General features: G+C 72.1%; 47 protein-coding genes, 1 rRNA gene and 1 pseudogene (1 of these 49 running past the window's edge). 20 read left to right on the top strand and 29 right to left on the bottom strand.

Annotated elements, in window-relative coordinates:
• Both ABGB21_RS17275 and ABGB21_RS17270 read left to right on the top strand, forming a co-directional pair.
• A protein-coding gene (locus ABGB21_RS17275) for a hypothetical protein (protein ID WP_347654111.1) crosses the window boundary here: on the top strand, window positions 1–451 show its 3' portion. 407 nt of this gene lie to the left of the window's left edge; 451 of the gene's 858 nt are visible here — the last part of the coding sequence; its start codon lies beyond the left edge, outside the window; its stop codon occupies window positions 449–451.
• A 284-nt stretch (window positions 452–735) separates the two neighbouring features.
• Window positions 736–1,680, top strand: a complete 945-nt coding sequence (locus tag ABGB21_RS17270) for a phytanoyl-CoA dioxygenase family protein (protein WP_347654113.1) — start codon at window positions 736–738, stop codon at window positions 1,678–1,680.
• 142 nt (window positions 1,681–1,822) lie between these two features.
• On the opposite strand, the gene ABGB21_RS17265 is transcribed toward ABGB21_RS17270, so the two are convergent.
• The 3 genes from ABGB21_RS17265 to lepA form a co-directional block, all read right to left on the bottom strand.
• The gene (locus tag ABGB21_RS17265; protein WP_347654115.1) at window positions 1,823–2,110 is read right to left on the bottom strand and encodes a GlsB/YeaQ/YmgE family stress response membrane protein; all 288 of its coding nucleotides are present in this window, start codon (window positions 2,108–2,110) and stop codon (window positions 1,823–1,825) included.
• A gap of 78 nt (window positions 2,111–2,188) precedes the next feature.
• Window positions 2,189–2,770, bottom strand: a complete 582-nt coding sequence (locus ABGB21_RS17260) for an NUDIX domain-containing protein (RefSeq protein WP_347654117.1) — start codon at window positions 2,768–2,770, stop codon at window positions 2,189–2,191.
• Window positions 2,767–4,653 (bottom strand): translation elongation factor 4, encoded by a 1,887-nt coding sequence (gene lepA / locus ABGB21_RS17255; RefSeq protein WP_347654119.1) that lies wholly within the window; start codon window positions 4,651–4,653, stop codon window positions 2,767–2,769. Before lepA ends, ABGB21_RS17260 begins: the two co-directional genes overlap by 4 nt.
• 250 nt (window positions 4,654–4,903) lie before the next feature.
• Here lepA and ABGB21_RS17250 point away from each other — a divergent pair, with 250 nt between their 5' ends.
• Complete coding sequence (locus ABGB21_RS17250) at window positions 4,904–5,887, top strand: phosphotransferase (protein ID WP_347654121.1); 984 nt, start codon at window positions 4,904–4,906, stop codon at window positions 5,885–5,887.
• Window positions 5,888–6,102: 215 nt separating this feature from the next.
• Window positions 6,103–6,369 (top strand): 30S ribosomal protein S20, encoded by a 267-nt coding sequence (gene rpsT, locus ABGB21_RS17245; RefSeq protein ID WP_107269985.1) that lies wholly within the window; start codon window positions 6,103–6,105, stop codon window positions 6,367–6,369.
• 801 nt (window positions 6,370–7,170) lie between these two features.
• Here the strand turns inward: rpsT and ABGB21_RS17240 are convergent.
• From ABGB21_RS17240 to pepN, 10 genes and pseudogenes are all read right to left on the bottom strand, one after another.
• A pseudogene (locus ABGB21_RS17240) lies at window positions 7,171–7,497 on the bottom strand (hypothetical protein); the annotation flags it as partial.
• Window positions 7,494–8,468 (bottom strand): DNA polymerase III subunit delta, encoded by a 975-nt coding sequence (gene holA / locus ABGB21_RS17235; protein ID WP_347654123.1) that lies wholly within the window; start codon window positions 8,466–8,468, stop codon window positions 7,494–7,496. The gene holA and the pseudogene ABGB21_RS17240, both read right to left, overlap by 4 nt.
• A 151-nt stretch (window positions 8,469–8,619) precedes the next feature.
• Complete coding sequence (locus ABGB21_RS17230) at window positions 8,620–10,962, bottom strand: ComEC/Rec2 family competence protein (RefSeq protein WP_347654154.1); 2,343 nt, start codon at window positions 10,960–10,962, stop codon at window positions 8,620–8,622.
• A gap of 200 nt (window positions 10,963–11,162) precedes the next feature.
• Entirely contained in the window at window positions 11,163–12,017 is an 855-nt protein-coding gene (locus ABGB21_RS17225; RefSeq protein WP_347654155.1) for a ComEA family DNA-binding protein, read from the bottom strand.
• A 437-nt stretch (window positions 12,018–12,454) separates the two neighbouring features.
• A complete protein-coding gene (locus ABGB21_RS17220; protein WP_347654125.1) occupies window positions 12,455–13,672 on the bottom strand; it encodes an alginate lyase family protein in 1,218 nt (405 codons plus the stop codon).
• A gap of 154 nt (window positions 13,673–13,826) precedes the next feature.
• Window positions 13,827–14,675 (bottom strand): DegV family protein, encoded by an 849-nt coding sequence (locus ABGB21_RS17215; RefSeq protein ID WP_347654127.1) that lies wholly within the window; start codon window positions 14,673–14,675, stop codon window positions 13,827–13,829.
• Between the two features lie 174 nt (window positions 14,676–14,849).
• On the bottom strand, window positions 14,850–15,479 hold the full coding sequence (locus ABGB21_RS17210; RefSeq protein WP_347654129.1) for a histidine phosphatase family protein: 630 nt from the start codon (window positions 15,477–15,479) through the stop codon (window positions 14,850–14,852).
• The gene (rsfS, locus tag ABGB21_RS17205) at window positions 15,476–15,874 is read right to left on the bottom strand and encodes a ribosome silencing factor (RefSeq protein WP_347654131.1); all 399 of its coding nucleotides are present in this window, start codon (window positions 15,872–15,874) and stop codon (window positions 15,476–15,478) included. Before rsfS ends, ABGB21_RS17210 begins: the two co-directional genes overlap by 4 nt.
• A gap of 100 nt (window positions 15,875–15,974) precedes the next feature.
• On the bottom strand, window positions 15,975–16,571 hold the full coding sequence (nadD, locus tag ABGB21_RS17200) for a nicotinate-nucleotide adenylyltransferase (protein ID WP_347654133.1): 597 nt from the start codon (window positions 16,569–16,571) through the stop codon (window positions 15,975–15,977).
• Between the two features lie 58 nt (window positions 16,572–16,629).
• Complete coding sequence (gene pepN, locus ABGB21_RS17195) at window positions 16,630–19,170, bottom strand: aminopeptidase N (RefSeq protein ID WP_347654135.1); 2,541 nt, start codon at window positions 19,168–19,170, stop codon at window positions 16,630–16,632.
• A gap of 70 nt (window positions 19,171–19,240) precedes the next feature.
• Between pepN and ABGB21_RS17190 the strand changes: the two genes are divergently transcribed.
• The gene (locus tag ABGB21_RS17190) at window positions 19,241–19,459 is read left to right on the top strand and encodes a DUF397 domain-containing protein (RefSeq protein WP_101371446.1); all 219 of its coding nucleotides are present in this window, start codon (window positions 19,241–19,243) and stop codon (window positions 19,457–19,459) included.
• Window positions 19,460–19,540: 81 nt separating this feature from the next.
• On the opposite strand, the gene ABGB21_RS17185 is transcribed toward ABGB21_RS17190, so the two are convergent.
• A complete protein-coding gene (locus ABGB21_RS17185) occupies window positions 19,541–20,362 on the bottom strand; it encodes a polysaccharide deacetylase family protein (protein WP_347654138.1) in 822 nt (273 codons plus the stop codon).
• 310 nt (window positions 20,363–20,672) lie between these two features.
• Between ABGB21_RS17185 and ABGB21_RS17180 the strand changes: the two genes are divergently transcribed.
• From ABGB21_RS17180 to trpS, 3 genes are all read left to right on the top strand, one after another.
• A complete protein-coding gene (locus ABGB21_RS17180; RefSeq protein WP_347678523.1) occupies window positions 20,673–22,247 on the top strand; it encodes an RtcB family protein in 1,575 nt (524 codons plus the stop codon).
• 303 nt (window positions 22,248–22,550) lie between these two features.
• Window positions 22,551–25,268: a PQQ-dependent sugar dehydrogenase gene (locus ABGB21_RS17175; protein ID WP_347678521.1), complete on the top strand. Its 2,718-nt coding sequence runs from the start codon at window positions 22,551–22,553 to the stop codon at window positions 25,266–25,268.
• A 201-nt stretch (window positions 25,269–25,469) separates the two neighbouring features.
• Entirely contained in the window at window positions 25,470–26,510 is a 1,041-nt protein-coding gene (trpS, locus tag ABGB21_RS17170) for a tryptophan--tRNA ligase (RefSeq protein ID WP_347678519.1), read from the top strand.
• 72 nt (window positions 26,511–26,582) lie between these two features.
• Here trpS and ABGB21_RS17165 read toward each other — a convergent pair whose 3' ends face one another.
• A complete protein-coding gene (locus tag ABGB21_RS17165) occupies window positions 26,583–27,032 on the bottom strand; it encodes a GNAT family N-acetyltransferase (RefSeq protein ID WP_347658084.1) in 450 nt (149 codons plus the stop codon).
• Between the two features lie 227 nt (window positions 27,033–27,259).
• Between ABGB21_RS17165 and ABGB21_RS17160 the strand changes: the two genes are divergently transcribed.
• Window positions 27,260–27,988, top strand: a complete 729-nt coding sequence (locus ABGB21_RS17160; protein ID WP_347658085.1) for a helix-turn-helix domain-containing protein — start codon at window positions 27,260–27,262, stop codon at window positions 27,986–27,988.
• A gap of 58 nt (window positions 27,989–28,046) precedes the next feature.
• On the top strand, window positions 28,047–28,706 hold the full coding sequence (locus ABGB21_RS17155; RefSeq protein ID WP_347678517.1) for a dihydrofolate reductase family protein: 660 nt from the start codon (window positions 28,047–28,049) through the stop codon (window positions 28,704–28,706).
• An 84-nt stretch (window positions 28,707–28,790) separates the two neighbouring features.
• On the opposite strand, the gene obgE is transcribed toward ABGB21_RS17155, so the two are convergent.
• From obgE to ABGB21_RS17115, 8 genes are all read right to left on the bottom strand, one after another.
• A complete protein-coding gene (obgE, locus tag ABGB21_RS17150; RefSeq protein WP_347678515.1) occupies window positions 28,791–30,344 on the bottom strand; it encodes a GTPase ObgE in 1,554 nt (517 codons plus the stop codon).
• A gap of 166 nt (window positions 30,345–30,510) precedes the next feature.
• The gene (gene rpmA / locus ABGB21_RS17145; RefSeq protein WP_347658088.1) at window positions 30,511–30,768 is read right to left on the bottom strand and encodes a 50S ribosomal protein L27; all 258 of its coding nucleotides are present in this window, start codon (window positions 30,766–30,768) and stop codon (window positions 30,511–30,513) included.
• 31 nt (window positions 30,769–30,799) lie between these two features.
• Window positions 30,800–31,108 carry a 50S ribosomal protein L21 gene (rplU, locus tag ABGB21_RS17140; RefSeq protein ID WP_347658089.1) on the bottom strand — a complete coding sequence of 103 codons (309 nt, stop codon included), beginning with the start codon at window positions 31,106–31,108 and terminating at the stop codon, window positions 30,800–30,802.
• A gap of 211 nt (window positions 31,109–31,319) precedes the next feature.
• Window positions 31,320–31,868, bottom strand: coding sequence for a hypothetical protein (locus ABGB21_RS17135; RefSeq protein WP_347678513.1), 549 nt, complete (start codon window positions 31,866–31,868; stop codon window positions 31,320–31,322).
• A 270-nt stretch (window positions 31,869–32,138) separates the two neighbouring features.
• Window positions 32,139–35,249, bottom strand: a complete 3,111-nt coding sequence (locus tag ABGB21_RS17130; RefSeq protein WP_347678511.1) for an Rne/Rng family ribonuclease — start codon at window positions 35,247–35,249, stop codon at window positions 32,139–32,141.
• Window positions 35,250–35,385: 136 nt separating this feature from the next.
• Window positions 35,386–36,105: a TIGR03936 family radical SAM-associated protein gene (locus ABGB21_RS17125; protein WP_347658110.1), complete on the bottom strand. Its 720-nt coding sequence runs from the start codon at window positions 36,103–36,105 to the stop codon at window positions 35,386–35,388.
• A gap of 224 nt (window positions 36,106–36,329) precedes the next feature.
• Window positions 36,330–38,315 carry a TIGR03960 family B12-binding radical SAM protein gene (locus ABGB21_RS17120; protein ID WP_347658092.1) on the bottom strand — a complete coding sequence of 662 codons (1,986 nt, stop codon included), beginning with the start codon at window positions 38,313–38,315 and terminating at the stop codon, window positions 36,330–36,332.
• 1,084 nt (window positions 38,316–39,399) lie between these two features.
• A complete protein-coding gene (locus ABGB21_RS17115) occupies window positions 39,400–39,714 on the bottom strand; it encodes a hypothetical protein (protein WP_347678509.1) in 315 nt (104 codons plus the stop codon).
• 97 nt (window positions 39,715–39,811) lie between these two features.
• Here ABGB21_RS17115 and ABGB21_RS17110 point away from each other — a divergent pair, with 97 nt between their 5' ends.
• Window positions 39,812–40,351: a hypothetical protein gene (locus ABGB21_RS17110; RefSeq protein WP_347678507.1), complete on the top strand. Its 540-nt coding sequence runs from the start codon at window positions 39,812–39,814 to the stop codon at window positions 40,349–40,351.
• A gap of 41 nt (window positions 40,352–40,392) precedes the next feature.
• Here ABGB21_RS17110 and ABGB21_RS17105 read toward each other — a convergent pair whose 3' ends face one another.
• Window positions 40,393–41,094 (bottom strand): lysophospholipid acyltransferase family protein, encoded by a 702-nt coding sequence (locus ABGB21_RS17105; RefSeq protein ID WP_347658095.1) that lies wholly within the window; start codon window positions 41,092–41,094, stop codon window positions 40,393–40,395.
• 195 nt (window positions 41,095–41,289) lie between these two features.
• On the bottom strand, window positions 41,290–44,448 hold the full coding sequence (gene ileS / locus ABGB21_RS17100; RefSeq protein ID WP_347658096.1) for an isoleucine--tRNA ligase: 3,159 nt from the start codon (window positions 44,446–44,448) through the stop codon (window positions 41,290–41,292).
• A 578-nt stretch (window positions 44,449–45,026) separates the two neighbouring features.
• Between ileS and ABGB21_RS17095 the strand changes: the two genes are divergently transcribed.
• The 8 genes from ABGB21_RS17095 to ABGB21_RS17060 all read left to right on the top strand — a co-directional run bounded on the left by ABGB21_RS17095 (window position 45,027) and on the right by ABGB21_RS17060 (window position 52,076).
• Complete coding sequence (locus ABGB21_RS17095) at window positions 45,027–45,194, top strand: hypothetical protein (protein ID WP_347658097.1); 168 nt, start codon at window positions 45,027–45,029, stop codon at window positions 45,192–45,194.
• Window positions 45,195–45,204: 10 nt separating this feature from the next.
• Entirely contained in the window at window positions 45,205–46,257 is a 1,053-nt protein-coding gene (locus ABGB21_RS17090) for a helix-turn-helix domain-containing protein (RefSeq protein WP_347678505.1), read from the top strand.
• Window positions 46,258–46,349: 92 nt separating this feature from the next.
• Window positions 46,350–47,366 carry an ABC transporter ATP-binding protein gene (locus ABGB21_RS17085; protein WP_347658099.1) on the top strand — a complete coding sequence of 339 codons (1,017 nt, stop codon included), beginning with the start codon at window positions 46,350–46,352 and terminating at the stop codon, window positions 47,364–47,366.
• Entirely contained in the window at window positions 47,363–48,136 is a 774-nt protein-coding gene (locus ABGB21_RS17080; RefSeq protein ID WP_347658100.1) for an ABC transporter permease, read from the top strand. Before ABGB21_RS17085 ends, ABGB21_RS17080 begins: the two co-directional genes overlap by 4 nt.
• Before the next feature lie 13 nt (window positions 48,137–48,149).
• The gene (locus ABGB21_RS17075) at window positions 48,150–48,938 is read left to right on the top strand and encodes an ABC transporter permease (RefSeq protein ID WP_347658101.1); all 789 of its coding nucleotides are present in this window, start codon (window positions 48,150–48,152) and stop codon (window positions 48,936–48,938) included.
• A gap of 118 nt (window positions 48,939–49,056) precedes the next feature.
• Window positions 49,057–49,497: a carboxymuconolactone decarboxylase family protein gene (locus ABGB21_RS17070; RefSeq protein ID WP_347658103.1), complete on the top strand. Its 441-nt coding sequence runs from the start codon at window positions 49,057–49,059 to the stop codon at window positions 49,495–49,497.
• Complete coding sequence (gene sigJ, locus ABGB21_RS17065) at window positions 49,494–50,375, top strand: RNA polymerase sigma factor SigJ (protein ID WP_347658104.1); 882 nt, start codon at window positions 49,494–49,496, stop codon at window positions 50,373–50,375. The genes ABGB21_RS17070 and sigJ overlap by 4 nt, the downstream gene beginning before the upstream one ends.
• Window positions 50,376–50,516: 141 nt before the next feature.
• Window positions 50,517–52,076, top strand: coding sequence for a VOC family protein (locus tag ABGB21_RS17060; protein WP_347658105.1), 1,560 nt, complete (start codon window positions 50,517–50,519; stop codon window positions 52,074–52,076).
• 25 nt (window positions 52,077–52,101) lie between these two features.
• On the opposite strand, the gene ABGB21_RS17055 is transcribed toward ABGB21_RS17060, so the two are convergent.
• From ABGB21_RS17055 to ABGB21_RS17045, 3 genes are read right to left on the bottom strand one after another with little or no spacing between them, the layout of a single operon-like run.
• The gene (locus ABGB21_RS17055; RefSeq protein ID WP_347678503.1) at window positions 52,102–52,584 is read right to left on the bottom strand and encodes a DUF4233 domain-containing protein; all 483 of its coding nucleotides are present in this window, start codon (window positions 52,582–52,584) and stop codon (window positions 52,102–52,104) included.
• Window positions 52,581–53,927 carry a folylpolyglutamate synthase/dihydrofolate synthase family protein gene (locus ABGB21_RS17050; RefSeq protein ID WP_347678501.1) on the bottom strand — a complete coding sequence of 449 codons (1,347 nt, stop codon included), beginning with the start codon at window positions 53,925–53,927 and terminating at the stop codon, window positions 52,581–52,583. The genes ABGB21_RS17055 and ABGB21_RS17050 overlap by 4 nt, the downstream gene beginning before the upstream one ends.
• Window positions 53,928–53,953: 26 nt before the next feature.
• Window positions 53,954–56,584: a valine--tRNA ligase gene (locus ABGB21_RS17045; RefSeq protein ID WP_347678499.1), complete on the bottom strand. Its 2,631-nt coding sequence runs from the start codon at window positions 56,582–56,584 to the stop codon at window positions 53,954–53,956.
• A gap of 68 nt (window positions 56,585–56,652) precedes the next feature.
• Here ABGB21_RS17045 and ABGB21_RS17040 point away from each other — a divergent pair, with 68 nt between their 5' ends.
• Window positions 56,653–57,372, top strand: coding sequence for a hypothetical protein (locus ABGB21_RS17040; protein WP_347678497.1), 720 nt, complete (start codon window positions 56,653–56,655; stop codon window positions 57,370–57,372).
• Between the two features lie 174 nt (window positions 57,373–57,546).
• Here ABGB21_RS17040 and rrf read toward each other — a convergent pair.
• Window positions 57,547–57,663: ribosomal RNA gene (gene rrf / locus ABGB21_RS17035) — 5S ribosomal RNA — on the bottom strand.
• Window positions 57,664–57,671: the final 8 nt, after the last annotated feature.

Raw genomic sequence — 57,671 nt, 5'->3', positions numbered from 1 at the left:
ACGCGGCTGGGAGCAGATGGAGATCACCGACGCGGCCCAGAAGGTGCAGCGGTCCGCCTTTCCCCGGGCGTACCAGCAGTGGGCCGACGAGTCGGAGGTGCTGACCCGGGCCCTGCTCGGCAACGCCACCGGCGCGGTGGCCTGCACGGTCAGCCGCGACCCGGTGATCCGGGGCTCGGCCGCGGCGGCGGCGCTGAGCGCCGGCCTGACCCTCGACTGGGGTCGGCTGGACACGGTCTCCCCGGCCGAGCTGACCGGTCTGGCGGTGCCCACCTCCAGCGTGCAGGCAGGCTGGCGCTACGCGCACTGGCTGGTGTCGCACGCCGGGGACCACGGGGTGAAACGGGTTCGTTTCGGCGACCTGCAGTGGACCGCCGACGAGGGCAGGTGGTCGCCGGTCCAGGGCGCCGCGACCGCCGACCAGGTCGTCGCCGAGGTCTTCACGGACTGAGTGGCGCCCCACCGGACAGGCGCCCTCCGGCTCCTTCGCGGACGGCTCCCACCCGGCCGGTTGCGACGTCCAGCCGCCGTAAAACACTGCATCCGATAACCCGCAGTGATTGCACAAACGGGCATAACCCGGGTTTCTTCGCAAAAGATCAGCGCAGTAGCGACTTTCTGTCAGATCGCCATTTCTGTCCGTGCCACCGGTACGAAGTCCACCGACACTCGCCGATGCCCGGGTCCCGCACAGCGCTGCGGGTCTTGCGTACCGCGTTACGATCGGCAGCCTGTGTGCTCAGAACGAGTTTCACCTCAGGGGAGGGGATGGACGCGGTGTTCGACTACGGCGGCCGGACGGGATACGAGCCGATCAGTGACACGGACCGCAAGGAGTTCCACGAGCAGGGCTTCCTGCTGCTCCGCAACGTCCTGACCGAGGACCACCGCGCCGCCCTGGAAGAGGCGGTCGACCGGGTCTACGCGGAGGAGAAGGCGGCCGGCCGGACGACCAAGGACGGCACCCTGCACCTGCTGGGCTTCCTCGAGCGGGACGAGCTCTTCGGCGAACTGCTCACCCACCCGATCGCGTTCCCGTACATGTGGGGCCTGGCGGGCTGGAACATCTACACGCACCACAACCACCTGGACGTCACGCCGCCGGCGCTCGAGCCGGAGAAGCCCTACTGGGGCTGGCACCAGGACGGGTACCGGCAGAACTCCGACCCGGAGACGATGGACCCGAACCTGCCGCGGCCGATGTTCTCGCTCAAGGTCGCGTACGTCCTCTCCGACCTCTCGGAGAAGGGCCGGGGCGCCACCAAGGTCATCCCGGGCAGCCACCTGTGGAACTCGCTGCCCCGCCCGGCGGACCTCACCGTGCACAACCCGGACCCGGAGGGCACGGTGGAGATCACCGCCAACCCCGGTGACGCGTTCATCTTCGACCGGCGGCAGTGGCACTCCCGGTCGACGAACCTCTCCACCATCACCCGGAAGATGCTCTTCGTCGGCTACACCTACCGGTGGATCCGGCCGCTGGACGAGCTGCACCCAGACAAGAACGGGCCGTGGTACCAGAACCGCACGCCGGTACAGCGCCAGCTGCTCGGCGAGGGTACCCACACCGCCAACTACTGGGGCATCAACTGGGACGGCTACGTCGACGACGAGATCCCGCTGCGTAAGGAGCTCAAGGAGCGCGGCCTGCTGGACCGCAGCATCCCCTGGCTCCGCTGACCCGTCGCCCGACGAACAGCTCAACCGGCCCCGCCGACCGTCCGGTCGGCGGGGCCGGTGCCGTACGGCGTCCGGCGGCCGCCGCAACGGCGCGGGGCGCCGGCCAATCAGGCCAGCGCCCCGAATCCGCAGGGGGTGTCGATCAGTACCGACTGATCCGGCGGCGTCGGCCGACACCGGCCACCAGGGCCACCGCGATCGCGGCCAGGGCGACCTGGACCAGCAGCTCCATCCAGTCGATGCCGGCGGTCTCGGTCGCGATGCCGGCGGCTCGCGCGATCACGGTACCGAGCAGCGCGGCGCCCACACCGATGAGCATGGTCAGCCAGATCGGCATGTCCTGACGGCCGGGTACGACCAGCCGACCGAGCGCGCCGACGATGAGACCGATGATGAGCGCGGTGATGATGCCCCAGACGGTGAGTTCCACGGCCGTCCTCCTTCGGATGCGGTCACACGGTGTTGTGATGACTGCAAGGTTCCCGAAGGCGCAAAAACTCAAACCGGCCTAGCGGCACAGACGTCGCACGGCGTCCCGAACAGCCGCATCCATCGTGGCGAAGGCCAACGGGGGCGGCGCGAGCAGGGGAAACCACGTCGCCTCGGTGGCCTCGGCCCGATTGAGGGCGATCACCTGGTCACCCAGTGTGGCCAGGAAGAAGATGTCGAGGACCGGGAGCACCTCGTCCTGGAACTCGTAGCTCCCGACGTACATGCCGAGGTAGTCACCAAGCGTCAGGTCGACGCCCAGCTCTTCGCGGCCCTCCCGGACCGCCGCGTCGGCCGGGTGCTCCCCGCCGTCGCAGAATCCGCCCGGTAGCTCCCACCGGCCGGCCATCGGCTCCGCCGCCCGCCGCAACGCGAGGAACCGGGGACCGTCCGGCTCCGCCACGGACCCCGGCGACGCCGCAGCCCGGCCCGGACCTGGTACGCCTGCCGGACGGTCGAGGATGACCAGTCCGGCGGTGGGTCGGGCGTTGACGAAGAGTTGGTAACCGCAGCGGGTGCAGGCGGTCGGGGCGGGACCGGGCAGCGGGGTGGCGCACCGGGGGCAGAAGGCGGCGCTGGGGCCGTACCCCCGAGGGGTCACTTCTTGCCGCCGGCCTTGCCGCCGCCGTCGCCGGAGTCGCCGGTGGAGAGCGCGGCGATGAAGGCCTCCTGCGGCACCTCGACCCGGCCCACCATCTTCATCCGCTTCTTGCCTTCCTTCTGCTTCTCCAGCAGCTTGCGTTTCCGGGTGATGTCGCCGCCGTAGCACTTCGCGAGCACGTCCTTGCGGATCGCCCGGATGGTCTCCCGGGCGATCACCCGGTTGCCGATCGCGGCCTGGATCGGCACCTCGAACTGCTGCCGGGGAATCAGCTTCTGCAGCTTCGCCGCGATCGTGACACCGTAGTTGTACGCCTTGTCCTTGTGCACGATGGCGCTGAACGCGTCGACCGGCTCCCCGTTGAGCAGGATGTCCACCTTGACCAGGTCGGACTGCTGCTCGCCGGAGGGCTCGTAGTCGAGCGAGGCGTAGCCCTTGGTACGGCTCTTGAGCTGGTCGAAGAAGTCGAAAATGATCTCGGCCAGGGGCAGTGTGTAGCGCAGCTCGACCCGGTCGGCGGAGAGGTAGTCCATGCCCTGCAGCGACCCGCGCCGTCCCTGGCACAGTTCCATCACCGCGCCGACGTAGTCGTTCGGGGTGAGTACGGTCGCCCGGACCACCGGCTCGTACACCTCGGCGATCTTGCCGGTCGGGTACTCGCTCGGGTTGGTCACGGTGACGTCGGTGCCGTCCTCCATCCGTACCTGGTAGACGACGTTCGGGGCGGTCGAGATCAGGTCGAGCCCGAACTCCCGCTCCAGCCGCTCGCCGATGATCTCCAGGTGGAGCAGGCCGAGGAAGCCGCAGCGGAAGCCGAAACCGAGCGCGGCGGAGGTCTCCGGCTCGTAGCTCAGCGCGGCGTCGTTCAGCTTCAGCTTGTCGAGCGCGTCCCGCAGCGCCGGGTAGTCCGAGCCGTCGATCGGGTAGAGCCCGGAGTAGACCATCGGCTTCGGGTCCTTGTAACCACCGAGCGCCTCGGCCGCCGGTCGGGCGTTGATGGTGATGGTGTCACCGACCCGGGACTGCCGGACGTCCTTCACCCCGGTGATCAGGTAGCCGACCTCGCCGACCCCGAGCGCGCCGGCCTTGACCATCTCCGGGGAGATCACACCGATCTCCAGCAACTCGTGCACCGCGCCGGTGGACATCATCTTGATCTTGTCGCGAGCCTCGATCCGACCGTCGATCACCCGGACGTACGTCACCACGCCGCGGTACACGTCGTAGACCGAGTCGAAGATCATCGCCCGGGCCGGTGCGGCGGCGTCCCCGGTCGGCGGGGTGAACTGCCGGACGATCTCGTCGAGCAGGTACGGCACCCCCTCGCCGGTCTTGCCGGAGACCCGGATGCAGTCGGCCGGATCGCCACCGATCAGGTGCGCCAACTCCTCGGCGTACTTGTCGGGCTGGGCAGCCGGCAGGTCGATCTTGTTGAGCACCGGAATGATGTGCAGGTCGTTCTCGAGCGCGAGGTAGAGGTTGGCCAGCGTCTGGGCCTCGATCCCCTGCGCCGCGTCGACCAGCAGGATCGCACCCTCGCAGGCGGCCAACGAGCGGGACACCTCGTAGGTGAAGTCCACGTGGCCCGGGGTGTCGATCATGTTGAGCACGGCCTGCTCGCCCTGCCGCTCGCCCTCGCGTACGGTCCACGGCATCCGGACCGCCTGGCTCTTGATCGTGATGCCGCGTTCCCGCTCGATGTCCATCCGGTCGAGGTACTGGGCACGCATCTGCCGCTCCTCGACCACACCGGTGAGCTGCAGCATCCGGTCGGCCAACGTCGACTTGCCGTGGTCGATGTGGGCGATGATGCAGAAGTTCCTGATGCGGCCAGGTTCGGTGGCACCAGGGAGGTTCGCGCCGGAGTCGGGCGTCGGTGGCACGGCGATCCGTTCTGCTGGGCTGACAACTGTCGGGCCCTCTATGTTCCCATGCCGTCCCGGGACACCCGGTCGAGCCCGTCGGATCGTCCCGGCGTACCCCGGCCTGCCCCGCACCCGGACCCTCACCGTGACCGTCCCGGCCCGCAGGGTGACCACCCAGGCTCCCGCAGGATGACCCGCCCGGCGCGACACGACCGGTCCGGCTCGGGGGTTCCGGGTACGTCGACCGGACCAGGGCAGACTTGGCGCCATGGCAGTCATCTCGGTGCCCCCGCGACCGTACGACACGACCGCCGTACGACCCGGCTGGGCTGATCTTCCTGCCGAACTCCGGGCGGCGATCAGTGCCCGGCTGGGTTCCCGGGTCAGCTGGGCCGGTACCGCCGGCGGCGGATTCACCCGGGGCTTCGCGGGCGTGCTGCAGACCGTGGCCGGGGACCGGGTCTTCGTCAAGGCCGCCTCCCTGGTCGACCAGCGTCATCTGAGTGACTGGTACGCCCGGGAGGTCGCGATCACCGCCGCACTGCCGGCCGGGCTGCCCGTCGCCCGGCCCCGCTGGACGTTGACCGCCGCCGGCTACTACGTGGTCTGCCTGGACGCCATCGACGGACGGATGCCGGCACTGCCCTGGTCCCGGACCGATCTCGAGGCGACCCTCGTGGCGTACGCGACGGTCGCCGAGGCGCTGCGGGAGCCACCGGCCGAACTCGCCGCTCTCGGCGCGCCCCGCCTCGCCGACCTGGCCCGCGCCGACCTCGCCTGGTGGGGCGAACTGGCCACCGGCCGCGAAACGCTGCCGAACCCGCCGGCCGTGGCCCGGCACCGGTTGCCCGACCTCGCCGCCCTGGAGGCCCGGCTACCCGGGTACGCCGAGACCACGGCGATGATCCACTGCGATCTCCGGGTCGACAACGTGCTGATCGACGCCGCCGGTGCGAGCTGGATCTGCGACTGGACCTGGCTGTGTTTCGGGCCGGCCTGGTTCGACCTGGCCGGCCTGCTGGTCACCGCGTACGCCAGCGGGCTGCCGGCCGACGACCTGTTCGCTGCCCATCCGGCGGCCCGCGACGCACCGGACGACGGCCTGGACGCGGCGCTGGCCGCACTCGCCGGCTACTGGCTCGTCCGGGCGGCGGCCGGGCCGAGCACCGCTTCCCCGCACATCCGTGGACACCAGCAGTGGAGTGGCGAGACGGCACTGTCGTGGCTCGCCGCCCGCCAGGGCTGGCAGTGACCGCCCGGTCATTTTGGCCTTGGACGTGGGCACCTGGTAACGTGGGATTTCGCGCGTGCCGACACGGCCGCAGTGTGACGTGCCTTCCCGCATGTCACGTGCTTCTCAACACGTGACGCGGGTCCCGCATGTGACGTGGTCGTCGCCCGCGCGTAATCAGGCAAACGGAAACCCTAGCTACCAGGCTGAGCTAGCTACCAGGACGAGGCTGTCGCGTGGCGAACATCAAGTCCCAGATCAAGCGCAACCGGCAGAACGAGAAGCGCCGGTTGCGTAACAAGTCGGTCAAGTCGTCGCTGAAGACCGCCATTCGCAAGTTCCACGAGGCGACCGAGAGTGGCGACAGCGCCAAGGCCACCGAGCTGATGCGGGACGCCTCGCGCAAGCTTGACAAGGCGGTCAGCAAGGGCGTGATCCACCAGAACCAGGCGGCGAACCGCAAGTCGGCGATCGCCAAGCGTCTGCAGTCGCTCTCCGCCTGACGCGCTCCGCAGATTTCTGCACGGTGGCCCCGAGCCGGTCGGCTCGGGGCCACCGTGCTGTGCCCGGCCGCGTCCCGGCGCTGAAATCCGGTACGGCGACGGCCCCACTCGTCATGGCTCCATGTCATGTCACTCGTAGCCGCCGACAGCCGGTCCGTTCGGCAGGCCCCGGTGTCACTCGTAGCGGCGTCGGGCGGACTGCCGGGCCCGCTGGCGGCTACTGTCCATCGGATCCAGCCGGACCAACCACCGTCGGGTCGGCCGTTCGACCAGCCGGTCGTTGCGGCGGCACCCAGCGGCTGCTGATCCGGAAGCCCCGGTCTGCTGCCGGCTCGACGGCTCGGTTGGTGGGAACCAGGGCGCCCGTGGGTCCCGGCCCGACCATGCGACGCCGCCCGTCTGGTCCGGGGCGACCCGGCTGGCCGGTGGGACAGCCGCGGACGGGCCGGTCACCATGAGTGGTGACAGGCCCGGCACGCCGGCCCGGAGGCGTTCCATGAGATCCAGATCAGGGCGGGGCTCCCAGTCGGACTCCGGCCGGGGCCGGGCACCGGATTCCAGCCGGGCCCGGACCATCGAGGTCATGCTCAGCGGACGTCCGGCCGGGACGAGCCGGGCGATCAGGCGCCCACCGACGTCCCGTATCCCGGGGGCGAAGCAAAAGAGCGCACCGGCAGAAAGCGCACCGCCGGGAACCGTGCCCGTGGCCGTGCCGGGCACCGTCACCGCGCCGGATGCGGCGACTCCGGTCAGGGCGTCGGTCGGCGGTTCCGACCCGGGGTCCGTCAGCAGCGCGCCGGGTACCCGGGCCCGTCCGACCGCCGGCTGCAACTCACGGCGGAACCGCTGGCGTTCCTGGGCGGGCACCCGGGCGGCGGTCCGGGCCACCGCCGCGGCCACGAGATCGTTGGCCTTCACCATCGCCGCGACGGAGACCGGCAGCAGGAACACTGCCCACCAGTTCACCAGCTCGGCCAGGGCGAGCAGCAGACCGAGCGACACCATGCCCTCGAAGTAGAGGAAGCACAGCACCCCGCCCGGATCGACGTGACGCAGCCGGAGCACACGGGAGTACAGCGGCCGTAACCGCTCCTCCTCCTCGGCCGACAGCGCCATCGCCCAGGTCATCGTCGGCCGCTCACCCCGCGCGCGGTCGCGACGGCGACCACCGCCCGTTCCAGGGCGTAGCCCCGGTCCTCGGCGCCACCCTTGACCGCGGCGTTGCACTCGGCCGCGGCGTACATCGCGTCGGCGATCCCCTCGGGGGTCCAGCCGCGCCCCACCCGCTGGGCCTTCTCGATCTTCCAGGCGGGCATGCCGAGGCTGCTTGCCAGCTGGTACGGGTTACCCCGACCCGCCGAGCTGACCCGGGCCACCGTACGTACCCCGTCGGCGATCGCGTCGGCGATCGGGACCGGATCGACCCCGACGTGCAGTGCCCAGCGCAGTGCCTCCAGCGCCCCCGGTACGTCTCCAGCCATGGCGGCGTCGGCGACGGTGAAGCCGCTCACCTCGGCCCGACCCCGGTAGTACCGCGCGACCGTGTCGGCCCCGATCCGGCCGTCGGTGTCGGCAAGCAGTTGGGAACAGGCGGAGGCGAGTTCCCGCAGGTCGTTGCCGACCGCCGCGATCAGCGCCTCGGCCGCCTCCTCGGTGCACCGGCCACCGCCACGGCGTACCTCGTCGCGGACAAATCCCACCCGCTCGCGGTGTCCCTTCAGTTTCGCCGCCGGTACGACCTCCGCGCCCGCCGCCCGCAGTCCGTCGGCGAACGCCTTGCCCTTCGCCCCGCCGGCGTGCGTCACCACCAGGTGCACCTCGGGGTCGGGGTGCTTCGCGTACGCCAGCAGTTCGGTCACCAGGTCCTTGCGGGCGTCCTGTCCAGCTCGGACGATCAGCACACGGCGACCGCCGAACAGGGACGGACCGAGCAGTTCGGCGATCTCTCCCGGGTTCAGTGCCCCGGCCTCGTGGTCGTGTACGTCGACACCGGGATCGGCGGCCCGGGCCGCCTCGACGGCACCGGCCACCGCCCTGGTCACGAGCAACTCCTCGTCGCCGAGGACCAGGAGGACAGGAGCGAGGTTCGTGGACGTCACGTGGTCATCGTCGCACGCGGTGCCGGCCGGTCGGGCCTGGTCATCCGGGTAGCTACGGCTGACCCCGCACTTAGCGCAAATCCAGACATTTATCTTAACTCAGGCATTTCTCGTGGTCCTGCCGTCGCTCGTCTCCGTCCCGGCCGCCGGGTCATCGCCCGTTGTCCTCGCCCGGCGGCAGTCCGCGTACCGCCACCGCAAGCCGCCCGCCGTCGGTACGTACCACCGCCAGGTCACCGTCCCGGTCGGTGCGGAGCACCCGGACCCCGGACCGGGTCAGCCGATCCAGCAGGCCGGGGTTGGGGTGCCCGTAACCGTTGTCGGTGCCCACCGGTACCAGCGCCACCGCCGGGTCCACCGCCTCCAGGAAGGACCACTCCTGGTACGCCGATCCGTGGTGCGGCACCTTCAGCACGTCGGCGCGCAGCGATCCGACCGGTGCCCGGTCCAGCAGTGCCCGCTGCTCCTCGGTCTCCGCGTCCCCGGTGAGTAGTACCTGAACACCGGCAACCTCGGCACGCAGCACCACGGAGTTGTTGTTCGGATCCGAGCGGGTGCCCCGGATCGGATGAACCGGAGCGAGCCCGGTCAGCGCCACGGCACCACCGAGATAGGTCCAGCCGGCACCGATCTCCCCCACCGGCACGTTCCGCAGGGTGGCGGCCCGGTGCACGGCGGCCCGTGCCTCGACCGGTTCCGGCCACGGCGGAACGGCGATCCCGCCGACCGCCCGACCCCGGAGAACGCCGTCCAGACCACCCACGTGATCGGCGTGGAAGTGGCTGACGACCAGTAGCGGCACCGTCCGGATCCGGAGCCGGCGCAGGCACCGGTCGACCGGATTGGGGTCCGGGCCGGCGTCCACCACCACCGCCCGGCCCGGGCCGACCGGCAGGACCAGGGTGTCGCCCTGACCCACCGCGCAGGCCACCACCACCCAGCCCGGCGGCGGCCAACCGGTCGCGATCAGCCGTACCGGCAATGTCCCGACGACCACGGCGGCGGTGACCACGGCGACGAGTCGGCGGACCAGCGGGCGACGGACCGCGACCAGCAGGGCGAGTGTCAGCGCCGCGAGCAGCAGCCCACCGGCTGCCCCGTCCAGCCAGGGCAGTGTGCCGGCGGGCACCTGCGCGCCGTACCGGGCCACCAGGACCAGCCACCAGGCCGGCCAGTGCCCGAGCCAGGCCAGGATCTCGGCGCCGGTCGGCCAGAACGGGGAGAGCACCGCGGCGGTCACGCCGAGCACGGTGGCCGGTGCGACAGCCGGAACCGCCAGGAGGTTCGCCGGTACGGCCACCAAGCTGACCGTTCCGGAGAGCCCGGCGATCACCGGGGCGCAGGCGAGTTGCGCGGCGGCCGGGATCGCCAACGCCTCGGCCAGCCCGGGCGGCACGCCCCGGCGACGCAGTCCGTCCCGCCAGCGCGGGGCGAGCAGCAGCAGGCCACCGGTGGCCAGTACGGAGAGCGCGAACCCGGCGTCGCCGGCCAGTTCCGGATCAACGACGACCAGCACCGTCACCGCGCCGGCCAAGGCCGGGAGAGCCGCCCGGGGTCGACCGGTGGCCAGTCCGATCAGGCCGATCGCCCCCATGGTCGCGGCCCGTACGACGCTCGGCGACGGCCGGGCCAGGATGACAAAACCGACCAGTGCCGCCCCGCAGCAGAGCGCGGCGAGCCAGGGCCCGGCCCGGGCCCACCGGGTCAGCAACAGCACGGCACCGATGACAATCGCGACATTGGAACCTGACACAGCAGTCAAATGGGTCATTCCGGTGGTCTGGAAGTGGTGTTCGACCACCGGTTCCAGGCGGCTCGTGTCACCCACCACCAGCCCGGGAAGCAGCCCGCCCGGCTCGGCCGGCAGCGGCGCGCAGGCCCGCTGCAGACCGGCCCGCAGGGTGCCTGCCAACCGCTGGCCCCAGGATGACCTCCCACGCAGCTGGGGTGGGGTGGTCACCGTCAGCACGGCCGCGGTGAGGTCTCCGCCGCGTGGCGTCCCGAGGCGTCCGGTGGCGGTCAGCCGCTGTCCGGGCAGCAGGTGCCGCCAATGGGGATCGGCGGCCAGCACCAGGATCCGCGCCGGCAGGCGCAGCCGACCCCCGACCGGCCGCTCCAGCCAGCCGAGTCGGGCCGAGAGCAGGTACGTCGTCGGTCGACCGGCCGGGGCGGCCAGAGTCCGGGGGTCGTCCCGGACCACCAGTTCGACGGTGACCCGGGTTCGCGCGTCGGCCAGTTCGCGCAGCGACGCGGCGTCGCGTACGCCGAGTCGGGCGGCGGTGGCGGCGCTGCCGCAGAGCACCCCGAGCAGCACCGTGACCACGATCCAACCGTGCCGCTCCAGCACCGGAACCGGTCGACGGATCAGTCGATGTCCGAGCACCAGCGCGATCGCCACCGCGAGCGCCGCGACCAGCATCGCCATGCCGGCGGTCGACCGCAGGCAGGCCAACGCGGAGAGCCAGGCACCCACGGCAAGCCCGGCCAGACGCAGGTCCGAGCTCTGGCGACTGCCACTGTCGGGGTCTGCCCCGTCCGCCGGGCCGGACGGGGCAGACCCGGTGGGCAGTGCCCGTCGACTGGACCAGGCCGACCGGCGGGCCGCCGCCGGGCCGAGCGACGCGAACCGACTGGGCGGGGCCGGGGCCGGACGGTCGGTCCACGTCTGCCCGTTCTGGCCCCTGGTCTGCCCGGTCACACCGTCACCAGGTCCTTCAGGTCCTCGTACCGGGCGTCGCCGATGCCGGTCACCTGGCGCAGGTCACCCACCGCTCGGAAGCCACCGCTGCGCTCACGGTGGTCGACGATGCGTTGGGCGAGCACCGGCCCCACTCCGGGCAGAGCATCGAGTTGCGCGGCGGTGGCGGTGTTGAGGTTCACCTTTTCGGCGGGACCGATCCCGGTGGCCGAGGACGATCCGTCCCCGGCCGGTCCGGCCGCCCCGGGTGGCGGTGTGACACCGACCAGGATCAGCTCACCGTCGGCCACCTTGCGGGCCAGGTTGAGCGACGCCATGTCGACCCCGGGTTGCGCCCCGCCCGCGGCGGCGAGGGCGTCCGCGACCCGCGCTCCGGCGGGCAGTCGTACCAGTCCTGGCCGACGAACCCTGCCGGCCACCGCGACGACCAGCTCGGCGGGGCTCGGGCCGACACCGGAGTCGAGCGATCCGGATACGAGGGGTGCCGCGGCGGTCGGTGCGTCCGGTACCGGTTCGCTGTGTGGACGGGACAGCCAGGCCCAGCCCGCCGCGACGAGCACCACCACGGTGGCCACCACGGCAAGTGCCCGGACGCCACGCCGTCCCGGATCGAACGCGCCCGGCCCGGTCAGCCGTCGCGATCCGGTGCCGTCCGATCCGGTCAGCCGTCGCGGTCCGGTGCCGTCCGGTTCTGCGTCCTCGCCGGCCCCGGCCGCCTCGCGCCGCCTGGCGTCGTTTCCCCGCTCGGCTCCCGGATCGACCCCCGGGTCGGCCGACGGACCATCCTGGTCGACGCTCCGACGGGTGGTCCCGTCCAGCTCCCCACCGGCGGTGCCGCCGGCCTCCCCCACGGCGGCGGGAAGGCCGGTGGGGAACCCATGCCCGTCACCGCCGGCCCTGCCCGGGGGTGGCGAACCGGATCCGGCGTACTGCCACGGGTCGGCCGTCGGCCGTCGCGGGCGGACCCCGGACGTGGCCGGCGCCCCGCCTCCGCGCCTCTCGTCGGCGCCGAAGAGCCGGTCCAGGCGCTCTCGCACGATCGTCTCGTCGTCGGACACCCGCCGAAGCTAGACCCGGCACCAACCCGCCTGCCGGCCGAGCATGCACCGCTGTGGACAACCTACCCCACTGTGGACAACGCCCTGATCATGGCCAGATGTGCTAGCGAGCCGGCGCGGACCTCGACATCCGGACCGCCGGGCCGGGGAGACCCCGGCCGCCGACCGGCACACGACGGCCGGGGGGTGATGCCCGCTGGGCAGGCGCCCCCGGCCGACGATGATCGGACTCAGTACGGGTTGCTGGCGTGGGTCAGCGTCTCCCAGGCGACGAAGAGATAGTTGGTACCGGCCGGACGCTGCTGCTCGGTGAGTTGCTGGCTACGGGTCATCGGCACACCGCGCCGGAAGTTCAGCGCGTTGAACGCGACCTCGGTGACCGGGCCCAGCCCGAGGTTGAGCGTGCCGCCGCAGAGCGAGGACGGCACCGGGTCACCCAGTTGGTAACGCGAGTGGAAGCCAAGCGCGTGCCGGAGCCGGTCCTGGATCTCGGGATAGATGTCCTGCCCCTGGTGCCGGAGCGTCTCCGCGACGTGGGAGATCGCCGAGATGCCGTACCCGGTGTGGGTGAAGTCCCGGCAGGTTTCCTGGGACAGCCCGTCGACGAACGTCGACTGTCCGTGCCAGTACGACACCACCTCGGCCCGGGTGTCGATGTGACTGCCGACCGGACCCCGGGGGTAGGCGCCGTCGGTGGTCAGGTAGAGGAAGGCGGGCAGCCGGTCGCGAAACCTGGCCAGCGCCCGGTCGTAGACGCCCCGGTCCTCGAGGAAGACGGAGATGCCGAGGGTCGCCTCCATCATGCTCAGTTCCCAGTTGCCGTTGCTGGTCAGGTTGCCGTTGACGATCTCCGGCAGGTAGACGTCCCGGAGCATCGTGGCGAACCGGCTGACGCCGGTCGAGGACCAGCCGCCGTACGTGTACCGGATGATCTCGGCCGCCCGGGGCCAACTCGACCCGGCCCACGCGGTCTGCAGCGGCGCGTTGCTGTTGGTGTGGTCCCGGATCACCGCCGACCAGGCGTCCATGATCTGAATGGCCTTCTCGGCGTACCGGCTGTCCTGGGTGACGTACCAGGCCAGCGCGAGGGTGTAGGCGGCGAGCGCGTCCTGTCGCTCGTCGGTGCAGCCGTTGTTGGGGTTCGAGTACGACCCGCACTCGACGACCGCCCGTGGTTTCGGGGTACGCGACAGCGAGGCGAAGTTGCTCGCCATCATCTGGTCGAAGGCACCCCGCCAGGGTTGCGTGCCGGCGTTGACCCGGGACCGGATGAAGTCGAGCTGCGGGCGGCTGACCAGCACCCCCGGGTGGGTGAAGGTTGCCGGTGCGGCCTGGGCCGACGACGGGTTGCCGGGGCCGGCGTACGGGACCACCACCGCCGTCACGGCCAGCAGCGCACCGAGAGCGATCAGCCGGGGAATCCTGCCCCGGAGACGTGACCTGGACACAGCACTTCCTCCTGCTCGGAACACCGGAGCGCCGCCGGTCGGGCGACAACTCTTAGGAAGGTTTGTTGTCCAATGCGACCACGTCAATCGATCTCAGTCAACCCATTGCGGGCCCAGGTATCCGGAACGGGCCCTTCCCATACAAACCCCCTCCTCACCGTCGATGGACGACAACGCAGGCCAGGCCCGGCCCGACGTGTGCGCCGATCACCGCACCCGCCTCGGTGACGTACCGGGCCCGTACCCGGGGGCCGAGGCGGGAGTCGAGCGCCGCAGTGAGTTCGGCCGCCCGCCCGGGAGCGGCCAGGTGGTGTACGGCGACCTCGACGTCCCCCTCCCCGGCCACCTCGACGGCCAGGTCGACCAGCCGGGCCAGTCCCCGCCCGGCGGTCCGGACCCGGTCCCGCAGCGCGATCGTGCCGTCGACGACGTGCAGGATCGGCTTGACCGACAGCGCCGTGCCGAGCAGCGCCCCGGCGGCGTTGATCCGGCCACCTCGACGGAGGAGTTCCAGGGTGTCCAGGTAGAACAGGGTGCTGGTCCGGTCGATGGCGTCGAGCGCGGCCTGCCGTACCTCCGAAAGCGGCACGCCCCGGTCGGCGGCCTCGGCGGCGGCGACGACGGGAAAGCCGAGGCCCATCCCGGTCGACCGGGCGTCGACCACGCCCACCTGGTCGCCGAGCTCGGCGGCGGCGAGCCGGGCGGCCTCCACCGTGCCGGAGAGCTCGGCCGACAGGTGGACCGAGAGCACACCGGTGGCGCCTCCGTCGGTGAGCAGTCGGCGGTACGTCCGGACGAACTGTTCCGGTGCCGGGCGGGAGGTGGTCATCGTGCTCCGACGCGCGCTCAGCGCACGGGCGGCGTCGGCCGGGGTGACGTCGACGCCCTCCAGTCCGGCGACCCCGTCCACGACCACGGTGAGCGGTACGACGGTGAGCCGGTACCGGTCGACGAGTTCCGCCGGGAGGTAGGCGGTGGAGTCGGTGACAACCGCGACGGGCATTCCGGCACGGTAGCCGATCGGCGAGAAAAGCGGAGGGTGTGCGGTGTCGGAGCCGGCGACCGACCGGACCGGGCGGGGTGACCCGGCCGCGCCGGGCCCGCGACGATCCGACCGGTCGGGCGGGGTGACCCGGCGCCGGGGCGGGCAACGTGTCGACGCGAGCCGGCAGTGGGATCAGATCGCGGCGGGTGACGGGCCCTCGGCGATCAGGCCGACGTTGTGCCCGTACAGTCGCCAGCCCCGGACTTCCTCGTGCCGCAGGTCGGTCCAGTGGCAGTTGTTCAGCGGGCCGACGGCCCGGAGCACCAAGGCGTCCCAGCCGAGCAGGTAGCCGCAGCCCTGGCGGGCGGCGCCACCGTGCGTCGCCACCACGACGGTGCCACCGGGCACCGCGTCGGCTGCCTCCTGCAGCGCAATGCCGACCCGTTTGCCCAGCTCGTCGAGGCTCTCCACGGCACACCCGGGGTCCGGCTCGCCGGCCCGCCAGCGGGCGTGCTCGGCCGGGAAACGCTCGGCGATCTCGGACATCCTGAGTCCCTGCCACTCGCCGTAGAACCGTTCCCGGAGCCGGGGATCGGTCCGGACCGGCAGACCGGTCAGCGCGGCCAGGGCCGCCGCGGTGTCGGTGGCCCGACCGAGGTCGCTGGCGACGATGGCGTCCGGTCGCAACGCGGCCAGCAGCGGCGCGGCGGCGGCGGCCTGCTCACGCCCGAGATCGTTGAGCGCCACGTCGAGTTGACCCTGCACCCGGTTGGCGGCGTTCCAGTCGGTGTTGCCGTGCCGCCAGACGATCAAGCGGGTCATTCGGCGGCGCCCGCCTCGGCCTCCACCAGGTCCCGGTCCACGAACGGGATGGTCGGGCAGTCCTTCCAGAGCCGGTCGAGCGCGTAGAACTCGCGCTCCTCGGTGTGCTGGACGTGCACGACCAGGTCGACGTAGTCGAGCAGCACCCAGCGGCCGGCCCGTTCGCCCTCCCGGCGTACCGGCTTGGCCTTCTCCGGCAGGTTGACCAGTCGTTCCTCGATCGCGTCCACGATCGCGGTCACCTGGCGCTCGTTGGGCGCGGAGGCGAGCAGGAACGCGTCGGTGATCACCAACTGGTCCGACACGTCGATGATGGCGATGTCCTGCGCCTTCTTGTCGGCTGCCGCCTGTGCGGCGGCCGTCGCGAGCTCACGGGCGCGGTCGGAAGCTGTCACCATTCTCCTTCGATCAACCGTCGGGCCCTTCTAGCCTCTCACACGGGCGGCGGGTACGGCTTCACGGTTAACCGAACAGAGAATCACATACCGGGTGAAATCACCCCTGGTACAACCCTCGTTTGGCGATGTACTGCACCACACCGTCCGGCAGCAGGTACCAGACCGGGCCACCGGCGGCCACCCGACGGCGGCAGTCGGTCGAGGAGATCGCCATCGCCGGCACCTCCACCAGGCTCACCGTGTCGGCCGGCAGATGCGCGTCGGACAACTCGAAACCGGGCCGGGTCACCCCGATGAAGTGCGCCAACTCGAACATCTGGTCGAGATCCTTCCAGGAGAGGATCTTCTCCAGCGCGTCAGCTCCGGTGATGAAGAACAGCTGGACCTTCGGGCCGTACTGGTCGTGCAGGTCACGCAGGGTGTCGACGGTGTAGGTCGGCCCACCCCGGTCGATGTCGACCCGGCTGACCTGGAACCGCGGGTTCGAGGCGGTCGCGATCACGGTCATCAGGTACCGGTCCTCGGCCGGGCTGACCGGCTCGTCCGCCTTCTGCCAGGGCTGCCCGGTGGGCACGAACAGCACCTCGTCCAACTCGAAGCGGTCGGCCACCTCGTTCGCGGCGACCAGGTGCCCGTGATGGATCGGGTCGAACGTGCCCCCCATGATCCCTATTCGCCGGATCTTCTCCTCCACGTGATGATCGTAGGCCGGTCGCCCCACCGGACGGCCCCGGCATGGGAGAGATCGCAGATCACGGCACCGGGGCCCAACGGCTCCGGGCGAGCAGCGCCCGGCGCAGGTCGTCGTCGGCGTCGGTGACCACCCGGCGCAGTCCGGACGGCAGGTCCGGGCGGGCCAGCAGCGCCGCCGCCAGTTCCCGGGTCCGCGGCGTCACGGCGTAGCGCGGATAGGCGAGGGCCGCGACCCGCTCGGCGACCAGCGGCATACGTCGCCGCGCCGCCTCGACGATCCCGGCGAAGTACCGCTCCACGTAGGAAGCCGTCAGCCCGGTCTGCTCCGGCTGCCAGAACCCGGTCGCGTGCGCCATCACCAGCCGGTTGGACAGGGTGGTGTCGGTCATCACCACCTCCCAGGCCCGCTCCTTCGTTACCGGATCCGGTAGCGCGGCCCGGCACTCCGCCGCCCGTTCGGCACCGGTGGCGCTCGGGTCCACAGCCTGCTCGGCGGTGATCTCCGACTCCCCCACCGCGCCGAGTACGGCGAGCCGGCGCAGCACCGTCCAGCGCAGGTCGGCGTCGACGGTGAGCCCGTCCGGTACGTCGGTTCCGGTCAGCCAGCCGGCCAGCCGGGCGGCGTCCCGGGTCCAGCGTGCCAGTTCCCGCACGGCGGTGAGCTGCATCGAGCCGCCCGGCGACGCGGTGGCGAGCAGGCGCTCGCAGGTGGCGGCGAGCCGGTCCGTGGCGTCCTGGCGGGCCACCGGGTCGAGGTACCGGTCGACCAGGGAACCGGTCAGGGTCAGCACGTCCCGGGCCACGACAACCTCGGGCTCGGCCGGCAGGGCGACCGTGACCAGGTCCACCAGCTCGGCCACCGACCGCTCCGCGTCGACCGCCGCGTCCAGCGACTCCCCCCAGAGCACCGCCCGGGCCAACGGATCGGCCAGGACCGGCAGCACCGTCGGCGCGGCGGCGGCGGAACCCGGATCGAGCCGGATCTTGGCGAAGGTCAGGTCCCCGTCGTTGGGCAGCAGCAGTCCGGCGGCCGGCTCGCCGACCAGCCCGGTCAGCACGGTCCGCCCCTGGTCCACGACCGGGTCGAGGTCCACCTCGAACCGACGGCGCGGCACGGCGGCACCCCCTTCGCCGGTGGCGGCCCGGTCGTAGAGTCCGACCCCGATCCGGTGCGGGCGCAACACCGGGTACGACGTCGGGGCGGACTGGGCGATCGCCACCTCGGCGTACCGGCCGGCGTCGTCCAGGCGTACCTCGGTGCGCAGCGTGTTCACCTGCGGCTGCCGCAGCCAGACCTCGGCCCAGCCGGCCAGGTCCCGACCGCTGCTGTCGCTCAGGGCGGCGAGCAGGTCGGCGAGCGTGGCGTTGCCGAACCGGTGGGCGGCGAAGTAGGTCCGCAGGCCGGCGAGGAACGCCTCGTCACCGAGCCAGGCGACCAGTTGCCGGAGCACCGCGGCGCCCTTGGCGTACGAGATGCCGTCGAGGTTGGTCAGCGCCTGGGCCGCGTCGGACACCTCGGTCGGCGCCACCGGGTGGGTGGACGGGCGCTGGTCAGCCGCGTACCCGCCGGCCTTGCGGCGCATCCCGAAGGTGGTCCAGGCCCGGTCGAACCGGGTCGCCTCGGCGGTCACCCGGGTACCGAAGTACTCGGCGAACGACTCGTTCAGCCACAGGTCGTCCCACCAGCGCAGGGTGACCAGGTCGCCGAACCACATGTGCGCCATCTCGTGGGCGATGACGTTGGCCCGCAGTTCCCGGTCGTCGTCGGTGACCACGGACCGGAAGACCAGGTCGTCCCGGAAGGTGACCAGTCCCGGGTTCTCCATCGCCCCCATGTTGAACTCCGGGACGAACGCCTGGTCGTACTTGCCGAACGGGTAGCGCACCGCAAAAAGCTCGTGGAAGCGGTCCAGGCACTGCCGGGTGACGGTGAGGATCTCCCCGGCCTCCCGGTCCAGGTGCCCGGCGAGCGATCGGCGGCAGTAGAGGCCGAGCGGCACCCCGTCGTGCTCCGCGCGCAGCACGTGGTACGGGCCGGCGACCAGCGTGACAAGGTAGGTGGCCAGCGGCAGGGTCGGCGCGAACTCCCAACGGCCGGGCCGCCGCGTACCGGCGAGTTCGCCGTTCGCGGCCACGGTCCACTCCTCCGGGGCGGTGACGCCCACGGTCACCGGCGCCTTGAGGTCGGGTTGGTCGAAGCAGGCGAAGATGCGGTGCGCGTTGTCCATCGCGGACATCGCGTACAGGTAGGTCGCACCGTCGGCCGGGTCCACGAACCGGTGCAGCCCCTCGCCACTGTTCGAGTACGGCATCTCCGCCTCGACGGTGAGCACGTTCTCGACAGCCAGCCCGGCCAGCGGGAACTGGTTGTCGACCAGCGCCGCCGGGTCCAGTTCCACGCCGTTGAGGCGTACCCGGTGCAGGTGGGCGGGCCGGACCTCGACAAAGCTGGCCGCACCCGGCGTCGCGCACCGGAAGTGGACGGTGCTGGTGGACCGGAACGTCTCCTCGTCGCCGGTCAGGTCCAGGTCGACGGCGTAGGAATCGACGGTGAGCAGGGCGGCGCGCTCGGCGGCGGCTACCCGGGTGAGGCTCGGCATCCGCCTATCCTGCACGATGGGATTCCGCAGGCCGCGGACTCCCGGCGACTCACTGATGGAGGAACCGACGATGGCGCAGCACCCCAAGGGCGACTTCGACCTGTCGCGCGCCGTGTGGCAACGGGCCGAGGGTGACGACTCGGAGGGAGCGGTCGAGATCGCGTTCGTGGACGACCTGATCGGCATGCGGAACTCCGCCGAGCCGGACGGCCCGGTGCTGGTCTTCACCCAGGCCGAGTGGGACGCCTTCGTGGCCGGCGCCCAGGACGGCGAGTTCGACCTCGACTGATCCGGCTCTCCTCGGCCTGGTCAGGTCGGCCGCGACGACACCGGCACGGCATCAGCAACACTCGCACCGGACCGGCCCCGGTCAGCGGAGGTAGTCCTCCAGCAGGGCCGGGGTCAGGCCGGCCTGGTGCATCGCGGTCAGCGCGGCGGTGAAGTCGTCGACGAACCGCTCCCGGAAGTGCATCAGGATGATGTCGCCGGCCTGCACCCGGTGCTCGGTGGTCTGGTAGCGGACCCGACCCTTGTCCACCGTCTCCTTCCAGAGGAAGGCCGCCTTCAGGCCGCAGTCCCGGGTCGCCCGCAGCGTGGTGTCGTCCCGGCTGCCGCCGGGCGGGCGGAACAGCACCGGGCGGCGGCCGTACCAGGCGGCCAACTCGTCGGCGGATCCGCAGATCTCCCGCCGCTGCGTCGCGTACGGCTTGCCCCGCAGCACCTGGTGGGTGACGGTGTGCGCCTCGATGACCACGTTCTCCGGCAGGCCACGGAAGAAGCCCGGATCGTCCCTGATCGCGTCGGTGGTGAGGAAGAGCGTCACCGGCACGTGTGCGTCGACGAGCAACTGCCGCGCCTCCGACTTCCGGATCCAGCCGTCGTCGATGGTCAGGAACGCCACCGGCTGCCCGGTGGGGATCCGGCTGTACCAGCCGGCGAGCGGACCGTCGGGCACGGTCACCGGTTCCGGTGTCGGCGGCGCCGGGAAGCGCGGTAGTCGGGCCGCGTACGGACCGGTGGGGACGGACACCGACGGATCGCCGGCTGCCGGGGAGTGGTCACCACCGGGTCCGGCCGCACAGCCGGCCGGGCCGGAGAGCAGCGTCGCGAGCAGCGCCGCGAACACCGGTACGGCCCGAAGTCGCCGCCGACCCCCACCACGCTCCGCCGCCGACCGTGGGGCGGGAGCCATCCCACCGGCACAGTGAATCCGGTTCGCACGCACCCGCCGACCCTAGGCCGACCGGTGGCCGTCGCCAAGTGATCACCATCATCGCGGTGTGGAGCAGACTTCCCGGCCACTCCGGCGTCCCTGGACGGGTACGGCAATTATCGGCTTGCCCGCCCGGAACGGGCGCCCCTACCCTGATCTTGACCTCGCGGCTGCTGAACCGACGAGCACAACCGGATACCGGCGGTTCTGTCCGCCCGCCCCGCACGCGCCCCGCGCGTGCCGGTGGCCCACATCCATGTTCAGCAGCGCAGCATGCGAAAGGTCAACCATGCCCTCCTCCTCAGGCAGAACCCGCCGACCCGACCCCCGACTGGTCCGGGTCGACGACTCCTGGCTCACCCTGCCCAACCCGTACGACGTCCCGGTGGAGATCTGCGCCGGAGTCGACGTACCGATCGAGTCCGTGGCGGTCGACGAACTGCTCACCGTGCTGGAGACCGCCGACACGGTGCGGCGGCTCGGTGCCGCCGTACCCGGCCTCGACATCGCACCGCGCCTCGACCGGGTCGTCTGCACCCCCGACCTCCACAAGGGTGCCGGCATCCCGATCGGCACGGTGCTGCGTACCGTCGGCGCGCTGATCCCGCAGGCGGTCGGCAACGACATCAACTGCGGGATGCGGGTCGAGGCCACCTCGCTCAGCGTCGAGCAGGTCCGGCCGCACCTCGACCGGCTCGAGCGACGACTGCGGCACCTGTTCTTCGCCGGTGGCCGCCGGATCGGCCTGACCGCCCGGCAACGGGAGGGTCTGCTCCGCGAGGGCCTGCCCGGCCTGCTCGCCGACGGCGTACCCGGCCCGAGCAGCGGCGGGCCGGCCGGTCAGGTCGACCACGCCGGTGCCTGGGGTCAGGTCGGTCCGGACGACCTCGCCGACCTGGACGGCCGACTGCACTCGGTCGGCTTCCCGGTCGACTCGGCCGAGGACTTCCGGGACTGGATCACCAGCGGTGGCGGCACCAGCTACGACAGCGTCATCGGCAGCGTCGGCGGCGGCAACCACTTCGCCGAGCTGCAGTACGTCTCCCGGGTGCACGACGGCACGACCGCGTACGCCTGGGGGTTGGCCCCCGGCCAGGTGGTGCTGATGGTGCACAGCGGTTCGCTCTCGCTCGGCCACCAGGCCAACGCGACCGGCCGGGACCAGGCGAGGGCGGCCTGGCCGCGCGGCGTGCCGATGCCCGGCAACCGGATCCTGCCGATGCTGCTCCACGAACGGACGGCAACCGGGCGGCAGCGCTACCTGACCGCGTTCGCCAACGCGGCGAACTTCGCCGTCGGCAACCGGTTCTTCCTGGCCCTGATGATGCGGGCCGGTCTCGCCGACATCAGCACCGGGGAACTCCGGTCCCGGCTGGTCTACGACGCCCCGCACAACCTGCTGTGGCCGGAGCCGGACGGCACGGTCCTGCACCGCAAGGGCGCCACCCCGGCCGGCGGGGTCGACGGCACCGGCCGGGACGGGCACCGGGCCTGGGGCGAACCGGTGCTGGTCCCGGGCTCGATGGGCGCACCGAGTTATCTGCTGCGCGGGCTCGGCAACCCCCGGTCGCTGCACAGCGCCTGCCACGGTGCCGGGCGCAGCGTGCCCCGGGGCGCGGCGGCCCGGGGCGGCGACGCGGAACTGGACACCTTCCTGCAGGAGTTCCGGGTGGTCACCCCGCTCGACCACCGCGACCCGGCGGTGGCCGCCCGGCGGGACATCGTCGACGCCTGGCGGCGTGACCTCAAGCAGGAGGCGCCCTGGGTCTACAAGGAGGTCGGCCCGGTGGTCGACAGCCTGCGTACCGCCGGGGTCGCCGAACCGGTACTGGAACTGCGACCGCTGCTCACCGTGAAGGGATGACCGCAGCCCGTACGGCCGGTCAAGAGGTGACCCGGCGGGGGGGGGGGGGGGGGGGGGGGGGGGGGGGGGGGCCGCGGGGGGGGGGGCGGAGTAGTTTGGCCCGACCGGTCCGACCGGCTCCGATGATCCGTGGAGGCGACGCGGGTGGTCCGGGTGACAACATCCCATTGACGAACGTCGTACGGATGGCCCGTACTTCCGAGATGCTCACTCCGGGCGGACCGGGGCTGCCCACCCCCGCCCAGCCCCCTAGCGTGACAGGTCGTTTGTCCACTTGGAGCTGCGCCAGGCTGGGGAGAGTGCATGCCGTCACCCGCACCGTCATCACCGTCCGCCCGTCTGTTCCGCACCGGCCTCACGGTCGCCCTGGTCGCCGCACTGGCCGCACCGGTCAGCGGCGGCACCGCACCGGCCGCCGCGGTGGTCCTGCCCACCGGTTTCCAGGAGCAGGTCGTCTTCACCGGCCTCAACCAGCCGACCAACCTGGAGTTCGCCCCGGACGGCCGGATCTTCGTCGCCGAGAAGGGCGGCCGGATCAAGGTGTACGACGACCTGGCGGACACCACCGCGACCGTCTTCGCCGACCTCTCCGCGAACGTGCACAACCAGCACGACCGGGGGCTGCTCGGCCTCACCCTGCACCCGGACTTCCCGACCCGGCCGTACGTCTACGTGCTCTACGCGTACGACGCGCCGCCCGGGGAGTCCGCGCCGTACTGGAACGACACCTGCGCCTCGGTCGGCGGCACCAACGGTGGCCGGTGCATCGTCACCGGTCGACTCTCCCGGCTGACCGCCGACGGTGACACCATGACCGGCACCGAGCAGGTCTTCGTGCAGGACTGGTGTCAGCAGTACGCCAGCCACGCCACCGGCGACCTGGCCTTCGGCGCCGACGGCATGCTCTACGTCAGCGCCGGCGACGGGGCCAGCTACGACCTGGTCGACTACGGCCAACTCGGCAACCCGCACAACCCCTGCGCCGACCCCCCGGGCGGGGCGATGACCCCGCCGACCGCCGAGGGTGGCGCGCTGCGCTCCCAGGACCTGCGCACCCCGGCCGACCCGACCAGCCTGGACGGCACCGTGCTGCGGCTGGACCCGCTGACCGGCGCCGCCGCCCCGGGCAACCCGCTCGCCGCCAGCGCCGACCCGAACACCCGGCGGATCGTCGCCCAGGGCCTGCGCAACCCGTACCGGTTCACGGTCCGGCCCGGCACCAGCGAGGTCTGGCTCGGTGACGTCGGCTGGACCCGGTGGGAGGAGGTCAACCGGGTGGCCGACCCGACCTCCGGGGTGGCCAACTTCGGCTGGCCCTGTTACGAGGGCACCGGCCGGCAGAGCGGATACGACGGCGCCAACCTCGACCTCTGCGAGAACCTCTACACCGGGGACGGTCAGACCGCGCCGTTCTACACGTACGACCACGCGGCCCGGGTCGTCAGCGGGGAGGCCTGCCCGACCGGCAGTTCGTCGATCTCCGGTGCCGCCTTCTACCCGGCCGCCGGCGGCAGCTACCCGACCGGGTACGCGGGTGCGCTCTTCTTCTCCGACTACTCCCGGGACTGCATCTGGGCGATGCTGCCGGACGCGCCCGGCGGGCTGCCGGTGGCGGCGAACCGGCGCACCTTCGGCAGCGCCGCCGCCAACCCGGTCGACCTGGAGGTCGGCCCCGGCGGTGACCTCTACTACGTCGACCACGCCGGTTCGGTACGCCGGATCCGCTACTTCCCCGGCAACCAGCCGCCGGTCGCCTCGATCAGCGCCACCCCGACCTCGGGGACGGCACCGCTGACCGTCACCTTCGACGGCACCGGGTCCTCCGACGCCGACCCGGCCGACGTGGGCCGGCTCCGCTTCGAGTGGGACTTCACCGACGACGGCACCGTCGACGCGACCACGCCGACGGCGACGTACACCTATCCGGCCGGCGGGCCGTTCACCGCCCGGCTGACCGTGTACGACACGTTGAACGCCTCCGACACCCGGACGGTGCCGATCCAGACCGGCAACAGCATGCCGACCGCGGTGATCGACACCCCGGACGCCGGCTTCACCTGGGCGGTCAACGACCCGATCAGTTTCACCGGCCACGCCACCGACCCCGACCAGGGCACCCTGCCGGCCAGCGCGCTGCACTGGCGGATGCTGCTGCACCACTGCTACACCCTGGACAACTGCCACACCCACACGCTGCAGGACTTCACCGGCAGCAGCGGCAGCATGCTCGGCCCGGACCACGAATACCCGTCCTACCTGGAGCTGGTACTCACCGCCACCGACAGCGGCGGCCTGTCGCACCGCACCAGCGTGCGGCTCGACCCGAAGACCGTCGACCTGACCTTCGACACCAGCCCGTCCGGGCTGCGGCTGGTGGTCGGCGCCACCGAACAGGTGACCCCGTTCTCCCGTACCGTCATCCAGGGGTCGAGCAACACGGTCAGCGCGGTCACCCCGCAGACCGCGGGCGGCACCCCGTACGTCTTCGGCAGCTGGTCCGACGGCGGCGGCCAGTCGCACGTGATCACCGCGCCGGCCACCCCGACCAGCTACGTCGCGACGTACACACCGCAGTCCGGCAGTGTCCGGCTGCCGCAGTCGCAGTGGTCGGTGGCGGGGGCGGACAGCTACGAAACCCTGCTGGTCAACGGTCGGCCGAACAACGTCCGGGACGGCAGCTCCTCGTCGATCTGGCACACCCAACGGCTGCTCAGCGGTTCGAGCCACCCACACTGGATCGACCTCGACCTGGGCTCGGCCCGGACCGTGAACCGGCTGCACTACCTGCCCCGGCAGAGTTCCGACGCCGGCCGGATCACCGGCTACGAGGTGTACGTCTCGAACAGTCGCAGCAGCTGGGGCACCCCGGTGGCGACCGGCACCTTCCCGAACAGCGCGGCCGAGCAGACGGTGGTCATCCCGCCGACAACCGGACGGTACATCCGACTCCGGGCGCTCGGCGCCGCCGACGGCAGCCGCTTCACCACCGTCGCCGAACTCAACATCGGCGTCCCCGGATGACCGGACGGTGCGGCTGGGCGGCGACGCCTGTTACCGTGGAGGACATGCGGATGACGAGCCAGACCAGCTGGTGGGCGCCCTGACGGGCGGCCCTCGCATCCGCGTACCCGAAACAGCCAACGGCCGCCCCTCCCGGGGCGGCCGTTGACGTTCACGCTCCCCGGGACGGCGGCACCCGTACCCGGTAAGGAGCAACCGACCATGACCACGAGTGCACCACTCACCGTGCCCACCGCGGCCGCCGCGCGTCCGCAGCCGTCCCCCGGGGTACGCCGGATCACCGGCCTGCAGCCCACCGGCCGACTCCATCTCGGCAACCTGCTCGGCGCGATCCGGCCGACCGTCGCCGCCCAGTACCGCACCGAGACGATCGTCTTCCTCGCCGACCTGCACGCGCTCACGGTGGCCCACCAGCCGAACGAGGTACGGGCCAACACGCTGGCCCAGGCGACCACGCTGCTCGCCGCCGGACTCGACCCGGACCGTACGACGTTCTACGTCCAGTCCCAGGTGCCGCAGCACACCGAACTGCACTACCTGCTGGAGTGCACCGCCGGCTACGGCGAGGCGCACCGGATGATCCAGTTCAGGGAGAAGTCCGCGACCCAGCAGAACGTCCGGCTGAGCCTGCTCAGCTATCCGGTGCTGATGGCCGCCGACATCCTGCTGCACGACGTCCACGAGGTGCCGGTCGGCGCCGACCAGGGCCAGCACCTGGAGCTGACCCGGACCGTCGCGCAGCGGTTCAACACCCGTTACGGCGACACCTTCGTGGTGCCGCGCGCGGTGCATCCGGCCGTCTCGGCCCGGGTGATGGACCTGGCCGACCCGACCCGCAAGATGGGCAAGTCCGCCGAGTCCGACGCGGGGGTCGTCCTCCTGCTCGACCCGCCGGAGGTGGTCCGCCGCAAGGTGATGCGCGCGGTGACCGATCCCGGCCGGACCGTCGACTACGACCCGCAGGCCCGTCCCGGACTGGCGAACCTGCTCGACATCCTGGCCGCCGCCGTCGGTGGGGATCCGGCCGTGCTGGCCGCCGACTACCGGTCGTACGCCCAGCTGAAGGCGGCGGTGGCGGAGGCGGTCGACGGCCTGCTGCGGCCGGTCCGGCTCCGGCACACCGAACTCGCCCGCGATCCCGGGTACGTCCGGCGGGTGCTCGCCGAGGGTGCCGACCGGGCCCGGGAGAGCGCCGCCGACACGGTGTACCGGGCCCGGCGGGCGATCGGCCTGCTCACCTGAAGAGCGCCACGCCGGTCCCGGTCGGTCGGCTCCGGTCCGTCGGCCGGGACCGGCATGCGTTGCTCCGGTCCGTCAGGCCGGGACCGGCATGCGCTTCTCGAAACAGATGCGGTGCGGGTTGCCGAGGTACTCGCCGTACCCGGGGATCTCGGCGTAACCGGCGGAGACGTAGAGCCCGACCAGGCGGGCGAGGTGGCGGCCGGTCTCCAGCCGAAGCACGGTGTGCCCGTTCCAGAGTGCCAGTTCCTCCAGCGCGCCGAGCAGTTGTCGGCCCAGCCCCCGGCCCCGGTACGCGGGGCGGACGTACATCCGGGTGATCTCGGCGGTCTCCCCGTCCACCGGCCGGATCGCCCCGCAGGCGACCGCCCGGCCGGCCTGTACGCCGATCAGGTGCCGGACGTTGTCGTACGGGGTGAAACCCCGCCCGTCGACGCCCCGGCCGATCTCCCGCAGTTCACGCTGCTGCGCCACGACCAGGGCGGCCAGCTCCGGATCCGACGGCGGGCGGGACTCGATCAGCACCTGTCGACGTTAACCCGGGGGCGTTTCGACAAGGTTTCGCCCGGGTAGCCCCGAATCCGGGGGTTGGTGAACTACCAGGACCCGTGCCGGAGTCGGTCAGAGCATTCCGACCCACTCCCCCACCGAACTCCGCTCGTGCCACCTGCGCTTCCGGCGCCGGTCGGTGCTGACTGTCGACGTCGCTAGTTTTAGCAGGGAACCTCGGCAGCTTGACGACGGAGGAGGCTATGGCCCTGCGGTTCGAGCACCGCGACACCGAGATCGACGTGAGCCTCGTCGACCGCGTATGGCGCACCCGCTCTGACGCGGAGGAGACGATGACGTCCGCAGCACGCACCTGCTGGCATCTGATCCTCTCGCGGACGCAGGGACGCCTACTCGCCAACCTGCGCGGGCCGGAGACGAGGGCGACCACCGCACCGGTCCCGCCGGGCACCGAGTTCCTCGGGGTCCGGTTCGCGTTCGGTGCGGTTCTCCGGCCGCATCCTGCGGCCTCGATCGTCGATGGGTACGTTCCGTTCCCGGTGACGGCATCGGGCAGGATCGTCATCGGCGGAGAGGACTGGGAGGCGCCGACGTTCGAGAACGTCGAGCACTTCGTCCGGCGACTGCAGGATGCGGGTCTGCTGGTGCGATCGCATCTTGGGGATGAGAAGCAGGTCGCCGAGCATCCCGGAGCCGGCCCGACCGAGCGAACCCTGCAGCGCCGCCACCGAGCGATCACCGGACTGTCGCGAACCACCGTGCGGCAGATCGACCGCGCGAACGCCGCCGCCACGATGCTGCGCGACGGCCTTGACTGGCACACGGTCGTCGATACGTTGGGATACTTCGACCAGGCCCACCTCGCGCACGCCCTGCGTCGCTACGTCGGGTCCACCGCACGCGAGCTGCAGGCGGGCGACTTCGCCGCGATGTCGTTCCTGTACAAGACCCACCCTGGGCCCGGCAGCTAGCGTCCGTCTGCCGGCCAACCCCGGCCGGCTGTCCGCGACCCGGATCCCGAGGAGAACCGTGCTACTCAGTGTTAACACCTTCGTCACTCTCGACGGCGTCATGCAGGGACCCGGAGCCCCCGACGAGGACCGCTCCGGTGGCTTCGACCGCGGCGGGTGGCTCGTCCCGCACGCCTCCGCGCACACCAACGAGGTCGTCGAGAGCTGGTTCCGTGAGGCCGACGCGTTCCTCTTCGGACGCACCAGCTTCAACCTGCTCGGCGGGTACTGGCCGAAGGTCACCGAACCTGACAGCCTGATCGCCACCAAGCTCAACACACTGCCGAAGTGCGTCGTCAGTTCCACGCTGACCGACGACGAGGCCGACTGGAACCCGACGACGGTCCTCCGCGGTGACCTGGTTGAGGAGGTACGGCGTCTCAAGGAGCTTCCCGGCAAGGAACTCCAGGTTCACGGAAGCTGGAAACTCGTCCAGGCGCTGCACCAGGCAGGACTCGTCGACATCTACCGGCTGCTCCAGTACCCGGTCGTCGTCGGCACGGGCAAGCGCCTGTTCCCGGACGGGTCGACGCCCGCGACGTTCGCGACCGTCGAAGAGAGCTCGCGCGTACTGCCCGGCGGCGTCGTCTCGCTGACCCTCAACCCCACGAGCCTCGGCGCGATCTCCGCAGGCGCGTACACGGTGGACGAGGGGCGCTCGGCGACGGTCCTCGCCTGACACCGGGGCCCGACCGGATCCGGGGGCCTGATCTCCGGCCACGGCCTGGGTCGAAGCCGGAGATCAGGCCCCCGACGACACGCGCTAATCCGCGTCCTCGTCGGCCGTCCGCCCGGTCCGGTGACCGTCAACGGTCACCGGGGCGTCACCCGCCACCGTCGTCGGTGCGTCGGGGTCGGCCGGCGCGCCGACCACCGTCTCGTCGGCCGGCGCGCCGACCACCGTCTCGTCCGCCGGACGCTGCCGACGGGCCTTCCGGGCCGCCAGCCGCTCCGCGGCCGTCGCCCGGGTCCGCTTCTCCTCCAGCCGGCGGTCGGTCCCCCGGGAGCTCGGCACGTACTCCTCACCGGCGTACAGCGTCGGCTGCCAGTCGAACTCGCGCTCGCCGATCCGGACCAGGTCGCCCGGCTCGGCGCCGGTCTTGGCGAGCTGGTCCTCGACACCCAACCGGGCCAGCCGGTCGGCCAGGTAGCCGATCGCCTCGTCGTTGTCGAAGTTCGTCTGCCGGACCCAGCGTTCCGGGCGCGGGCCCTTCACCACGTACGCCCCGTCGGGCGCCTGCTCGATGGTGAAGCCGGCGTCGTCGACAGCGGGCGGCCGGATGACGATCCGGGTCGGCTCCAGGACCGGCGCCGCCGCCCGGGACTGCTCGACCAGGTCGGCGAGGGCGAAGGTCAGCTCCCGCAGCCCCTCCCGGGTCACCGCGGAGACCTCGAAGACCCGCAAACCACGTGCCTCGATGTCGGGACGGACAATCTCTGCCAGGTCACGGCCGTCCGGTACGTCGATCTTGTTCAGTACGACGATCCGCGGCCGGTCGGCCAGCCCGCCGTACTCGGTCAGCTCGGCCTCGATCGCGTCGATGTCGGCGAGCGGGTCGCGTCCCGGCTCCAGCGTCGCCGCGTCCACCACGTGCGCCAGCACGGCACAGCGCTCGATGTGTCGCAGGAACTCCAGACCGAGCCCCTTGCCGGTGGCCGCCCCCGGAATCAGCCCCGGTACGTCGGCGACGGTGAAGGTGTGTTCGTCCACCCGGACCACGCCGAGGTTCGGCACCAGCGTGGTGAACGGGTAGTCGGCGATCTTCGGCTTGGCCGCCGACAGGACCGAGATCAGCGACGACTTGCCGGCGGACGGAAAGCCGACCAGCCCGACGTCCGCGACGCTCTTGAGCTCGAGGACCGCGTCGAGCCGGTCGCCCGGTTCGCCCAGTTCGGCGAAGCCGGGGGCCTTGCGTCGGCTGCTGGCCAGCGACGCGTTACCCCGGCCACCCCGGCCACCCCGGGCCACCTCGAACGTCGTACCGGCGCCGACCAGGTCGGCGAGGACAGTGCCGTCCATGGCGTAGACGACCGTACCGTCCGGCACCTTGAGCACCAGGTCGGCACCGTTGGCGCCGTCCCGGTTCGAGCCGGCGCCGCCCTTGCCGTTCTCCGCCTTGATGTGCGGCCGGAAGTGGAAGTCGAGCAGGGTGTGCACCTGCGGGTCGACGACCAGGGAGACGCTGCCGCCGTGTCCGCCGTTGCCGCCGTCCGGGCCGCCGAAGGGCTTGAACTTCTCCCGGTGGATCGACACGCAACCGTGCCCGCCGTCACCGGCCTGCAGGTGCAGCACAACCCGGTCAACGAACATCGTCACGTTGTCAATCCTTTCATCGGCGCCGGCACACCGGCGGCGCAACCGTCGCCCCGGAACACCGGCGCGTACGGCGTCGTGCGTGACGTGGGACCACGTTCCGCACAAGAAACGGCGGAGCGGGCCGGGGACACCAGGTCCGCGGCCCGCTCCGCCGGAAAACTGAACGTTACCGCTCGGCCGGTACGATGCTGACGACCTTGCGGCCCCGCTTGGTACCGAACTGGACCGCGCCGGTGGCCAGGGCGAAGAGCGTGTCGTCGCTGCCACGGCCGACCAGGTCACCGGGGTGGAACTTGGTGCCCCGCTGCCGGATCAGGATCTCGCCGGCGTTGACCAGCTGGCCACCGAACCGCTTTACGCCGAGCCGCTGCGCCGCGGAGTCGCGGCCGTTCCGCGAGCTGGACGCACCCTTTTTGTGAGCCATCTGAGGACGACCTGTCTTTCCGCTGGGACGCTTACTTGGTGATCCCGGTCACCTTGACCTGGGTCAACGGCTGGCGGTGACCCTGGCGCTTGTGGTAACCAGTCTTGTTCTTGAACTTGTGGATCCGGATCTTCGGGCCCTTGGTGTGCGCGGCGATCTCACCGGACACCGCGACGTTGGCCAACCGCGCCGCGTCGGTCACCAGGTCGTCGCCGTCGACGAGAAGCACGGCGGTGAACTTGACCGCGTCACCGGGCTGCCCGGCGAGCTTCTCAACCTCGATCACGTCGCCCTCGGCGACCTTGTACTGCTTGCCGCCGGTCTTGACGATCGCGTACATCGGAGGCGGACTCCCTGTCATTGAGGCTGCGGATGGTGTTTCGCGTCGCCACTGCCCCGCACCAGGTGCGGGGCGGGCACGCGAGAACGTGGCGCGTAAATCGCGCCGCAGGCCAGCGTACGCCATGACCGGTCCGACCCCCAAACCGGCCCCCTGAGCAGGGAGCCGGCCGAGCCCGTGGACCGGGGTCCGGCAGGGCCGGGCGGCGTCGTCAGGTGCCGCAGAGTTGGTCCAGCCGCTGCTGCAGCTGGTCGAGCTTGGTCTCGTCGACGGACTCGACACTGGCCTCCATCGAGCCCACCTGGGTGCCGATCTCGGTCAGCACCGTCTTCAGCCGGGCGTCGGTGGCCCTGGCGGCCTGCTCCCGCATGGCGTCGCCCCAGTCCTGCAGCGCCTGTTCCGCCTTGCGCTGGGCGGCCTCGGCGCCGGCGGTGTCGTTGGCGCCGGTCGCCTGCAACGACTTGCCCAGCTCCTCGATGAAGGTCCGGACCGAGTCCGCGCTGGCCTTGGTGGCCGCGTCACAGACCTCCCGGGCGTTACCTCCGGCCGGAGCGTTGTCTCCGCCGGGCGACCCGCCCGGTCCCGGGCTCGGCGCCCCGGTCCCCGGCCCGGCGGTCCCCGGCACGCCGGAGGGCGGCGTACCGGTCGACGAGCCGACACCGGTCGCCGGAAAGCCACTCGGGACGCCGTCCCGCTCGCCCGAACAGGCGGTGGTGAGCAGTACGGCGGCGATGGCGGCGGTCACCAGCAGGCGTCGCATGTTCATCTCCTCGACAGCGGGGGCCGATCCTCCGGACGCCTCCGGCCCGACGGCCGGTTGACATCGCAGGCCAATTGAAGATCGCGGAGGACGCGCTCAGCCTAGCCACATCCTCCGCAATCATCCCAGCCGTCGCCGAACGCCGCTCGGTGAACGCGAGCCTGCCCGGGTCCGTCCGACCACGTCCGACCCGCCCTGCCCCGCACAACCCGTCGTCAGGGACGGCGAGCCCGGCGGGTGCCACCGCGCCGGGCAGACCGCGACCGTCGGTCAGGGACGGGTACGTCGCCGGGCGCCACCGCGCCGGGCCCGCCGCCGACCGCCGGACTCCGTGGTCTCGGCGTCCAGGTCGGCGCCGTCCTCGATGGCGTCCGGGTCGTCCGCTCCGGCCAGCCGCATCGACTCGGTCGGCGCGACGTCGGCGATGTCGGCGACCTCGGTCGTCGCGGGCGTCTCGGTCTCGTACCGGGACAGGTCGTAGCCCATGGTGTCCTCGTACTCGGGCACCTCCACGACCACCCGCTCCGGCGCGGCCTTGCGGCCACGGCGCCGGGTCGACGGCGCCGGCGGCTCGACGGCCGGGGCCGCCGGGGTGGTCCCGTTGCTCGCCGACGCGACCGCCTTGACCTTGTCACCGGCACCCGGCCGGGACTTCTCCGGCACCGGCTCGGTGTGGATGATCACGCCGCGGCCCTTGCAGCAGTCGCAGGTCTCGCTGAACGCCTCCAGCAGCCCGGCACCGATCCGCTTCCGGGTCATCTGCACCAGACCGAGCGAGGTGATCTCGGTGACCTGGTGCTTGGTCCGGTCCCGGCCCAGGCACTCGGTGAGCCGACGCAGCACCAGGTCGCGGTTGGACTCCAGGACCATGTCGATGAAGTCGATCACGACGATGCCGCCCAGGTCGCGCAGCCGGAGCTGGCGGACGATCTCCTCGGCCGCCTCGAGGTTGTTGCGGGTGACCGTCTCCTCCAGGTTGCCCCCGGCACCGGTGTACTTACCGGTGTTGACGTCGATCACCGTCATCGCCTCGGTACGGTCGATCACCAGGTGTCCGCCGGAGGGCAGGAAGACCTTGCGGTCCAGACCCTTGAGGATCTGCTCGTCGATCCGCCGCTCGGCGAAGACGTCGGCCGCCCCGGTGTGCCGGCGCAGCCGGGGCACCAGGTCCGGCGAGACGTGCGAGAGGTACGACTCGACCATGTCGTACGACTCGTCGCCCTGCACCACGAGCTCGCGGAAGTCCTCGTTGAACAGGTCCCGGACCACCCGGATCACCAGATCGGGCTCCTCGTAGAGCAGCACCGGGGCGCCGCCCTCGGCGGCCTTGGCCTGGATGTCCTCCCACTGCGCCTGCAGCCGCTTGACGTCCCGGGCCAACTCGTCCTCGCTGGCGCCCTCGGCGGCGGTCCGGACGATCACTCCGGCACCGTCCGGTACCAGCTTCTTGAGGATGTCCCGCAGCCGCTTGCGTTCGATGTCCGGCAGCTTGCGGCTGATCCCGGAGGCGTTGCCGTGCGGGACGTACACCAGGTGCCGGCCGGAGAGGGCGATGTGGCTGGTCAGCCGGGCGCCCTTGTGCCCGATCGGATCCTTGGTGACCTGCACCAGCACCGAGTCACCGGACCGCAGGGCCTGCTCGATGGAGCGGGCCCGACCCTCCAGGCCGGTGGTGTCCCAGTTGACCTCGCCCGCGTAGAGCACCGCGTTGCGGCCCCGCCCGACGTCGACGAAGGCCGCCTCCATGCTCGGCAGGACGTTCTGCACCTTGCCGAGATAGACGTTGCCGGCCATGGTGCCGGAGGAGGCGCGGGTGACGTAGTGCTCGACCAGCACCCCGTCCTCGAGTACGCCGATCTGGGTGCGGTCACCGCGCTGGCGGACCACCATCACCCGGTCGACCGCCTCCCGGCGGGCCAGGAACTCCGACTCGCTCAGGATCGGCGGTCGGGTACGACGCTGCTCGCGGCCGTCCCGGCGGCGCTGCCGCTTGGCCTCCAACCGGGTCGAGCCGGAGACGCCCTGCACCTCGTCCACGGACTTGCGGGGCTCACGGATCTTGATGACGGTGGGTACGCCGTCGTCGGCGCCGCCCTCGGCGTCGCCGGCGCCCTTGCGGCGACGCCGCCGCCGGCGACGGGTCACCCCGTCGGCGGTCTCGGTCTCCTCGTCCTCGTCCTCACCCGGTTCGGCTTCGACCTCGGTCTGGGCGGCCGGTTCCTCGTCCTCGACGTCCTCGACGTCCTCGACGTCGTCGGCGGTGCCCTTGCCCCGGCCCCGGCCCCGGCGGCCACGGCGACGCCGTCGCCGCGCGGCCGCGGTCTCCTCGTCCTCGTCCCGGTCCGCCTCGTCCAGCGCTTCCTCGTCCGCGGTGCCCTCGACGTCGAGTTCGGCCTCGGGAGCGATCTCGGTCACCGCCGGCTCGGCGGTGCGGCGCCCACGGCGCCGGCGCCGGCCGGTCTCGACCGCCTCGTCCGGTTCTGCCGTCTCCTCGGCCGGCTCCGCCCGGGCCACGGCCGGCTCGGGCTGCCCGGCGGGGCGGACCGTCGGGGTCTCCGGCTCGGGCGCCATGAAGAGCACGGTCGGCGCGGAGAGCGCGGCCCGGCGCCGCCGACGGGGCGCCGCCTCCTCGACCGCCGCGGTCGTGGGCTCGACCCGTACCGTCGTCTCCGGGGTCGCTCCGGCCGTCGTCTCCGGGGTCGCCCCGGGCGCACCGGCCGGGCCGGTGGTGACCACCACGGCACCCGGCTCGCCCGCCGTGCCGCTCGGGCCCGCCCCGGTCGCGACGGCACCGGCCTCCTCGGCCAGGGCTTCCTCGGTCTCCGGCTCCTCGCCGTCCGGCTCCCCCACCCCGGCGACCGGCTCCTCGGTCACGGTCTCCGCGACCACCGGGGCCGCGGCCGGAGCCGCCTTCTTCCGCCGGGTACGGGTCACCTTGACCGGCGGAACCGGTTCGACGACGGCCGCCTCGTCGGCGCCGCCGATCGCCCCGGTCTGCGTCGGGGCGGGCTCAGCGGACCGGCCGGCCACCGCCTCGGTCCCGTCAGTGACGGCCGGGTCGGCTCCCGCGCCGTCCCGCTTGTCGGCGGTGGTGGCCTTACGACGGCGACGAGGTGTTTTTGCGGTGCTTTCCGTGTCGCCCCGCACCGGGGCCAGCACCTCCACGTCGGCCGCCTCGCCACTGGTCGACCGCACCGACGTCGGCGCCTCGACCGGTACGCCGGTCGGTGCCGGTTCACTCGCCGTCGCGGAACTCCGACGCCGGGTGGTACGGGCGCGCCGGGTGGGTTCCGCCGCCTCGGTGTTGCCGCTGTTCTCGACGGTGTTGCCAGCCGACTCGGTGCCGGTCAGGTCCCCGCCCTCGGGCTCGTTCTCGAGCATGGACGTTCTCCAGTTCTGGCTTCCCCGGGCGCGGGTGAGCGCTGCCACGCAGGGTTGCCGCAAAGTATTTCCGGCGACGCGTCAAGATGACCGGACCGCCGAAGTCTGTCTGCCTGCCCGCTGACCGGACTTCCGGCTAGCGTTCGCCGATGGCTGCCCTGTCGCGATCCGCCTCCAACGGATCCACGATCTCCCCCTGCGCGGTCACCGTGCCCTGCGCCAGCCGCGTCGCCCGAGGCGGCACCGGCGGCTCCAGGTCGGCCACCACGCGGAGGCCGGAAAGGACGTCATCGGGTCGTACGGACGGGGTGACCTGCCGCACGACCATTTCGAGTATCGCACACGGTATGCCCTCGACCTCGGAAGGTGCCCCGGTCCGCTCGATCACATCGATGCCGATGACCGCAGGTCGGGCGTCGAAGACGCGTCGTCCCTGCTTGGTCATCCGCTCCACGGATACCTCCGGGGCGGCCAGGAACGCCGCCACCGCGTCGCGCGCGACGGCGGGTTCGATGCCGGGCAACTCGATGCGCCACCGCGACGCCTCGATCCGGTCGGCGAGGCTGCCGCTGCCCGCCTCCACCGCGTCGAGTACGTCGATTCCGGGCGAAAGCGCCGCGTCCAGGGCGATCCGCAACTGCTCCGGGTCGACCGGCTCGCGCAGGCCGATCTCCAGGTACTCCGCCTCGCTCGCCACCCCGGTCGGGGCGGCGGAGGCGTACGAGATCTTCGGGTGCGGGGTGAAGCCCTGGGAGAAGGCGATCGGTACGCCGGCCCGGCGCAGCGCGCGCTCGAAGGCCCGGGCGAAGTCCCGGTGCGAGGTGAACCGGAGCGGCCCCCGCTTGGCGTACCTGATCCGAACCCGCTGGACGACCGGTGCCTGGCCGCCCTCGGGTTGAGGCTTTCTAGCGATCGTGAGCTCCTCGGGTGTACCTGTCTGTCCGTCCCATCCTGGCGCAGCACTCGGCCCGGTGGCCAGCCGGGGCGGCCGGAGAGTCCCGACGATCCCGGTCAAACTCCCCAGAACCCTTCAGCACGGCGAAGCGGAACGCCGACCGCCGACCGGTGACCCGGCCCGCGTCACTGCTGGGCACCGGCCGGCGTACGCAGCCCGTTGACCGGGGTCAGCGGCAGCAGCTTCTTACCGGTCGGCCCGATCTGGATCTCGGTGTCCATGGACGGGCAGACCCCGCAGTCGAAGCAGGGGGTCCACCGGCAGTCGTCCTGCTCGTACTCGGACATGGCATCCTGCCAGTCCTGCCAGAGCCAGTCCTTGTCCAGGCCGGAGTCGAGGTGGTCCCAGGGCAGGACCTCGGTCTCCTCGCGCTCCCGGACGGTGTACCAGTCGAGGTCGACGCCGAAGGTCGGCAGCACCTCGGCGGCGGCGTCCGTCCAGCGCTGGAAGGAGAAGTGCTCGCTCCAGCCGTCGAACCGGCCGCCGTCCTCCCAGACCTTCCGGATCACCGCACCGACCCGGCGGTCACCCCGACTGAGCAGGCCCTCGATCAGCGACGGCTCACCGTCGTGGTAGCGGAAGCCGATCGCCCGGCCGAGCGACCGGTCGGCGTTGATCGCCTGCTTGAGCAGCTTGAGCCGGTTGTCGATCACCTCGGGGCGTTCCATCGACGCCCACTGGAACGGGGTGTGCGGCTTCGGTACGAACCCGCCGATCGAGACGGTGCAGCGGATGTCCTTCGAACCGGTCGCCGCCCGTCCCGCCTTGATCACCTCGTGCGCGAGCCGGGCGATCTGCAGGACGTCCTCGTCGGTCTCGGTCGGCAGACCGCACATGAAGTAGAGCTTCACCTGCCGCCAGCCGTTGGTGTACGCGGTGACCACGGTGCGGATCAGGTCCTCCTCCGACACCATCTTGTTGATCACCCGACGGATCCGCTCCGACCCGCCCTCCGGGGCGAAGGTCAGCCCGGTCCGCCGTCCGTTGCGGCTCAGCTCCTGGGCCAGCTCGATGTTGAACGCGTCGACCCGGGTGGACGGCAGCGAGAGCGAGACGTTGGTGCCCTCGTACTGCTGGGCCAGACCGGAGCACATGTCACCGATCTCCGAGTGGTCCGCGGACGACAGCGACAGCAGACCCACCTCGTGGAAGCCGGAGTACTCCAGCCCCTGCTGCACCATCTGCCCCACGGTGGTGATGGACCGCTCCCGTACCGGGCGGGTGATCATGCCCGCCTGGCAGAACCGGCACCCCCGGGTGCAACCCCGGAAGATCTCCACCGCGTACCGCTCGTGCACCGTCTCGGCCAGCGGCACGATCGGCTTCTTCGGGTACGGCCACGCGTCCAGGTCCATCGTCGTCCGCTTGTGCACCCGGAACGGTACGTCCGGCCGGTTCGGCACCACCCGCTGGATCCGACCGTCGGGCAGGTAGTCGACGTCATAGAACCGGGGTACGTAGACACTCTCGGTCCGGGCCAGCCGCAACAGCAGTTCGTCCCGGCCGCCGGGGCAGCCCTCCTGCTTCCAGCCCCGGACGATCTCGGTGATCTCGAGTACGGCTTCCTCGCCGTCACCGAGCACCGCCGCGTCGACGAAGTCGGCGATCGGCTCCGGGTTGAACGCGGCGTGCCCGCCGGCCACGATCACCGGGTGCGCGTCGGTCCGGTCCGCGGCGAGCAGCGGGATCCCGGCCAGGTCGATCGCGGTGAGCAGGTTGGTGTAGCCCAGCTCGGTGGCGAACGAGATCCCGAACAGGTCGAACGCGCCGACCGGTCGGTGCGCCTCGACGGTGAACTGCGGCACGCCGTGCGCCCGCATCAGCCGCTCCAGGTCCGGCCAGACCGCGTACGTCCGCTCGGCCAGCACATCCGGCAGCTCGTTGAGCACCTCGTAGAGGATCTGTACGCCCTGGTTCGGCAGACCGACCTCGTACGCGTCGGGATACATCAGCGCCCAGCGGACGACGGCCGAGTCCCAGTCCTTGACCACCGCGCCCAGTTCGCCGCCGACGTACTGGATCGGCTTGCTCACCTGGGGCAGCAGCGGCTCGAGCTGCGGCCAGACCGTCATCGCCGCGGACCTGCTCGCGGCGGCCGACGCGGCGCTCATGGAACCTCCCGAAACAGCAGTTTGCAGTGACCCGACCAACCATCCAGGGTACGCGTAGCCCTCACGACCCCGATCGGGTAGGAACTCTATCCCGAGCCGTCGTCACCCCCGACGCACTCGTCGCCACCCGACCGTGCCCGGGTCGCGGCACTCCGTGACGACCCGGGGCGGAACGACACAGCTCAGACGTCGACCGGACGAACTGGTACGCCGGTACTAACCTCGGACGGGCGCGAGAGGAGAGCCGCACGATGCGTCAGCCTCAGCCGGACGGCGGTCAGCCGGCAGGCGGAGCCACCTCACCTGGGGAGGAAGCCATCTCACCCAGGGAGGCGGAACCGGCCGGGCAGCCGTCAGCCGGCCAGCCGGAACCCGTCGAGCAGCCCTCGGACAGGCGTGCCGAGCCCGTCGAGCAGCCGCCGGACGGGCGTGCCGAGCCCGCCGAACAGCCCTCGGACAGGCGTGCCGACGACCGGGACCAGCCGGCAACCCGGGTCGAGACCTCCTCGACCAGTGGTGTGCCGAACCCGGGTTGCCCGGTCGATCCCGACGACGGGACCGGGGCCGCCGACGACGGGACCGACGCACCCACCCGCCCGGCGAGGGCCGATGCCGGACCGGTGGCCGCCGCCGGGAGTGTGACGCCGGACGGCTCCGCGGACGGCAACACCTCACCGCCCGCCACCGGTGTCCAGGGTGACACGACGCCGGAGCCGACCCGGGTCGCCGCGCCCCGGTGGACCGGCTCGGCGGCCGTACCACCACCGCAGAGCCGCCGCCGGCGCCGTTGGATCGGCGGCAGTGACGCCGGGGGCGCTGACGCCGGCGGCGACCAGCCCGCCGCACCGGCGGGGCCACCACCGACGACCCCGGGGCCGGTCCGGCCGACCGAGTCACGCCGGCCGGACCCGACGCTGCGGATGCCGACCGTCGAGTCCGACGAGTCCGAGATGCCGACGCCGGTGGATCCCTGGGCCGGCGCCGCCGACGACCCCTGGTTGGGGTCACCGGGGTACCCGTCCCCCGGTCACCCGCCCCACCCGTTAACCGGCCACAGCGGCCCGGCCGGCCATGGCACACCCGGCTACCCCACCACGCCGGAGTCCGCCGCGCCGGTCAGCCCGCCGCCATACCCGGTCAGCCCGTCACCACAGCCGGTCAGCCCACCGCCGCAGCCGGTCAGCACGCCACCCCGGCAGCTACCCGCGACCCGGGTCTTCCCCGCCTCCGCCGGGTCACCCGCACCGGCGACCACACCGCGCCCGCCTGGCGCGCCGACCGCTCCCCGGCCCCGACAGACGCCCGAACCGACGCCGCGCCGGAAACCGGCACCCCCGAAGGGGGCACCCCCGCCGCCCCCGCCGGCACCGGTGGCGCCGTCCCGAGGGAAACGGTCCACGGCCACACCGCCGCCCCAGACGGTCCCGCCGGGCTGGAAACCACCCCGGGGCCACGTGCCGATCCCGGTACGCCGCCGTCGGCGCTGGCCCCGGGTCATGCTCGTACTGACCCTGCTCGGCGTCTTCTGCTGCTGCGGCCTCCCGGGCTACTACCTCTGGCCCGCCTGGCAGCAGTATCCGGCCCAGCCGGCCGAGCCCCTGCCGCAGCAGGTACGTGACCTGAGCCTGCAGGACGACCGGGACGGCAAGCAGGTGGTCGGGGACCTCAAGGCGGACCTGCGGGCCAGGAACTGGCTCGCCGAAGGGACGTTCGCCGCCGTCTACCGGGACGGGTCCGGCAAACGCGTGACGATCTTCGGCACCACCGGGTTCCGGTTCAACCCGGAATCCGACGTGACGAAGGAACTGGACGAGCTCCGCGACCAGTACCACCTCGGCGCCACGGAACCGGTCGAGACCGGTGTCCGGGGCGAGTACCGCGGCTGCACCACCGGCCGGGAGGACGGCGAGTCCGTTGTCCTCTGTACGACGGCGGACCACGGCAGCCTGGTCACCGGGCTGTTCACCCGACGGAGCCTCGACGAGAGCGCGGAGTTGCTGGACGCGATGCGCGCGGAGCTCGTACTGCGGCAGTGAGCCCGACCGACGGCCGGAGCCGGAGCCGACGACGGCCCGGCTCAGCCTCCGAGCATCGGGGTGCCGTCGTCCGGGGCGGCGGTGCGCGCCGGGGCGTACCGGGGCACGTACTCCTGGCCGGTCAGCTTCTGGATCTCCGTCATGATCTCGTCGGTGATCTCCCGGAGTGAGCTCCGGTCGGCCGGCCGGCCGGTGAAGTCGAGCGGCTCGCCGAAGCGCACCGTCACCTTCCCCGCGCCGAGCCGGGGCATCCGGGCCCCGATCGGCTGGACCTTCTCCGTGCCGATCATCCCGACCGGGATCACCGGCACCTCGGCGGCCAGGGCCAGCCGGGCCACCCCGGTACGTCCCCGGTAGAGCCGTCCGTCCGGTGACCGGGTCCCCTCCGGGTAGAGCGCGACCAGGTCACCCGCCCGCAGCACCGGAACGGCGCCGTCGAAGGCGGAGAGGGCCGCCCGGCCGCCGCTGCGCTCGACCCGGATCGCCCCGAGGCCTTCCACGACCGACCTGGTCAGCCAGCCTCGGACGCCGGTGCCGGTGAAGTACTCCGCCTTCGCCCAGAAGGCGAGGTGCCGGGGTACCACCGCGCCGAGGAAGAGTTCGTCGGCGACGGAGAGGTGGTTGCCCGCGAAGATCGCACCGCCGGTCGCCGGGATGTTCTCCAGGCCTTCGACGATGGGACGCCAGGCGAGCCGCAGGGCGGCGCCGACGGTGTACTGGCCGACGGTGTAGAGCAGCGGCACGGGACCTCCGGCGGTCGGGGGTGGTCGGGCGCTGTCACGGTAGCCGACGCCCGGCCGGCGGCTGCGGGTGACCGGTCGTTGCCGGAGCCGGAGCCGTCGGGTTGGCGGTGCCCGGAGGGAGGGCGGTGCCCGGGACACGATCGCCGTACCGCGTGCACCGCCCCCACCGACGTCACCGAAGAGACAGCCCTGCCGTCAGCGCTGACGTACCCGCACCGTCACCGGTTCGCCCTCGCCGACCTCACCGGCGAAGCCGTCGTCGCCGACCTGGTCGCGGTCGACGAAGTCGACCGTCTCGGCAAGCACCTCCCGGGCGACGAAGTCCCGGTACGCCCCGACCGCCGAGGTCACCTCCGGCGACGCCCCGACCACCAGGTCGATCCGGTCCGACACGTCCAGCCCGGCGTCCCGGCGGGCCTGCTGCACCACCCGGATCACGTCCCGGGCCAGCCCCTCGGCCGCCAGTTCCGGGGTGACCAGGGTGTCCAGCACCACCACACCCTCGCCACCGGGCAGCGGCGCGGAGTGCTCGGCGTCGGCCGGGACCAGCTTCAACTCGTACTCGCCGGTCTCCAGCCGGATACCGGCCGCCTCCGGTACGCCCTCGACCAGTGACCAGTCACCGGCCTTGACCGCCTTGATCACCGCCTGGACCTGCTTGCCGACCCGGGGTCCGAGCGCTCGGGGCACCACGGTCAGCACCTGCTCGCAGTAGTCGGTCAGCTCGTCGCTGAACTCGACCGCCTTGACGTTGACCTCGTCGGCGACCAGGTCGGCGAAGGGCCGCAGGCTCGCCGCCGCCGGACTGGCCACGGTCAGCTTCGACAGCGGCAGCCGGACCCGCAGGCCCTTCGCCTTGCGCAGCGACAGGGCCGCCGAAGCGACGTTACGGGTCGCGTCCATCGCGGCCACCAGGTTGTGGTCGGCCGGGAACTCGGTCGCGTCCGGCCAGTCGGCCAGGTGCACCGACCGCTCCCCGGTCAGCCCCCGCCAGACCTCCTCGGCGGTGAGCGGGGCCAGCGGGGCGAGCACCCGGCTCACCGTCTCCAGCACCGTGTACAGGGTGTCGAACGCGTCCCGGTCGCCGGACCAGAACCGGTCCCGGGACCGCCGGACGTACCAGTTGGTCAGCGCGTCCAGGAACGACCGGACCGAGCCGCAGGCACCGGAGATGTCGTACGCGTCGAGCTGCCCCTGCACCGTGGCGACGAGTTCCCCGGTCTTGGCCAGGACGTACCGGTCGAGCAGGTGCGTCGAGTCGAGGCGGCGCACCGCCGAATACCCGTCGGCGTTGGCGTAGAGGGTGAAGAAGTACCAGACGTTCCAGTACGGCAGCAGCACCTGACGCACCGAGTCCCGGATCGCCGTCTCGCTGACCACCACGTCCCCGCCGCGCAGCACGGGTGACGCCATCAGTGTCCAGCGCATCGCGTCCGAGCCGTACCTGTCGAACATCTCGTAGACGTCCGGGTAGTTGCGCAGGCTCTTGGACATCTTGCGCCCGTCCTCGCCGAGCACGATGCCGTGCACCACCGCGTTGCGGAACGCCGGCCGGTCGAACAGCGCGGTCGCCAGCACGTGCATGGTGTAGAACCAGCCCCGCACCTGCGGCAGGTACTCGACGATGAAGTCGCCCGGGTAGTGGTTCTCGAACCACTCCCGGTTCTCGAACGGGTAGTGCACCTGGGCGAACGGCATCGACCCGGACTCGAACCAGCAGTCCAGCACCTCCGGCACCCGGCGCATGGTGGACTTCCCGGTCGGGTCGTCCGGGTTCGGCCGGGTCAGCTCGTCGATCACCGGGCGGTGCAGGTCGGTGACCTTCACCCCGAAGTCACGCTCCAGCTCCTCGAGCGAGCCGTAGACGTCGACCCGCGGATAGTTCGGGTCGTCGGACTTCCAGACCGGGATCGGCGAGCCCCAGAACCGGTTCCGGCTGATCGACCAGTCCCGGGCGTTCGCCAGCCACTTGCCGAACGAGCCGTCCCGGACGTGTCCCGGCGTCCAGTTGATCTGCTGGTTCAGCTCGACCATCCGGTCCTTGACCTTGGTCACCGCCACGAACCAGGAGGAGACCGCCTTGTAGACCAGTGGGGTGTCGCAGCGCCAGCAGTGCGGGTACGCGTGGGTGTAGGTGTCCTGCCGGAGCACCACCCCGCGCTCCTTCAGCTCGCGGATCACCGACTTGTTGACGTCGAAGACCTGCTCACCCTGGTACGGCGGGACCAGCGCGGTGAACCGGGTGTGGTCGTCGACGGTGACGATGGTCGGGATCCCGGCCGCATTGCACGCCTTCTGGTCGTCCTCGCCGAAGGCCGGCGCCAGGTGCACCACCCCGGTGCCGTCCTCGGTGGTGACGAACTCGGCGCCGAGCACCTGGTACGCCTCCGACCCGGCCCGGTCGACCAGGAAGTCGTAGAGCGGGGTGTAGCGGCGTCCGACCAGGTCCCGGCCGTGCACCGTACCGACCTGGGTGAAGCCCTCCAGCTCCTTGGCGTACGCGCCGAGCCGGGCCGCCCCGACGACGTACCGTTCCCCGTCCCGCTCGAGGACGGCGTACTCGATGTCCGGCCCGACGGCGAGCGCCAGGTTCGACGGCAGGGTCCACGGCGTGGTGGTCCAGACCCCGACCTTGACCGGTCCACGCACCAGCTCGGGCGCGGTCTCGTCCGGGGTGAGGGTGAACCAGACGGTCAGCGTCGGGTCGTGCCGGTCCCGGTAGACGTCGTCCATCCGGGTCTCGGTGTTCGACAGCGGCGTCTCGCAGCGCCAGCAGTACGCCAGCACGCTGAAGCCCTCGTAGACGAGGCCCTTGGCGTGCAGCTGCCGGAACGCCCACATGACGCTTTCCATGTAGCTGAGGTCCAGCGTCTTGTAGTCGTTGCCGAAGTCGACCCAGCGGGCCTGCCGGTTGACGTACCGCTCCCACTCGTGGGTGTAGGCGAGCACCGACGTCCGGCAGGCGTCGTTGAACTTCGCCACCCCGAGGTCGAGGATCTCCGCCTTGGTGGTGATGCCGAGCTGCTTCTCCGCCTCCACCTCGGCCGGCAGGCCGTGGCAGTCCCAGCCGAAACGGCGCTCCACCCGGCGGCCCCGCATCGTCTGGTAACGCGGGATCACGTCCTTGGCGTAGCCGGTCAGCAGGTGGCCGTAGTGCGGCAGGCCGTTGGCGAACGGCGGGCCGTCGTAGAAGACGTACTCGTTGGCGCCGTCCGGGCCCGGGTCGCGGTGGTCGACGCTGGCCTCGAAGGTCTTGTCGGCCGTCCACTCGTCGAGCACCCGGCGTTCGACCGCCGGCAGGTCGGGACTGGCCGGCACGCCCGTGCCGGCGGGGGCGTTCTTGGGGTACGCCATCGCGGGTCGTTCTCCTCGGTGCAGCTCACTGGTCCGTGGTCTGCGAGGACGAGCCCTGGCCGCCGGAAACCGGCGCCCGCGGACCCGCGGTACCACCCCGCTTGGTGGCCGGAAATCAACCACCCGCTCATTGGCCGGCTGTGACGGGCCGGTCCCGTCCGGTTCTACTCGGGCCGTGTGGGCCCTTTCTTCCGGAGGCTCGCCGGTGATGGCCGGGTCGACGCCTGTGACCGTCAACGATACTCGACCCCGCCAGCCGCCCCCAGCCGATATCCGTCCCGACGCCGGGCGCCCGTCCGCGTCGGCGACGACAGCGGCAGGGCTCCGACGACACCGGCGGCTCCGACGACTCCGGCCGCAGCCACGGCTCCGACGGCCGCTTCGGCGGGGCCCCCGCGCCGGACCGGACCGACCTATCCCTGGGGCGGCGCGGGGGCCGAGCCACCCCCGCCCGTGCGGAACGGGGGTCCCCAGATGGCGTACGCCGCTACCGGGACGGGTGCCGGGACGTGGCAGCGATTGGCGTGCCTGGCCGTCCTGCTGGTCGCCGGCTGCACCGGGACCGCACCATCCGCCTGGTGCCGGGCGAGGCCCGACTCGTCTTCGGCCACGGACCGCTGATGATCAGCGTCGACGTGCTCACGTTCCGGCCGGACGACACCGGCCGAGAGAGCACGAGGTTGGCCCGCGAGACCGCCGCCGAGCTGGCCACCAAGCTGATCCGGGCGGTCGGGGACGGCGACTAGGCTTGCTGCCGTGATCCGTATCCAGCTGGACGAGCCGACGCTGGCCCGTACCCGGATCGCGATCAGCCCGCTCTGGGAGACGGTCTGCGGGCTCTACCTGCTGGCCCGGCACGGCGACGCCCAGCCCTGGCCGTACGCCGCCTGGGGGCGCCAGGCCCGGCGGGTGCTCACCGAGGTGCCGGCCGCCACACCGGCCCGGTTGTACCTGACCGCCAGCCCCTGGCTACCCGACTTCCTCTCCCCGGTGCCGCCCACCGCCGCCCCGAGCATCGAGGAGGAGTTGGCCGGGTTGCGGGCGACCGACCCGGACACCGTCGAGGAGCAGCTCCGGCGCTGGCCCGGCGGAGAACTTCCGGCGTGGCTGCGGCCGTTCCGGGACGACCCGTCCGGGGCGCTGGACCGGCTCGCCGACGGCCTCGAGGCGTACTGGGTGGCGGCGATGGCGCCGTTCTGGGGGCGGATGCGGGCCGCGCTGGACGAGGAGGTGCTGCACCGGGCCCGGGCGCTGGCCGCCGACGGGCCGGACGCGCTCCTGGCCGACCTGCACGACCGGGTGCGCTGGCAGCGGCCGACCCTGACCCTGGTGAAGTCGAACGAGCAGAGTTTCCAGATCGCCGACCAGCGTCTGCTGCTCATTCCGTTGATCTTCTCGCGCGGTGCCCTGGTCTGCTCCGCCGAACATCCCGAGGTGGTCGCGGTCTCCTACCAGGCCCGGGGCGCCGCGGTGCTGGCCGACGACGGGCCGGCGCCGCCGCCGGAGACCGGCACCGACCGGCTCGCCGTCCTGGTCGGCCGGGGCCGGGCCGCCGTACTGCGCGCGCTGGGGCGGCCGGCCAGCACCGCCGGGCTCGCCGCGACCCTCGGCCTCGCCCCCAGCACCGTCTCCGAACACCTCGGCGCGCTGCTCGCGGCGGGCGTGGTCAACCGGCGTCGGGTCGGCCGCCGGGTGCTGTACGGGCTGGAACCGGCCGGGCTGGCCCTGGTCAGCCTGCTCGACGTCACGGTGGCACACGGCGACGCGGCCCTGACCGGCGACGATCCGGTTACGGCACGCGCCTCCTGAGGATTCCGGCCGGTCGTCGGCGCCGGTCCCGCACATTCGGTGGACGCCGAATCGATTCCGCCGATCCGGGCCGGCTCCCTAGCCTCGCCGGCATGAGCGAGTACGCAATCGAGGCGGTCGGGCTGCACCGCACCTACCGCAGCCGTACCGGGTGGTCACGGCCCCGGCGCCGGGAGGTGACGGCGGTCCGCGGCGTCGACCTGACCGTCCGCCAAGGTGAGCTGTTCGGCCTGCTCGGCCCGAACGGCGCCGGCAAGACCACCACCATCAAGCTGCTGAACACGCTGCTCGTCCCGACCGCCGGCACCGCCCGGGTGGCCGGCTACGACGTGGTCCGGCAGACCCGCGAGGTACGGCGCCGGATCGGGTACGTCTTCGGCGGCGACCGGGGTCTGTACGACCGGCTCTCCGCCCGGGACAACCTGCGCTACTTCGCCGAACTCTACGGCGTCGCGCCCCGGGAGCAGCGGCGGCGGACCGCCGAACTGCTCGACCTGGTCGGGCTCACCGGTCGGGAGAACGAACGGGTCGAGGGCTACTCCCGGGGCATGCGCCAGCGGCTGCACATCGCCCGTGGCCTGCTGCACCGCCCCGAGGTCCTCTTCCTCGACGAGCCGTCGATCGGGGTGGATCCGGTCGCCGCCCGGGAACTGCGCCAGACCGTCGCCAGCCTCGCGGCGAACGGCACGACGGTGCTGCTGACCACGCACTACATGGCGGAGGCGGACGAACTCTGCGACCGGATCGCGGTGATCGCCGGGGGCCGGATCCGCGCCTCGGGTACGCCCGCCGAACTCAGGCGGCACGCCGAGGGCCGGCAGGTGCTGGAGGTCGAGGCGTACGGGGTGACCGACCGGCAACTCGCCGAGATCCACCGACTGCCCGGGGTACGGGAGGCGAGTCTGCAGGTGCTCGGCGCGGTCCAACTGCTCACCGTGCAGTCGGCGGTCGGCACCGACGTACAGGCCGAGGTGCTGCGGGTGCTGGCCGGAATCCGGCTGGGTCGGGTGCTGGGCCGCCAGCCCACCCTGGAGGACGCGTACGTGGCGATCGTCAGCGCCACGACCACGGCCGACGAGCCGACGCCCGAGCCGGCGGTGGCGGCATGAGGACGCTGCGGATGATCGCGCTCGGGGCGCTGCTGCACGTCAAGTACCAGAGCCGTTCCTCCCTGGAGATCACCATCGCGGTGCTGCTGCCGGTGGTCCAGGCGACCCTGGCGGTCTACCTGTTCCGGGCCGGCGGCCAGCCGGACCGGCTGCTGGAGGCGGCGGTCGGCGCCGGCCTGATGGGCATCTGGTCGTCGGTGCTGTTCGGCTCCGGCGGGGCGATCCAGAACCAGCGATGGCAGGGCACCCTGGAGATGCTGATCCTCGCACCCCGGTCGCCCGCGCTGGTGATCCTGCCGATCACCCTCGCCACCGCGCTGACCGGCACGTACGCGATGGTCGCGACCCTGCTCTGGGGTCGCCTGCTGTACGGCATCCCGCTCGACTTCGCCGATCCGTTCGCCTTCGCGGTCGCGGTTCCCGGCTGTGTCCTCGCGCTGGGCATGTTCGGGCTGCTGCTGGCGGCCACGTTTGTCCTGCTGCCCAACGCGAACGCGCTGGCCAACCCGTTGGACTACCCGATCTGGCTGGTCTCCGGGATGCTCGTGCCGGTCACCGCCCTGCCCGGCTGGACCACCCCGATCGCCGCCGTGCTGCCCACCACCTGGGGGGCCAGGGCGGTCCGCGAGGCGGCCACCGGCGCCGGCCCGGTCTGGCCGTCGCTGGGGATCTGCCTGGCGATCAGCCTCGGCTGTCTCGCGCTCGGCGCGGCGGTCATGTCCCGGGTGGAACGTCGGGCCCGCGCCGCCGCCACCCTCGCTCTGGCCTGAGGAGTCCACGTCGATGACCAGTCTGTTCCGTCTCGTCGGCGTCGGCGGCGTGATCGCCTACCGCGCGCTGTTCAACTGGACCACCCCGTCGATGTTCGTCGGCACCCTGCTCGTCGGTCCGCTGTTCCAACTGCTCTTCTTCGCCTACCTCGGCCGTCAGCTCGGGGTCGCCGACGACACCTTCTACATCGTCGGCAACGCCGTGCTGGCCGCCTCGTCCGCCGGTGTCTTCGGTGGCACGATGGCGGTCTCGAACGAACGCCGGTTCGGCACCCTCGGTCACGTGCTGCTCTCGCCGCGCAGCCGGACTGCGGTCTTCCTCGGCCGGGCGCTCCCGTACGCCGGCAACGGGCTGCTGATCGCGGCCTGCACGCTGGCCGGCGGCGCGCTGCTGCTCGGCCTGCGGATCCCGCCGCAGGCGCTGCCCGGCCTGCTGCTCGTCCTCGGCGCCGCCGCGCTGAGCTGTGGCTTCTTCGGCCTGACGTTGGGCGCGATCGGCCTGCGGTTCCGGGACGTGTGGCTGGTGTCGAACGTGTCGGTGACGCTGTTGCTGCTGCTCACCGGGGTGAACGTGCCGGCGACGGAGTTGCCGGCCGGGCTGCGGGCGGTCGGCGCGGTGCTGCCGGTCACCCACGCGGCGGAGGCGGCCCGCCGGCTGGTCGCCGGGGACGGCCTGGCCGCCGCGGCCGGCCCACTCGCCGTCGAGGTGCTGCTCGCGCTCGGGTACGCGCTGCTCGCCGCCGGGTTGCTCAAGGTGTTCGAGGCGGAGAGCCGTCGGCGGGCCTCCCTCGACACGCTCTGACCCGGGCCGCCGGGACACCGATCGCCGGGGTGCCGAGCGTCACAGCGCGGACTGTCACGCCGCGGCCCGCCGGTGCCGTCGTCCTGGCGTAACGGAAGAACCGGAGCGGGAGGTTGTCGTGAGTCGGCTGAACATGGCGTCGGTGGCACCGGAGGCGTACCAGGCGGTGCTGGGGCTGGAGAAGTACATCCGGGCGAACCTGGACCACACAGTGCTCGAACTGGTCAAACTGCGCGCCTCGATGCTCAACGGCTGCGCGTTCTGCGTCGACATGCACAGCCGGGAGGCGCTCGCGGCGGGCGAGTCGAGTCGGCGACTGTTCGGGGTGGCCGCGTGGCGGGAGGCGCCCTTCTTCGACGAGCGCGAGCGGACCGCGTTGGCGCTGACCGACGCGGTCACCCGGCTCGGCGAGCACGGGGTGCCGGACGACGTGTGGGAGGCCGCCGCCGAGGTGTGGTCGGAGAAGGAACTGGCGGACCTGGTGATGGCGATCGCCACAATCAACGTATGGAACCGAATCTCGGTGACCAGCCGGACCGAGCCGCCGACGGAGGTATGACGACCTCCGAGGCGACGCAGGCGGCCGGTGTGCTCGACGCGCACCGGCCGATGCTGCTCGGGCTCGCGTACCGGCTGCTCGGCAGCCTGCACGACGCGGAGGACGTGCTGCAGGAGACGTACCTGCGCTGGGCCGGCGTCGACCGCGCGACGGTGGTCGAACCCCGCCGCTACCTGTCCCGGGTGGTGACCCGGCTGGCCCTGGACCGGCTGCGGGCCCGGCAGGCGGCCCGGGAGACGTACGTCGGCCCGTGGCTGCCGGAGCCGGTGCCGACCGGGTCGTCGCCGTTCGGCCCGCTGGACAGCGCCGAACTGCGGGACTCCCTGTCGCTGGCGCTGCTGCACATCCTCGAGCGGCTCACCCCACCCGAGCGCGCGGTCTACGTGCTGCACACCGCGTTCGAGCTGCCGTACGCCGAGATCGCGGAGATCCTCGACCGGTCGGTGGCGGACTGCCGGCAGCTGCACCACCGGGCGGCGGCCCGGGTCGCCGCCGACCGGCCCCGGTTCACCGCCACCGCGGCCGAACAGCGCCGGCTGCTCGACGCGTTCCTGGCCGCCGCCCGCGACGGTGACCTGGCGCGGCTGACCAGCCTGGTCGCGGCCGAGGCCACCGCCTGGTCCGACGGCGGCGGCCGGGTCCGGGCGGCCCGCCGCCCGGTGTACGGCGCGGCGCGGGTCGCCCGCTTCTTCGCCGGTGTCTACGGGCGCCGGCCGACCGTCGAGGCGGCACCGGTCGAGCTGAACGGCGGGCCGGGGCTGCTGCTGCGCTGGCCCACCGGGACCCGCTACACGCTGACCGTCGCCGCGGCGGACGGCCGGCTCACCGGTCTCTATCTGGTGGGGAACCCGGAGAAGCTGACCCGGTTGCCGGGCTGACGGCCCGGACCCGGTACGGGCGACTGTCCGCCCGCCGCGTCCGACGGCGGGGCGGGGAGCGGCTCGGCCGAGCGAGCGGGCTCGGGTCGTTCCATTCCCGCCGGATCCGGCCTAGCCTGGCCTTAGCTAGGGAGGTCCACTGTGGCAGATGGTCGGCGGCGCCAGGTCGCGCCGGTACGTAAGCTCGTCGCCGCGGTGCTCGGCACCCTCGCCACCTTTGTCATGCTGTTCGGCGTCGGGATGCGCAGTTGGGCGATCGCGATGCTCGGGGTGGCCCTGATCGCCCTCGCCATCGGCCTGGTCGCGTTCACCGCGGTCCGCAGCGGCCCCCGGGCCTGGGTCACCGGCATCGGCCACGTGCACACCGTGACCGAGCCGCCGGCGTCGTCCGCCTTCGGCCGGTGCGAGCTGCAGATCGTGATCGACGCCCCGGGGGTACCGGCCCGTTCGGTGAAGATCCGTGATCCCCGGGTGCCGGTGGCGAAGTGGCCGGACCCGGGCGCCACGCTGCCGATCATGGTCGCCATCGACGACCAGCGGCACGTCCGGATCCTCTGGGACGAGGTGCTGACCCACGCCGAGGCCGCGGCCAGCGCCGACCTGCCGCCGCCGTTCGAGGGTGCCGACCCGCTCGGCGACGACATCCTGATCGAGCAGGAGACCCCGCCGTGGGCGCGCGGCGCCCGGGACGACACCCCGTACCCGGACGAGCCGCTCGACCTCCCCGACGATCCCCTGGCTGGGCCCTCCTACGACGATCGGCTGGACGAGCCGTTCCCCGACGACCGGCCGCCGGCCCCCCCGCCGGAGGACCGGCGTACCGTCGTCGACCCGGAACCGCTCGACGACGACCCGCCGCCACCGCGTGACGACCTCGGCCCGCACCGCGACGAACCGGTGGTGGTACGTCAGACGCCGGGCGGCACGATCGTGCTGGAGGGGACCCTGGTCGAGCCACCACCGACCACCACGCCGCTGCCGCGCCGTCCCCGTCCGGGTCCGAACGGCGAGGCCCGGCGACCGAGTCCCGGCCCGAACGCGGACACCGCGGCCGCGCCCCAGCCCGCCGCGACAGTGACCGACGCGGTCGACCCGGACGGTCCCCCGCCGGCCCCGCCCGCGCCGGGTCAACGGTCCGGCACCCCGGCCGAGGACATCGAGATCGACATCGACCTGGACGACCCCGGACCCGGTGGTCGGCGGTCCGAACCGGCGGCCGAGGCATCCGCCGCTGCCGCCGGCCCGACGGTGCCCTCCTCCGACGACGAGGCGATCCTGGAGAACCTGAGCGCCACCCCGCCGCCCGCCCGGCTCGGCGAGTCCGGTCCGATCGCCGGCGTCGGGATCACCCTGCTCGTCACCGATCTCGAACGTTCGATCGCGTTCTACCGGGACCTGCTCGGTTTCTTCGAGATCGACGGCGGCGACGGCAACGCGATCCTCGCCTCCGGGGCGACCCGGCTGGTGCTGCGGGCCATTCCCGAGGTGGCCCCGATCAACCGCCGCCTGGTGCACCTCAACCTCGAGGTCAACGACGTGCACGCGGTCCACGAGGAACTGGTCGCCAAGGGCGTGCGGTTCACCTACGCCCCACGGGCGGTCAACCGGGGCGCCAAACTCGAACTCTGGGCCGCCGCCTTCCGGGACCCGGACGGGCACGGCATCGCGTTGACCCAGTGGCGCGACCGGGCGGCCGGCTGACGTGTCCGCCCGCCCGCCGGCCGGCTCAGCCGAGGATGACCCGGCGGACGTGCAGTACGTACACCCAGACCGCCCCGAAGATCAACCCCAGTACGCCGAGCGACCAGTGCAGGAACCCGGAGAGCAGCAGCAGCGCCTGCAGTACGGTGCCGGCGTGCCAGGCCCAGGACCGGCGCAGACTCCCGGCGAGGAGTGCCGCGAGCACGGCCAGCCCGACGACCACCCCGATGGCGGCACCGCCCAGGTCACCGCCGAGCAGCCGGATCGGCTGGATGGCGAGCAGCAGGACGACCGTCTGCACGCTCAGCGTCAACGCACCCAGGCCGCGTACCGCCCGGTCCGGGTTCCGCAGTCCGGACGGCCGCCCCGCCGGACCGCCACCGAACGTCGTCGGTTCGCCGGACGTCGTCGCCTCGTTCCGCGCTGCCGCCTCGTCCGCAGCCGTCCGGTCGCCGGACACCGATCCCCCGGTCGCCTGCGGCCCACCGGCCGGCTGCTGGCCGCTCATCGCTTCAGTAGCCGGCGCGCGTCGGCGACCGTGACCACCGAGCCGGTAATCAGCACACCCACCCCGCTCAGCTCCCCCACCACGTCCGACTCCGCCAGGCCCACCGCCGCCTCGATCGCGTCCGGCAGCTCCGACGCCACCTCGACCCGGTCCTCTCCGAAGATCTCGGTGGCGAGCCGGCCCAGTTCGGCGGCGGGCATCGCCCGCGGTGAACTGTTCTGGGTGACCACCACCGCGTCCACCACCGGCTCCAGCAACTCCAGCAGGCTGCCCGCGTCCTTGTCGGCGAGCACCCCGACCAGGGCGACCAGTCGGCTGAACGCGAACTCCTCCTGCAGCGCGGTCACCGTCGCCGCCATTCCGGCCGGGTTGTGCGCGCCGTCGAGCAGGATCGTCGGCGCCGACCGGACCCGTTCCAACCGCCCGGGTGAGTCGGCGCTGGCGAAGCCCTGGCGTACCGTCTCGACGTCGAGCTGGCGGGACGCCCCGGCACCGAGGAACGCCTCGACGGCGGCGAGCGCCACCGCGGCGTTCTGCGCCTGGTGCGCCCCGTGCAGCGGGATGAAGACCTCGTCGTAGACCCCACCGAGCCCCTGCAGGGACAACACCTGCCCGCCGACCGCGACGGCCCGCCGCAGGACGCCGAACTCGCTGCCCTCCCGGGCGATGGTGGCGTCCACCTCGACACAGCGTTCCACCAGCGGCCGGACCGCCTCGTCCGGCTGCGCGGCCGAGATCACCGTGGCGCCCTTGTGGATGATGCCCGCCTTGGCCAGCGCGATGTCCTCGATGGTGTCGCCGAGCCACTCGGTGTGGTCGAGCCCGATCGGGGTGATCACGCAGACCCCGGCACCGAGGACGTTTGTGGAGTCCTCCGCCCCGCCGAGCCCGACCTCGACGACCGCCACGTCCACCGGCGCGTCCGCGAAGGTGGCGAAGGCGAGCGCCGTGGTCATGTCGAAGTACGTCAGCGGCTCGGCGGCCCGTTCGTCGACGAGCCGGGCCAGCGGCGCCACCTCGCGGTAGACCGAGACGAACCGTTCCTCGCTGACCGGCTCGCCGTCCAGGCTGATCCGCTCCCGGACGGTCTCCAGGTGCGGGCTGGTGTAGCGGCCGGTGTGCAGCCCGAACGCCCGGAGCAGCGAGTCGATCATGCGGGCCGTCGAGGTCTTGCCGTTCGTCCCGGTCAGGTGGATCGCCGGGTACGCCCGCTGCGGGCTGCCCAGCACGTCCAGCAGCTCCTCGATCCGCCCCAGGTCGAAGACCATCCGGGTGAAGCCCCGTTCGGCCAGCTCCGCCTCGACGGCGCCGAATTCGGTCGTCCGCCCGCCCCGCTCTGTCACCACGTTCCCCTGTCGCCGTGCCACGGTCAGCGCAGCGCGGCCAGCGCGGCGTTGATCCGTTCGAGGTCCGCCTCGGCCGAGGCGAGCCGCTCCCTGATCTTGTCGACCACCGGGGCCGGCGCCTTGTCGACAAACGCCGGGTTGGCCAGCTTCCCCCGCGCCTGGGCGAGTTCCTTCTCGGCCGCGGCCCGGTCCTTCTCCAGCCGGGCCCGCTCGGCGGCGACGTCGATCGAGCCCCGGGTGTCCAGGGCGACCGTCACCGTCCCGGTCACCGCGAGCGTGGCGCTGGCCTGGAAGTCCGCCCCCGCCTCGTCGAGCCGGACCAGGGACCGGATCAGCCCCCCGTGTGCGGCGATGCCGGCGGCGGCCAGCCCGTCGAGCCGGGCCGCCACCCGCTGCGCCGGGCGCAGTCCCTGGTCGGAACGGAACCGACGGATCTCGGTGACGACCCGCTGGAGTTCGACCACCTCACGTTCGGCCGCCTCGTCGACCAGCGCGGGTACGGCTGTCGGCCAGGCCGCGACCATCACCGAGGCGTCGGCGTCGCCGCCGACCCCGGTCAACGCGGTCCAGAGCTCGTCGGTGACGAACGGCACCACCGGGTGCAGCAGCCGCAGCAGCTGGTCGAGGACGTGCCCGAGCACCCGCCGGGTCGCCTCGGCCCGCTCACCACCGGCGGCCAGCACCGGCTTGGCCAGCTCGACGTACCAGTCGCAGACGTCGTCCCAGGCGAAGTGGTACAGCACGTCGCAGACCTTGGCGAACTCGTACGCCTCGAACTGCCGGTCGACCTCGGCCGTCACCTGTTGCAGCCGGGACAGGATCCACCGGTCCACGGTCGACAGCCGGGACGTCTCCGGCAGCTCACCGTCGACGTGGGCGCCGTTCATCAGGGCGAACCGGGTGGCGTTCCAGAGCTTGTTGCAGAAGTTGCGGGAGCCCTGGCACCACTCGTCGCTGACCGGCACGTCCTGTCCGGGGTTGGCGCCCCGGGCCAGGGTGAACCGGGTCGCGTCGGCGCCGTAGCGCTCGATCCAGTCCAGCGGGTCGACGACGTTGCCGAACGACTTCGACATCTTCTTGCCGAACTGGTCGCGGACCATGCCGTGCAGCGCGATGGTGTCGAACGGCTGCCGCCCGTCCATCGCGTACAGGCCGAACATCATCATCCGGGCGACCCAGAAGAAGAGGATGTCGTAGCCGGTGACCAGGACGCTGGTCGGATAGAACTTGGCCAGGTCGGCGGTCTGCTCGGGCCAGCCGAGGGTGGAGAACGGCCACAGTCCGCTGGAGAACCAGGTGTCGAGCACGTCGGTGTCCTGGTGCCAGCCCTCGCCGGTCGGCGGCTCCTCGTCGGGTCCGACGCAGCGGACCTCGCCGTCGGGGCCGTACCAGATCGGGATCCGGTGGCCCCACCACAGCTGGCGGGAGATGCACCAGTCGTGCATGTTGTCGACCCAGGCGAAGTAGCGCTTGGCCAGGTCGGCCGGTTCGATCTTCACCCGGCCGTCCCGGACGGCGTCGCCGGCGGCCCGGGCCAGCGGCCCGGTGTTGACGAACCACTGCAGCGACAGCCGCGGCTCGACGGTGGTACGGCAGCGTGAGCAGTGCCCGACCGCGTGCACGTACGGCCGCTTCTCCGCGACGACCCGGCCCTGCTCGCGCAGCGCGGCGACGATCGCCGGCCGGGCCTCGAACCGGTCCAGACCCTCGAACGGCCCGGGTGCGGTGATCACACCCCGCTCGTCCATGATCGTCAGCGACGGCAGGTTGTGCCGCTGCCCGATCTCGAAGTCGTTCGGGTCGTGCGCCGGGGTCACCTTGACCATGCCGGTGCCGAAGCTGGGGTCGACGTGCTCGTCCCCGACGATCGGGATCCGCCGCCCGGTGAGCGGCAGTTCGACCTCGGTGCCGATCAGGTGCTTGTACCGCTCGTCGTCCGGGTGCACCGCGACCGCGGTGTCGCCGAGCATCGTCTCGGCCCGGGTGGTGGCGACCACCACCTCGTCGCTGTACCGGATGGAGACGAGTTCACCGTCGTCGTCGGTGTGCTCCACCTCGATGTCCGACAGCGCGGTCAGGCAGCGCGGACACCAGTTGATGATCCGTTCCGCGCGGTAGATCAGGCCGTCGTCGTACAACTTCTTGAAGATCGTCTGTACGGCCCGGGACAGGCCCTCGTCCATGGTGAAGCGCTCGCGGTCCCAGTCGACCGAGTCACCGAGCCGGCGCATCTGGCCGAGGATCTTGCCGCCGGACTCGGCCTTCCACTGCCAGACCCGCTCGACGAACTTCTCCCGCCCAAGGTCGTGCCGGGAGAGCCCTTCGCCGGCGAGCTGCCGCTCGACGAGGTTCTGGGTGGCGATGCCGGCGTGGTCCATGCCGGGCAGCCAGAGCGCCTCGTAGCCCTGCATCCGCCGACGCCGGGTGAGCGCGTCCATCAGGGTGTGCTCGAACGCGTGGCCCATGTGCAGCGAGCCGGTCACGTTCGGCGGCGGGATGACGATGGTGAACGGGGGCTTGTCGCTGTCGGCCGAGGCCCGGAAGTGCCCCGCCGATACCCACGCCTCGTACCGCCGGCTCTCTACCTCGCCCGGCTGGTACTGGGCGGACAGGGTCGGGGTCGGCGTGCGGTGGGGGTCCAGAGTCTCGGTCACCCGCAAAGTCTACGGAGCGCCGCCGGGTACGTCGTGCGCCACCTCCCCCTTCGCGTACGGTGGCGGGCATGTCCGATGCCCCCCTCTCCGATCGGCGTCCATCGGTCGAGCCGGAGCCCATCGAGATGACGTCGGAACCGGTCGTACTGGATCAGACGGCACCGTCGGGCGACGACCTGTTCGGCGCCGACGGCCGGTCCGACGAGCCGGCCGCCCGGGCGGGGATGTCCCGGCGCCGCCGGATCGTCCTCGGCTCGGTGCTGGCGCTCGCGATTGTCGGTGCCGCCGGGCTGGGCACCGTCGGCTGGCGGATCGCCACGGAGAAGGACGCGGCGCTCGGCACCCCGGCCGAGGTCGCCGGGCTGACCCTGGACGTGAGCGAACGCGCCCGGACGACCGCCGACTACCTGCGGACCGGGTTCACCGCCGACATCGTCGACGCCGAGCAGAGCATCGGTGCCGTGTACGCCGATCCGGCCGCGCCGAACCGCAGTGTGCTGTTGTTCGGTGGCACCGCGCTGGTCTGGCAGCCGGAGCGTAGCCTCGACCGGCTCTTCGACCTGGTCTCGGAGGGCGAGGGCGCGATCGACGGCGTCCGTGAGGTGCCGGCCGGTCAGTTCGGCGGTGTCATGAAGTGCGGTACGAGCACCGGCGAGGGCAGTGACATCGCGGTCTGTGGCTGGGCCGACCACGGCAGCGTGGTGATGGCGATGTTCCCGGGACGTGACGTCAACGAGTCCGCCGACCTGCTCCGAGACATCCGGGCCGCCATACAGCGCCGGAGCTGACCGGTTCCGCTTCCCGTACGTCGGTTTCGCGGCGTGCTCCGATTTTCTGCCCCGGTCCTGTCGACGCTGTCGCGGGATTAGCGGCACAGGTCCCAGCGACGCGGCGGCGGTAAAACGAGCGGGAAAACAGTTGTGGGGCCTACCCGCAAAGGGTCGGCCCCACACTGAAAGAATGTCCGGCGGTGTCCTACTCTCCCACACCCTCACGAGTGCAGTACCATCGGCGCTGGAAGGCTTAGCTACCGGGTTCGGAATGTAACCGGGCGTTTCCCTTCCGCCATAACCGCCGTAACCCTATC

Origin of the sequence: Plantactinospora sp. B24E8 (assembly GCF_039871735.1) — a bacterium.
Classification (GTDB): Bacteria; Actinomycetota; Actinomycetes; order Mycobacteriales; family Micromonosporaceae; genus Plantactinospora.
The sequence above is the reverse complement of the archived record's forward strand: the minus strand, read 5'-3'. Positions and strand labels throughout refer to the sequence as shown.

Excerpts from the sequence above, each read along its gene's own strand:
- ABGB21_RS17185 (WP_347654138.1), bottom strand. The coding sequence starts at position 20,362 with ATGGCTCCCGCCCCACGGTCGGCGGCGGAGCGTGGTGGGGGTCGGCGG.
- ABGB21_RS17190 (WP_101371446.1), top strand. The coding sequence starts at position 19,241 with ATGGCGCAGCACCCCAAGGGCGACTTCGACCTGTCGCGCGCCGTGTGG.
- ABGB21_RS17120 (WP_347658092.1), bottom strand. The coding sequence starts at position 38,315 with ATGAGCGCCGCGTCGGCCGCCGCGAGCAGGTCCGCGGCGATGACGGTC.
- ABGB21_RS17080 (WP_347658100.1), top strand. The coding sequence starts at position 47,363 with ATGAGGACGCTGCGGATGATCGCGCTCGGGGCGCTGCTGCACGTCAAG.
- ABGB21_RS17055 (WP_347678503.1), bottom strand. The coding sequence starts at position 52,584 with ATGAGCGGCCAGCAGCCGGCCGGTGGGCCGCAGGCGACCGGGGGATCG.
- ABGB21_RS17130 (WP_347678511.1), bottom strand. The coding sequence starts at position 35,249 with ATGCTCGAGAACGAGCCCGAGGGCGGGGACCTGACCGGCACCGAGTCG.
- rplU (WP_347658089.1), bottom strand. The coding sequence starts at position 31,108 with ATGTACGCGATCGTCAAGACCGGCGGCAAGCAGTACAAGGTCGCCGAG.
- trpS (WP_347678519.1), top strand. The coding sequence starts at position 25,470 with ATGACCACGAGTGCACCACTCACCGTGCCCACCGCGGCCGCCGCGCGT.
- ABGB21_RS17085 (WP_347658099.1), top strand. The coding sequence starts at position 46,350 with ATGAGCGAGTACGCAATCGAGGCGGTCGGGCTGCACCGCACCTACCGC.
- ABGB21_RS17160 (WP_347658085.1), top strand. The coding sequence starts at position 27,260 with ATGGCCCTGCGGTTCGAGCACCGCGACACCGAGATCGACGTGAGCCTC.
- ABGB21_RS17250 (WP_347654121.1), top strand. The coding sequence starts at position 4,904 with ATGGCAGTCATCTCGGTGCCCCCGCGACCGTACGACACGACCGCCGTA.
- ABGB21_RS17075 (WP_347658101.1), top strand. The coding sequence starts at position 48,150 with ATGACCAGTCTGTTCCGTCTCGTCGGCGTCGGCGGCGTGATCGCCTAC.
- pepN (WP_347654135.1), bottom strand. The coding sequence starts at position 19,170 with ATGCCGAGCCTCACCCGGGTAGCCGCCGCCGAGCGCGCCGCCCTGCTC.
- ABGB21_RS17110 (WP_347678507.1), top strand. The coding sequence starts at position 39,812 with ATGCTCGTACTGACCCTGCTCGGCGTCTTCTGCTGCTGCGGCCTCCCG.
- ABGB21_RS17135 (WP_347678513.1), bottom strand. The coding sequence starts at position 31,868 with ATGCGACGCCTGCTGGTGACCGCCGCCATCGCCGCCGTACTGCTCACC.
- ABGB21_RS17040 (WP_347678497.1), top strand. The coding sequence starts at position 56,653 with ATGTCCGATGCCCCCCTCTCCGATCGGCGTCCATCGGTCGAGCCGGAG.
- ABGB21_RS17175 (WP_347678521.1), top strand. The coding sequence starts at position 22,551 with ATGCCGTCACCCGCACCGTCATCACCGTCCGCCCGTCTGTTCCGCACC.
- rpmA (WP_347658088.1), bottom strand. The coding sequence starts at position 30,768 with ATGGCTCACAAAAAGGGTGCGTCCAGCTCGCGGAACGGCCGCGACTCC.
- ABGB21_RS17215 (WP_347654127.1), bottom strand. The coding sequence starts at position 14,675 with ATGCCCGTCGCGGTTGTCACCGACTCCACCGCCTACCTCCCGGCGGAA.
- ABGB21_RS17210 (WP_347654129.1), bottom strand. The coding sequence starts at position 15,479 with ATGACCCGCTTGATCGTCTGGCGGCACGGCAACACCGACTGGAACGCC.
- sigJ (WP_347658104.1), top strand. The coding sequence starts at position 49,494 with ATGACGACCTCCGAGGCGACGCAGGCGGCCGGTGTGCTCGACGCGCAC.
- ABGB21_RS17180 (WP_347678523.1), top strand. The coding sequence starts at position 20,673 with ATGCCCTCCTCCTCAGGCAGAACCCGCCGACCCGACCCCCGACTGGTC.
- ileS (WP_347658096.1), bottom strand. The coding sequence starts at position 44,448 with ATGGCGTACCCCAAGAACGCCCCCGCCGGCACGGGCGTGCCGGCCAGT.